The organism is Amycolatopsis sp. NPDC104775 (genome assembly GCF_055583325.1).
This window is the reverse complement of sequence record NZ_JBVJOE010000008.1, coordinates 372,367-423,104: the sequence shown is the minus strand read 5'-3', so window position 1 is coordinate 423,104 and position 50,738 is coordinate 372,367. Positions and strand designations below refer to the sequence as shown.

Below are 50,738 nucleotides of genomic sequence, written 5' to 3'. Positions count from 1 at the left end.
GAAAAAACAGGGAGGCCAGAAGACGGACGCCAACAAAGAGCAGAGCGCGGACGGCTCGGGGAACGAGGAGGGCACCCCCCTTCCCCCCCCCCCCCCCTCCTCCCCCCCCCCCGCGCCCGCCTTACTTGCCAGGGCCGAACCCGATCTTGGCCAGTTCGGCCTTGCCCTGCTCGCCGAGAATGAAGTCGGCGAACTGCTTCGCCAGCGCCGCCTGCGGAGCGTTCTTCACCACCGCGATCGGGTACTGGTTCACCGCGCCCGAGGACTCCGGGAAGTCGACCTTGTCCACTTTGCCCGCCGCCGACGTCGCGTCGGTGACATACACCAGGCCGGCGTCGGCGTCGCCCGACTGGACCTTGGCCAGCACCTGCTTGACGTTCGTCTCCTCGCTGACCGGCTTGAGCGTGGTCTTGGTGGTCTGCTCGACCTTCTGTGTGGCCGAACCGCACGGCACCTGCTGCGCGCACACGACCACGTTCAGGCCGGGCTTGGTCAAATCGGCGAAGGTCTTGATGCCCTTCGGATTCCCCTTGGCCACGGCGATCGCGAGCTTGTTGGTGGCGAACACGGTCGGCTGGCCGTCGATGACGCCGTCCTGCACGGCCTTGTCCATGTTCTTCTGATCCGCCGAGGCGAACACGTCGGCCTTGGCTCCGTTGTCCAGCTTCTGCACGAGCGCGGAGGAACCCTCGTAGTCGAAGGTGACCTTGACGCCCGGGTGCGCGGCCTCGAACTGCTTGCCCAGCACGGTGAACGATTCGGTGAGCGAGGCCGCGGCGAACACGGTCAGCGTTCCGCTCGCGCTGCCGGGGGCGGGCGCGGACGCGGAACCCGCACCCGGGTTCGAGCTGGGCTGGTCGCCGGAGCTGCAGGCGGCGGCGGACAACGCGATCGCCGCGGTGGCGGCGAGGGCGAGCTTCTTCATCTGGATCCTTCCGGGGTTTCCACCACGACGGTGGTCGCCTTGACCACGGCGACCGCGAGCACGCCCGGGCGCAGCCCGAGTTCGCGGACCGCCTCGGCGCTCATCAGTGACACCACTCGGTGCGCCCCGCACTGCAGTTCGACCTGCGCCATCACCTTGTCGGTGACGACCTCGGTGACGAGCCCGACGAAGCGGTTGCGGGCGGAGCGGCCGACCGCCGACGGGTCGTCCGGCTCCTGGGCCTGCGCCCGCGCGAACCCGGCGAGCTGAGCGCCGTCGACGACCTTGCGGCCGGCGGCGTCGTCCGTCGCGGTCAGCTGGCCCGCGCGGACCCACCGGCGGACGGTGTCGTCGCTTACGCCGAGCAGGCGAGCGGCCTCGGACAACCGAAATTGCGGCATGGCCGGAACATTATCCCCGCAGATGCGGAAAAGCTATGCGGGCCGCGCATTTTCGCGTAACGCTTCGAGCATTGCGAACTGATAACGCCCGAGAACTTTCCGTTCCTCGGAAGTGAAGTCCGCGAGCACCCCGGCGAGCCGCCGCTCGACTCGCGCGGAGATCGCGCCGAGCCGCTGCGAACCCGCGTCGGTGATCGTCACGAGCACCTTCCGGCGATCGGTCCGGTCGCGTTCGCGCCGCACCAGACCGGCCTTCTCGAGCCGGTCGAGCACCCCGGTCACCGCACCCGTCGACAAGCCGGTGAGCTGCCCAATCCGGCCTGGGGTAAGGGAATCCGTGCTTTGCCCGGCGAGTTCGAGCGCCTGCAGTTCGGTCGCCGAGAGCCCTTCGAGCGCGGCGTCGCGAGCGTGCTGGAGGACGGTGTGCGTGCGCAGCCGAGCCGCGAGCGCCGCGAAGTGAGTCAGCTCACTATTGGTCTCTCCGGTGCTCACCGAGTGCCTCCACATCGGAACCGAGGGTGGTTTCCCCGCTTTTCGCAAGACTGCCTTTTCAGGCCTCGCAAGCTATCCTGAGCGTAATGACAGCAGTACATCTCGGGTTTCCTCGCGTCCCCGGCAACCGAGGCCCCTCCGGCGCGCCCCGTCCCGAGCACCCCGGTCTCGTCGACTCCTTCGGCCGCGTCGCGACCGACCTGCGGGTCTCCCTCACCGACCGCTGCAATCTGCGCTGCACGTACTGCATGCCGGCCGAGGGCCTCGACTGGATGCCGGGCGAGCAGGTCCTCACCGACGACGAACTCGTCCGGCTCATGCGGATCGCGGTGGAAACGCTCGGCGTCACCGACATCCGGCTGACCGGCGGCGAACCGCTGCTGCGCCCGGGCCTGGAAGGGATCATCGAGCGGATCACCGCGCTCGACCCGCGGCCGCGGGTCTCCATGACCACCAACGGGATCGGGCTGGCCAAACGCGCCCCCGGCCTCGTTGCGGCCGGGCTCGACCGGATCAACGTGTCGCTGGACACCATCGACCGCGAGCGCTTCGCCGAACTGACCCGCCGCGACCGGCTGCCGCACGTACTGGCCGGCCTCGCCGCCGCCCGCGACGCCGGACTGTCGCCGGTGAAGATCAACTCCGTCCTGATGCGCGGATACAACGAGCACGAGGCGGTGCCGCTGCTGCGGTTCTGCCTCGAAGAGGGCTACCACCTGCGGTTCATCGAGCAGATGCCGCTGGACGCGCAGCACGGCTGGAACCGCCGCGACATGGTCACCGCCGAGGAGATCCTCGCGATGCTCGGCGAGGCCTTCACCCTCTCCCCGTTCCCCGCTCCCCGCGGCGGAGCGCCCGCCGAGCGCTGGCTGGTCGACGGCGGACCGGGCGACGTGGGCGTGATCGCGTCGGTGACCAGGCCGTTCTGCTCCGCCTGCGAGCGCACCCGGCTGACCGCCGACGGCGCCGTCCGCTCCTGCCTCTTCTCGAACGACGAGACGGACCTGCGCTCCCTCGTGCGCGCGGGCGCGCGCGATGAGGAGGTGGCGGACGCGTGGCGGGCCACGATGTGGCGCAAGCTCGCGGGCCACGAGATCAACGAGGCCGGCTTCGCGCAGCCGATCCGGCCGATGAGCGCGATCGGCGGCTAAGCCCATGACCTCTCCCCAGGCGTCTTCTTCCCCGATGACGATCGTCGTCCGGTACTTCGCCTCGGCGCGGGCCGCGGCGGGCACTGAGGAGGAGAAGGTGGAGCTGGCGGCGGGCACGACGGTCGCCGATGCCGTCCAGACGCTGCGCGAGCTGCACCCCGGGCAACTTTCCCGGGTTCTCGACGCGGCGAGCTTCCTGGTCAACGAGGTGGCGGTCCGCGATCGCGGCCGCGCGCTCAGTGACGGGGCCCGCCTGGACGTCCTCCCGCCGTTCGCCGGCGGATGAGCGCCCGGAAAGCCCCCGTTCACCCGGCTGAACGCGGCGCTGACCGCCGGAGCGGCGGTTTCCGGCCGATTGGTCCGGACCACGGTGAATGGCGGCACTGGCGTGCTGAGCGGTCGATACGCTTTATCCCTACTCTCCGAAGCGTTTCGCTCACGGCGTATTCGCGCAGCTCAAAGAACCACTCGGCGGGCAGTGGCCGACAGTTGACGAGTGGTTTAGAGTGCTCGCCCTTATCTGCCGCGAATGGCCCCTTGACGCGTTATCGACGTGACCCAAGCCTCACGATCCGTGAAATATCTCGGCAAGAAAACGGCCAGATAACGGCGCTCTGACCTGCGAAAACAGGCGGATCGAGACAGGTTGCATGCCGTTACTGTGACGTAGGTCACACCTCGAATGATTTCCGATCACGCCGAGAATTACGTACCGTCGCTTTTCGGTTGGCCCCGACCGACCACGCAACACCGGGAATCCGTAGCGCCCAGCTCTGTCCAACGGATCCCCGGACCCATACCCCGAGCGAAAGCATTTCCGGACAGAGACGAGGGGACGAAGACGGCGCGTCGTGCGACGTCCGCGTCAGCCGCCCGGCAACGGGCGGACGGGCTCCCAACCCGACCCGCAGCAGCAAGCTCGTAGGCGCAGGAAGCGAGAAGTTTTCAGATGTCTTACCGAGGCAAGCACCGCAAGATGTCCGCCGCCACCCGCACCATCGCCCGTGTCGCAGTCGCGGGTATCGCGGTCGGCGCTCCCCTCGCGATCGCCGCGACCCCCGCGTCGGCGACCAACTGGGACGCCATCGCGCAGTGCGAGAGCGGCGGCAACTGGAACACCAACACCGGAAACGGCTACTACGGTGGTCTCCAGTTCACCCAGAGCACCTGGAAGGCCTACGGCGGCACCGGAAGCCCGCAGGGCGCGTCGCGTGAGCAGCAGATCGCTGTCGCCGAGCGCGTGATGCAGGGCCAGGGCCCGGGCGCGTGGCCGGTGTGCAGCAAGAAGGCCGGCAGCTCGGCCTCCGCGCACAAGGCGACCCCGAAGAAGAGCACCACCGCCAAGAAGGCGACCCCGAAGAGCGACGCCCCGAAGAAGCAGGTCACCCAGCCGGTGGCCGCGCTCGTGGCGAACTCCAACCCGAACGGCGACTACACCGTCAAGGCTGGCGACACGCTCTCGAAGATCGCCAAGGAGCACAACATCCAGGGCGGCTACCAGAAGCTGCAGGACCTGAACAAGCAGTACGTGTCGAACGCGAACTTCATCGTGGTCGGCCAGAAGCTCGCCACCAAGTGAACCCTGGCCTCCTCGTGAGGCTGGTTCCGGCGCAGCGGCTGCTGTGACAGAACGCCCGAAGGGCCCCACCGCGTCAAATCCCCTGGCGGTGGGGCCCTTCGTCGTGTCCGGGCTCGGGAGTGTTCATCGCGGTGGACACTCCCGAGGGCGTCAGGGCGAGTTGACCCATTCGTCGGTGCCGTCGGTGAAGTGCTGGTGCTTCCACACCGGAAGCCGCGCCTTCACCTCGTCCACCAGCTCCGCGCAGGCGGTGAACGCCTGGCCGCGGTGCTCGGCGGCGACCGCGCAGGCGAGCGCGACGTCGCCGATCGTCAGCGCGCCGACCCGATGGCTCACCGCCACCGCGCGCACGCCCTTCCAGCGCGCCGCGAGGTCGTTGACCACCTCGGCGAGCACGTCGCGAGCCGTCGGATGGCCCTCGTAGGTCAGATCCCGCACGCCCTTGCCGCCGTCGTGGTCGCGGACCACGCCGGAGAACGTGACCACGGCACCCGCCGCGTCGTCCTCCACCAGCCGCGCGTGTTCCTCGACCGACAGCGGCTGGTCGCTCACGTCCGCTCGCAGGATCCGGACCGCCGGGCCCGCTGGCGCGGCCTCGCGCGGGTGGTCTCCACCGGCGAGCTGGTCCACCGCGTGCCCGAGGATGTCCTCCAGCACCCGCAGACCGTCCTTCACGCCGCCGCTCGACCCCGGCAGGTTCACCACGAGGGTCCGGCCCGCGACTCCCGCCACGCCGCGCGACAAGACAGCCGTGGGCACCTTCGGCAGCCCGGCCGCGCGGATCGCGTCCGCTACGCCGGGCAGCTCGTAGTCCAGCACCGCGCGGGTGACGTCCGGGGTCCGGTCAGTCGGCGAGATGCCGGTGCCGCCGGTCGTGAGGATCACCTGGACGCCGTCGGCCACCGCGGCCCGCAGCGCGACGCCCACCGGATCGCCGTCCTCGACGACGACCGGCGGCGGCACGGCGTAGCCGCGGTCGGCCAGCCAAGCGACGAGCACCGGGCCGGTCTTGTCCTCGTAGACGCCTCGCGCGGCGCGGTTGGAGGCGACGATGACGCGCGCGGTGTTCCTGGCCGCCTCCGCGGAAGAAGGTCCTTCGGCGGTGTTTGTCGCCGCCTCCGGGGAAGAAAGTCCGTCGGCGGGGTTCACGGCCGCTCCCAGGTTCCGGTCTTGCCGCCGTCCTTGCGGAGCAGCCGCACATTGTCGAGCGTCGCGGCCGGGTCGACGGCCTTGATCATGTCGTGCAGCGTCAGCCCGGCGACCGCGACGGCGGTGAGCGCCTCCATCTCGACCCCGGTGACGTCCTTGGTCTTGGCCGTCGCGCTGATATGCACGGCGGTCTCGGCCAGCTCGAACTCCACCTTGACGCCCGACAGCGCGATCTGGTGGCACAACGGGATCAGCTCAGGCACCCGCTTGGCTCCCATGATCCCGGCGATCCGCGCGGTCGCCAGCGCGTCGCCCTTGGGCAGGCCGTTGGCCGAAAGCAGGCCGACGACCTCCGCCGTGGTGTGGACGGTCCCGCCGGCCAGCGCGGTGCGCGCGGACGCGGTCTTGCCGGAGACGTCGACCATCCGGGCAGCGCCGGACTCGTCGACATGGCTGAGTTCACTCACGCCCGCGAGGCTACTGCGCAACTTCGCCCCAAGTGCGTGAGGGGAACCCTGCGGAATCAGGGTTCCCCTCACGGACGGTCGAGCCGGGGGTCAGCTGGCGCGTTCGGCCTTCACCGCGTTGCGCACCGCTTCCGCGACGGCCGGGGCCACCGCGTTGTCGAACACGCTCGGCACGATGAACGACGCGTTGAGCTTGCCGTTGTCCACCACGTCGGCGATCGCGTCGGCGGCGGCCAGCAGCATGTTGTCGTCGATGTTGTGCGCGGCGGCGTCGAGCAGGCCGCGGAAGACGCCCGGGAAGGCCAGGACGTTGTTGATCTGGTTCGGGAAGTCGCTGCGTCCGGTGGCGACGACCGCGGCGTGCTTCTGCGCCTCCAGCGGATCGATCTCCGGGTCCGGGTTGGCCAGCGCGAAGACGACCGCGTCGTCGTTCATCGTGGCGACCTGCTCGGCGCCGAACAGGTTCGGAGCGGAGACGCCGATGAAGACGTCCGCGCCGACCAGCGCGTCGTGCAGGGTGCCGGACTTGCGGTCCTTGTTGGTGTGCTCGGCGATCCAGGTCAGGTTGTCGTCGAGGTTGCCGCGCTCGGGGTAGACAATGCCGTCGATGTCGGCGGCCACGATGTCGCCCGGGTTCTTGCGCAGCAGCAGCCGGATGATCGCCGACCCGGCCGCGCCGACGCCGCTGACCACGATCTTGCAGTCCTCGATGTTCTTCCCGACCACGCGCAGCGCGTTGCGCAGTGCGGCGACCACGACGATCGCGGTGCCGTGCTGGTCGTCGTGGAAGACCGGGATGTCCAGCTGCTCGCGCAGCCGCTTCTCGATCTCGAAGCAGCGCGGCGCGGCGATGTCTTCCAGGTTGATGCCCGCGTACACCGGAGCGAGCGCCTTCGCGATCATGATGATCTCTTCGGTGTCCTGGGTGTCCAGGCAGACCGGCCACGCGTCGACGCCGGCGAACTTCTTGAACAGCGCCGCCTTGCCCTCCATCACCGGCAGCGCGGCGGCCGGGCCGATGTTGCCGAGGCCGAGCACGGCGGAACCGTCGGTGAGCACCGCGACGGTGTTGCGCTTGATGGTCAGCCGGCGCGCGTCCTCGGGGTTCGCGGCGATCGCCTGGCAGACGCGGGCGACGCCCGGCGTGTACGCGCGGGAGAGGTCGTCACGGTTGCGGAGCGCGACCTTGGGGCTGACCTCGATCTTGCCGCCGAGGTGGATCAGGAACGTCCGGTCCGAGACCTTGCGCACCTGCACGCCGGGCAGCGAATCGAGCGCCTGGGTGATGTCCTGCGCGTGGTTTTCCGACAGCGCGTTGGCGCTGATGTCGACCACGATCGTGTCCGCGTGCGATTCGACGACGTCGAACGCCGTCAGCACGCCGCCGACGCGGCCGACCGCGGTGGTGAGATCGCCCGCCGCCGTGGACGAGGCCGGGGCCTCGACCCGGACGGTGATCGAATACCCGGGACCGGGAACCGGCATGACACGTACTCCCCGCAGGTGGTGTGAGTTCGGACGGCTCGAATCTAGTCCGGTGACCCGCGCCACCCGACCCCAACCGGGTGACTGACCAGTAACTTCACGCTCGGGAGCGCCGCCCGCGCGGCGCTCCCGGACGCGGTCCGCAGGTCAGCGGTTGATCTCGGTCTCCGGGTGCACGTACGGCACGGTGTCGAGCGGGAAGGTCAGGTCGCCGAACGGCGAAAGCGCTCCCTGCCGGTCCGAGGACAGCTCGGTCACCGGGTGCTCGCCCGGCTCGCCCGGCCACGTGGGGTCGATGCCCTTGCTCTGCTTGTCGCCCTTCGCCACTGCTTCCTCCGAGGCCCTCGTCCGGCAAACTCGACCACAGTCTGCCCGAACACCGCTCGTGCGCGCGCACCCGCCCGGTATCCTGGGTGTCTATGCCCGCGACCTCTCTGGCGGACTGGCTGCGTGCGGAGTCCGACGACGCACTCGCCGAACTGCTGCGCACACGTCGCGATTTGTCCACCCCTCCGCCGTCCGACACGACCGTGCTCGCCACTCGCGCGGGCACGCCGGGGTCGGTCGCGCGCGCCTGCGAAGACCTCGACACGTTCACCCTCGCGGTGATCGACGCGCTGCTGGTCGCCGGTGCCGATGTCGAGCCGGCGCCGGTGTCCGCGGTGACCGCACTGGTCGGCCACGACGTCAGCGAACCGCTCGCCCGGCTGCGCGCCCGGGCTCTGGTCTGGGGCACCGACGAGGAGCTGCGAGTACCGCCCGCGGCCCGCGACGCACTCGGGCCGTTCCCCGCCGGGCTCGGCGCGTCGTCGCCCGCGCTGGCCGCCACGGACATCGACGCGCGGCTCGCGGAGATCGGCGAAGACGAGCGGGCCGTGCTCACCGCGCTGGCCGCCGGGCCGCCGATCGGCCGCACCCGCGACGCGAGCTTCGACGTCGGGCTGTCCGACGCGGCCACGCCGGTGCAGAAGCTGCTCGCTCGCGGCCTGCTGCTGCGCCGCGACGACCAGACCGTCGAACTGCCCCGCGAACTCGGCCTGCTGCTGCGCGGCGGGCGCGCCTTCGAACCGGACACGCTGGTCGAACCGGAGCTGCCCGTCCATCCACATCGGACGGACACTGTGGACGAAACGGCGGCCGGCGAGGCGATGGAGTTGTTGCGGCAGACGGAATCCCTGCTGCGGATGTGGTCGGATTCGCCGCCGCCGGTACTCAAAGCGGGCGGGCTCGGAGTACGCGAGCTGAAAAAGGTCGCCAAGGATCTCGAAATCGACGAGACCCGCGCGACGCTGCTCGTGGAACTGGTCGTCGGCGCGGGACTCGTCGCGGACAGCGAAAACACCGCCCCCGAGTACGTGCCGACCATGCTCACCGACAGCTGGCTCGCTTCGCCGTCGGTGCAGCGGTGGATGACCCTCGCGCAGGCGTGGCTGGAACTCCCGCGGCTGCCCGGTCTCGCCGGTGGCCGCGACGCGAAGGACAAGCCGATCGCGCCGCTGTCGGAGGAATTGCGCCGTCCGCTCGCTCCGGTTTCGCGGCACCGCGTGCTTTCCGCGCTGGCCGAGCTGAATCCCGGCGCGGGCGTGAAGAGCGTGGACGAACTGGTGGCCGTACTGGCTTGGCGCGCGCCCCGGCGAGGTGGCCGGCTGCGCGACGAAACCGTCCGCTGGACGATGGCCGAGGCGACCGCGCTGGGCCTCGTCGGTCTCGGCGCTCTCACCACCGCCACGCGGCTGCTGCTGGAGGACGACCGCTCCGGCGCCGTCGAAGCAATGCATGACGCACTGCCCGCGCCGGTCGACCACGTGCTGGTGCAAGCCGACCTGACAGTCGTCGCGCCGGGTCCGCTGGAGCCGGAACTGGCGGCGGACATGGCCGCGGTCGCGGACGTCGAATCCGCCGGGCACGCAACGGTTTACCGGATCACCGAACCCTCGGTGCGACGCGCGCTCGACACCGGACGGACCGCGGACGAACTGCACGCGATGTTCCGCGACAAGTCAGCGACCCCGGTGCCGCAAGGACTCACGTACCTGATCGACGACGTCGCCCGCCGCCACGGCCGCTTGCGCGGCGGCACCGCGGGGTCGTTCCTGCGCTGCGACGACGAGGCGCTGCTCGCCGAGGTGCTCGCGAACCCAGTAGCCGCGGAATACGACCTGCGGCTGATCGCGCCCACGGTGCTGATCAGTTCCGCCCCGCTGGCGGAGGTCCTGGAAGCCTTGCGCGGCGCGGGTTTCGCTCCCGCGGCGGAGGGTCCGGACGGCCGGGTCGTCGACCTGCGCCCCACCGGCCGCCGGCTTCCCGCTCGAGCGCGGGCGGCTCGCGCGCGGCCAGGCGAACAGGCGGTGCTGACCGTCGAACAGGCGGCGCGAATCGTGTCGAACCTCCGCGCGGGAGACCAGGCTTCGGCGCGACGACGCGGTTCGACAGTCCGTGCGCCGGGCGGCGGCGGTGCGGACACGACGGCGACGCTGGACCTGTTGTCCCGTGCGACGCTGGAGCAACGCGAGGTGTGGATCGGTTTCGTCGATTCGCGCGGCACGGCGAGCCAGCGGGTGGTGCGCCCGCTGCGGGTCGGCGGCGGAGTGCTGGAAGGCGCGAACCACGAGCGGTATCCGTTGCACCGCATCACTTCCGCCGCGTTGGTCGAGGACTGACCGCGCCGGTCGGAGGTTGCGCGGCCCTGCGTCGAGGGCGGCGGCTGGGGCAGGAATGAAGCGCCCCATGCGGCATCGGGGTGATTTCGGCTGGGTGAGCAGGCGGGGGCGAAGCGGGAGAGCAGGCGAGCGAACCGGGGGCAGGCAGAGCGGGAGAAGCCAAGAGCGGCAACGCCAGAACCGCTTAGAGATTGCGCAGCCCCTGCAACACCCGCTCCATGAACTCCCGCGATGAGCGGTCTCCCAGCACCAGATCGGTCTGGTGCAGCATGACGAGCCCGATGTCGGCCATGTCGCCCACCAGCACCTTCACCACCCCGAGCGGCAGGTGCAGGTGCGCGGCGATCTCGGCGACCGACCGGGTTTCCAGGCACAGATCGCAGATCCGCCGGTGCTCGATCGACCGCACCCCGCGGTAGCGGCGGCCCTCGTCACTGGTGGAGACCAGGGCTTCGAGCGCGAGGTTGTGGTCGGAATGAGTCCGGCCGCGAGTCCGCGCATACGGCCGCACGCGCGATTTCGTCGGCTGCACCGGCGGTTCCGGCTGGCCGGGCTCCTCGTCGGACCAGAAACGGTCCAATTCGGACACTCCGGAAGCCGGGTCGGAGTAGGCGTAGCGGTCCTCGGGCTCTTCGGCCAGCGCGTGCCGGCTGCGGGTGGCCTGTTCGACGTGCTGCCGTTGGTACGCCGAACCTTCCGGCACCACGCGGTCGTCCGAGCCGGGCGAACCGGCGTATTCGTCGAACGAGTACGGGTCGTGCACCGCCGCACGGCTAGGCGCGGGAGGGGGTGACGGTTCTTCCCACCGGTCCTGCCGCGGCTCTTCCCAGTAACCGGATTCGCCGTCCTCGACCCATTCGTAGCCGTCGTCCCAGCTCTCCTCCTGAACCGGCGCGGGAGGCGGGGCCACCGGACGGGGAGCGACCGTCTGCTGCACCGGACGCGGCGCCGGCGCGGGCTCCGGACGCCGCGCGGCAGGCGGCGGCGCGGGCTGAGCATGCCGCGAAGGCTGCGCGGACCGCGCAGGAGGCGAGGTCGGTGCGGACGCGGGAGGCGTAGCCCGCGGCTGCCGATGCGGCAATCGCAGGCTCAGCGAACTCAGCTCGTACCGGCTCGGCGAGTCGAACGACTCCCGCTCCGTGCCTTTGTGGAGGGCGTCCCAGGCGCCCGTGTCCTGGTCTCCGAAACCCGAGATCTTCATCGGCTACCCCAGCACCCCGCCGCCCTGCAGCTGGGCGCGCAGCTCCGGCGTGATCTGCTCGCCGACCCGCTCCACCAGCAGGGTCATCTCGTACGCCACCGTCCCGATGTCGCATGTCGGCGCGGCGAGCACGGCGAGACAGGACCCGTCGGAGACCGACATTAGGAAGAGGTACCCGCGCTCCATCTCGACCACGGTCTGGTTCACGCCGCCCGCCTCGAAGCACCGCGCCGCGCCCTGGGTCAGGCTGATCAGCCCGGACGCCACCGCCGACAGCTGTTCGGCGCGCTCCTGCGGCAACCCCTCCGAAGGCGCGAGCATCAGTCCGTCCGCCGACACCAGCACCGCGTGCGCCGCACCCGGGACCCGGCGCACGAAATCCGAGATCAGCCAGCTGAACGTGCCCTGGTCCGCTGGCCGGTCGGAATCGGTCACTGCCCCTCCAAGCTCCTCGAACGCTGCCGGACGCTCGCTCCCGGCGCGGGAGTCCATCCTCGCCCGGCCGCGGTGAAGTCGTCGTTCCAGCGTATTCACGCACCCGGTCGTGTCGAGCGTGTGCCCGGGCACGGTACGTGTCTGCCGGATGTAACGCCGCGCGTACGCGTGCACAACCACGCATTCGCGGGTCACTCGGTGGTGGCGGCGGCCACCGTGCGCAGCGGGATGTCCGTGCAGGTCACCGCCGGTCCGACGCCCCGATCAGGGGCGGCCGGCCTCGGCCGCGAGGGGGCCGGACTGCTCAACCGGCCCCGCTCGGAGGCACCACTCCCCGAAGCGGGTGAAGACCCTGGAGTTCACTCCAACGGCCGCACCCTGCCGGGGTGGAACGGGAATCTGGGGTCGGCGAAAGCCTCCTTCGCAGCCGGCGACGGGGACCGGAGACGGGGACCTAGCCCGCCCGCAAAGCCGTGTCGTGCGCGATCGCGTGCTGCACGACGGAGATCAGCACCTGCTTCGCCGACTCCCGCTCCCGCGCGTCGCACGCCATGATCGGCACCGACGGCGAGATGGTGAGCGCGTGCCGCACGTCCTCGATCTGGTGGTGCAGCAGCCGGTCGAAGCAGTTGATCGCCACGACGTAGGGCAGCTTCCGGTTCTCGAAGAAGTCGATCGACGGGAACGCGTCGGCGAGCCGGCGCGTGTCCACCAGCACGACCGCGCCGATCGCACCGACGGCGAGGTCGTCCCACATGAACCAGAACCGGTGCTGGCCCGGCGTGCCGAACACGTACAGCACCAGGTCGGAGTCGAGCGAGATCCGGCCGAAGTCCATGGCCACGGTCGTGGTCGACTTGTTCGGCGTGGCCGAGATGTCGTCGTGGCCCACGCTGGCCTCGGTCATCATGGCCTCGGTGGTCAGCGGGTCGATCTCGGAGATCGCCCCGACCAGAGTTGTCTTGCCCGACCCGAACCCGCCCGCGACCACGATCTTGGCCGACGAGGTCGGACCCGTATGCGGTGTGTTCGCGTCGGAGTCAAATTCTCCGAAGCCCACTGAGCACCCTTTCCATGAACTCGATACTGGGGCGGTCGCCCGAATTCGTGCTGCTGCTCGTGTGCACGAGCACCAGGCCGAGGCCCGCCACGTCACCAATCAGCACCCGCACCACGCCGAGCGGCAGCCGCAGCAGCGCGGCCACCTCGGCCACCGACCGGGTGTCGAGGCACAGGTCGCAGATCGACCGGTGCTCCGGCACGCGGACGCGGTCGAGCACCCGGCCCTGTTCGCTCGTCGACACCAGCGCCTCGATCGCGAGGTCGTAGGTCGGCTTCGTGCGCCCTCGGGTGCGGAAGTAAGGCCGGACCAGCCCGGAGGTCTCCACCTCGGCGGGTTCGTCCGCGTATTCGCCGGCCGCCTGCATCGGCAGCGCGGCGGCCAGGTCGTTCGACGGGGAGCTCGGGGGACCCGGCGACCGGTCGCGCTCGGCGCTGAACGCGGCGAACTCGGCCGAGTCGTACAGCGGTCCGCTCGCCCCTCCGAACAGCTCCGAACCGGGCCCGCCGAGCAGCCGCTCGCGGTACCCGGGCACCGCGGTGATGCCCGGCTGCTGCCCGGCGTTGGAATCGGTCAGCCAGTTCGGGGGTTCGCGCACCGGTTCGGAATCCGCGGCGTGGACGTCCCGCGAACGCCATTCGCGGTCGACCCGGTCCCGGAAGGACTTCCAGTCCTCCCGGCTTTGATCCCGATCGCCCCAGCCCCCGGTGTGCTCGTCACCGAGCCGGCCGTCGCCGCGCAAGCGCCCGTCGTCCACGGTTTACTCCTGTAGTCCTAGGTCCGCCTAGCGACGGACCGCAGCGCCCTGCAGTTGTGCCCGCATCTCCGGTGTCAGCTGCTGGCCGACCCGTTCGACCAGCAGAGTCATCTCGTACACCACCAAGCCGATGTCGCTTTCCGGCGAGCCGAGCACCGCGAGGCACGAGCCGTCGGACACCGACATCAGGAAGAGAAACCCGTTCGCCATCTCGACCACGGTCTGCGCGACCGGGCCGCCCTCGAACACCTTCGCCGCCCCGCGCGCGAGGCTGGTCAGCCCCGAGGCGACGGCCGCCAGCTGGTCCGCCCGGTCCTTCGGCAGCCCGCGCGAAGACGCGAGCAGCAGACCGTCGGCCGAGACGACCACCGCGTGCGCCGCACCGGGCACCCGGTGGACGAAGTCCGTGATCAGCCACGCGAAGCTGCTCGCCGCGCTGCCGCCGGCCTGCCTGCCGTTCGGCTGCACCGAGCCGCCTCCCGGCTGCACTCCCGCCCGTGTCACTCTCGCTCCTCACTGCTGTCGCTCACATACCCGGCCCCGGTGACGCGAACCCCGTCGTCGTCGAGCCGGGCTTCCGGCGGCCGCTCCTTCAGTGCGTGCCTGCCGGACTTGTACCCACGCTGGAAGCTTGCCATCCGGCTGCGGGCAGCCGTCGCCGAGCGGGTGATCGCACCCGTTCCGGGCATTCCGGCGGTCGCGTCGGTGAACGAGTTCTGCTGCTGCGCCGGTTCCGGCGCGTTGCCGATCGAGCCGGGGACCAGGTAGGCGTTGGGCACCCGCTTGGGCAGCCCGGCCGGCGTGATCTCCTCGTTCTTGGATTCGAGCAGCGACTGCGCCGCCTGCCAGCCCTCGTCGGAGACGCTGTGCCAGCTGTCGTCCTCCTCCGGCTCGTCGGAACCGGGGTAGAGCGGCGTCGATTCGAGCTTCTCGCTCGCCCGCTCCCTCGGCTCGGCCGGCGTTTCCTCCGGCTCGGCGGCGGGGGCCTCGGCCGGTTCCGGCTCCGGCGCGGCGGATCCGGTCGCGGCGCCCGAGTCGCTGTCCTCGCCCTCGCTGAACCAGCGCGACAGCACCGACTGGTAGATCGGCAGCCGCCGGGTCGGCACGTCGTCCTCGAGCGCGGCGGAACCGTCCGGCTCGGACTGCGGCTGCTGCGCCGGCGTTTCCGGCGCGACGTACTTCGGCTCCCGCTTCGGCAGCACCAGCGGCGGGAATTCGGTCTGCGCCAGGCTCGCGCCCTCGCCGTAGGACTCGCGGGTGAGCGGGGCGAGATCCTCCGCGGTCGGCCACGCCGGGGCCTCCGCCGCGGGCGTCGCCGGGCTGAGGAACGGACCGGCCGCCCGGTTGCCCGCGACGAGGTCGTCGAGGCTGATCGGCTGGTCGAGCGGGACCAGGCCGCCGTTCTCGGACGCCGCGGGCGCGTTCGACGAGCCCGTCGACCCCATCGCCTCGGTGAGCTCGGCGGACGAGGGCGGCGGCGCGAGCGGACGCGGGCTCGGCGGCTCCGGTTCGCGGTTCAGCGGCGGGAGGCTCGGGTGCGAGACCTCGTTGCGGTTCGGCGGCGGCGGGGTGTTCCGCATCGTCGGGGACACGGTCCGAACCTGGGTGAGCAGTTCGGCCGGGACCACGACGCGGGCGATCACGCCGCCCTCGATGTCCTCGTTCTCGCGCAGCCGCACCTCGATGCCGTGCCGCTGGGCCAGCCGCGCGACCACGTACAGACCCATCCGCCGGGTCACCGAGACGTCCAGGTCCGGCGGGTCGGCGAGGCGTTCGTTGACCTCGGCGAGGCGCTCCTCGCTCATCCCGACGCCGTGGTCGGTGACCTGGATCGCCAGCGCCTTCTTGCGCGTGATGACCGCGCGGACGGTGATCTTGGTTTCCGGTTCGGAGAAGTAGGTCGCGTTGTCGAGCAGTTCCGCGAGCACGTGCACGAGGTCGTGGATCGCCAGGCCCTGCACCGCGACCTCGGGCACGATGCCGATCTCGATGCGGGCGTACTGCTCGATCTCCGACACCGCCGCGCCGATCACGTCGGCCGCCGGCACCGGCTTGGGCACCGATTTCGCGAGGCCCGCGCCCGAAAGCACCAGCAGCGATTCGCCGTTGCGGCGCAACCGGGTCGCCAGGTGGTCGAGTTCGAACAGGCTCGCGAGATGGTCCGGGTCCTGCTCGTCGGCCTCGAGCCGGTCGATCACGCCGAGCTGGCGTTCCACCAGCCGCTGCGACCGCCGGGAGAGGTTCACGAAGATGCCGTTGACGTTCTCGCGCAGCAGCGCCTGTTCGGCGGCCATCTTGACCGCCTGTTCGTGCACCACGTCGAACGAGCGCGCCACTTCGCCGATCTCGTCGCGGGTGAGCACCGGAACCGGGTCGACCGCCTTCTTCGAGGCGTTGACCGGGTCCGGGTCGTCCAGGATGGCCTGCACGGTTTCCGGCAGCCGGGTGTAGGCGACGTCCAGCGCGGTCTTCCGCAGCACCCGCAGCGGGCGCAGCATCAGCCGGGCGATGACGAGCATCAGCATCAGCGCGGCGATCAGCGCGGCGAGGACGATGACCCCGCCGACCCACGCCGAACGCACCGCGTTGCTGGCCAGATCGTCGGCCTGCGCGCGCAGCTGGGTCAGCAGGTTGACCTCGACCGCGCGCAGTTTGTCCGCGGCGACGGTGGAGTCCTGGCCGAGCTTGGTGCCGTCGAGGTTGAGCGGCTGGCCCTGCTGCGCGAAGGAGAACGCCTGGGTCTGCAACCGGCGGCGCTCGTCGACCTCGGGGCCGGAGTAGGTGTCGTTGTAGAGCTGGACCTGGTCGCCGGTGGCGTTCGCGAGGAACGCGGTGATCGACGCGTCGCCGCTGGCCTCGGCGGCCCGGGTCTCGTCGATCAGGTTGCCCGGGAAGTTGTCGCGGAACGCGGCGATCTGCAGCGCGGAGTCGCCGCGGAGGATGAACTCCTTCGCCTCGCTGATCGACTGCGTGCTCGTGCCGAGGCGGAGCAGGTCGCGGTCGGTCGTCGCGGTGGAGACCTCGCGGCCGAGCTGGATCAGCGAGTCGAGCACCGAGGAGTAGGTGTCGAGCACCGCGCGGTCGGAGTAGGCCGACGTGGTCATCGCCGCGCGCAGCGGGCGCAGCGCGTCGAGGCGCTGGAGGCCGTGCGCGTAGCGGTCGCTGGCCGCCTGGTTGTCGTTTTCGAGGCTGACCGCGGCGTTGCGCAGGTCGTCGACGTCGCGGTCGACCTTCGCCATCTGCGCGTCGAGGCCGGTCTGGCGCAGCGGGTCGCCGGAGGAAATCCGGACCACGGCCAGCGCGCGCTCGCGCTGCAGGTCGTGCACCACCGCGGTGACCTTCTCGGCGAAGGCGACCTGGTTGGCGGTGTGGTTGAGGTCGACCGCCGACCGCACGTCGTCGACCACGCGCAGGACACCGAGCACCAGCGCGGTGACCGTGGGGATGAGGAGAATGAGCGCGAGCTTGGACCGCAATCGCCAGTTGCCGAGCGCGAGCCAGGACCGCTGCTGCGCGGTCCCCGCGTTTTCCCGAGCGGAGGCCTCCCCTGCCCCCGCGGTGTCTTCGTTCGGCACCGCCGCACCACCGTCCGGGCCCGAGGGGCCCGTTGATTCCGAACCTGCCGTGCTCGTGGCCACTACGCGCACGCTCCCGGCTGGTCATCCGCCACCTGAGTGGTCTGGACCGCGACCCGGACTGTTACACCCTTCCGAGTGAAAAGATCGACTTCACGGTGCGACTGCCCGTCGCCTCGGGCGCGGAATCGGTTCAGGTCTGGCATGACGTTCGGTCCCCGCACGTGGTCGATCTCTTAGTCCGTTCGGCCGAGGCCACCCTGCACCGGCTCGTCGCCGGCGTGCGCGGAGAGCCTTTTCGCAAGTCCTGCTCTCACTACATCGGTGGTCCACACCTCACATTGCAGGAGCAGAGGGTAGCGAACGCCTGGCCCATTTGTAACCCTCCAGAAGTTGCCCGGAGAGCACCCAGGCAGCGGATCAAGGCCCATCGGGCACCCACTGGTCGTTCACGCACCTCGACATACCAGCGGATTCGATCACCTGATCGAGTGATCAGTACCACTTCTGAATCGTATATGAACACCCATTGTGAGTGATCGTGCTGGTTCTCTACAGTAGCCGCGTGACTCCGGACAATGAGCCACCTTCCCCCCGCGTCCATCCCAGACGCGGGCCCATTTGCTAGGAGCGACCTTGTTTGATGAAGCGGTGAGCGGCCGGCGCGGTTACGGCAGGCGCGGGTTCCTGTCGCTGGCGATGGCGGGCGGTGTCGCACTGACCGCCAGCGGCTGCGGCTTGCTGGGCGGATCGGACAGTTCGAGCAGTTCGAACGGCGGCTCCGGGGTCGAGAAGGCCAAGATCAAGGTCTCGATCATGCCGACGATCGACGTGGTGCCCTTCCACCTCGCGGTCCAGAACGGCTACTTCAAGAACGAGGGGCTCGAGGTCGAAGCCGTCGACGCGGCCAGCGGTGACGCCTCGCTGCAGAAACTGCAGGCGGGCGAGGTAGACATCGCCTACGCGAGCTACACGCCGTTCTTCATCGCCAAGAGCAAGGGCGCCGCGGACATCAAGCTCGTCGCCGACGCCTCCTCGGCGGGGCCGAAGAGCACCGAGGTCGTGGCGATGCCGAACAGCAACATCAAGACCGTGCGCGACCTGGCGGGCAAGAAGATCGCGATCACCGCGACCAACACCATTTGCGACACCCTCACCAAGTCGGTCATGCGCGACAACGGCGTGAGCTTCAACGAAGTGCAGTGGGTTTCGATGCGGTTCCCGGACATCGGCCCCGCGGTCAAGCGCGGCAACGTCGACGCGGGCTTCCTGACCGAGCCGTTCATCACGCAGTCGGCGAAGGTCAACGGGACGGTCGAGGTCGTCGACACCGCTTCCGGCGGCACCAAGGACTTCCCGACCGCGGGCTACGGCTCGCTCGGCAAGTTCACCGACGCCAACCCGAAGACCGTCGCGGCTTTCCAGCGCGCGATGCTGCGCGCCACCAAGGAATCGGCCGACCGGGCGAAGATCGAACCGCTGATGATCCAGTTCTCGAAGGTGGACGAGGCGACCGCGAAGATCACGAACCTGCTGACCTTCCAGTCCACTTTGGACGCACGGCGCATCCAGCGGGTGCCGGACCTGCTGCAGCAGTTCGGTTCCATCCAGTCGAAGATCGACGTCCAGTCGATGATCGTCCCGCAGGCGAACGCGTCCTGACGTGCGCCTCGTCCGGAACCTGACCGGCCTGCTCGGCTTCCTCCTGATCTGGGAGGCCGTCGTGCGGGCCGGTCTGATCGACCAGAACGACCTTCCCCCGCCGACCGTGGTGTTCGCCCGGATCGGCGAACTGCTCGGCGACGTCGAATTCGTCCGCGACGTGATCGCCTCGGTGCTCGCGTGGCTGATCGCGCTGCTCATCTCGATCGCCATCGCGGTCCCCGCCGGTCTGCTGCTCGGCAGCGTCCGCTGGCTGCGCGACGCGACCAAGGCGATCGTCGAATTCCTGCGGCCGATTCCTTCCGTGGCACTGATTCCGCTGGTGCTGATCGTCATCGGCGGCGGCCCGGAAGCGAAGATCACGCTGGCCGTGTACGCCGCGGTGTGGCCGATTCTCTTCAACACCATTTACGCGCTGGCTGAAATCGATCCGCTGCTGCTGGAAACCGCGCGCACGTACGGAACTCCGCGTTCGCGGGTGCTGACGTCGGTCGCGCTGCCGCACGCCGCGCCGTTCGTGTTCACCGGAATCCGGCTGTCCGCGGCGATTTCGCTGATCCTGGTGATCAGCACGGAATTCCTGGCCGGGGCGAAACTCGGCATCGGGCAGTTCGTGCTCGAAGCCAGTTCCGGACCAGGCCGGATGGATCTGGTGCTCGCCGGAACGGTGGTCGCCGGGCTGCTCGGCTACCTCGTGAACGAGGGCCTGGAACGACTGGGCAATCGGCTGTTCCGCTGGAGCAGCGCTGTCGAAGGAGCCGCCGCGTGAGTGTGGTCGAGAAGCCCTCCACCGTCACGCGCCGGGTGAGCCGCGGCCTCAGCGGGTTCGCCCGCAAGTGGCTGCTGTTCGCGATTCTGGTGGTGCTGTGGGAGATCGCGACGCAGCTGAGCGAGAGCGTGTTCTTCCCGCCGCCGTCGAAGATCGCCGCCGCGGCCGCGAAACTGTGGTTCTCCGGACCGGCTTCGCACCTGTTCCTCGGCGACGCGGTGTTCGATCACATCCTGCCAAGCCTCGGCAGGCTGCTCGGGGGCTGGCTGCTGGCGGTGGTGATCGGCGTCGCGCTCGGCACCGCGCTCGGCCGCTCGCGCACCGGGATGGACTACGTGGGGCCGCTGTTCGCGTTCTTCCGCGCCATTCCGCCGCCCGCGCTGGTGCCGGTGTTCATCATCCTGTTCGGCATCGGACCGGGCATGCAGACCGCGACGATCATCTTCAGCTCGTTGTGGCCGGTGCTGATGAACACAGTGGACGGAGTCCGCTCGGTCGACAAGGTCAAAGTCGAGACGGCCCGCGCGTTCCGCACGCCGAAGCGGTACTGGATCGGGCTGGTCGTGCTGCCCTCGGCGCTGCCGAAGATCTTCGCCGGGCTTCGGGTGTCGCTTTCGATCGCGTTGATCCTGATGGCGATCTCCGAACTGGTGGGGGCGCTCAACGGCATCGGCTACGCGCTGCTCGCCGCCCAGCGCTCGTACGACTTCGACCAGATGTGGGCGTGGATCGTGCTGCTGGGCATCCTCGGGTACGGGTTCAACGCCGCGCTGCTCGGCATCGAACGCCGGGTGCTCGGCTGGCAGCCCGGCCGGAACTAGGAAGGTTTTCCCCTTATGTCGACCATGCTCGAGGTCTCCGGCCTCAGCCACCGCTACGGCAGCGGCGAGTCCGCGCACGTCGCGGTCAACGAACTGTCGTTCACGGTCGAGGCCGGGCAGCTGGCGTGCATCGTCGGCCCGTCCGGCTGCGGCAAGTCCACGCTGCTGCGCGCGATCGCCGGCCTGATCCCGCCGAGCGCGGGCACGGTGAGCCTGCACGGCGACCGCGTCACCTCGGTGCCGGACGATCTCGCCGTGGTGTTCCAGGACTACAGCCGTTCCCTGTTCCCGTGGCTGTCGGTCGCGAAGAACGTGGAATTCCCGCTGCGCTGGACCAAACTGGACAAGGCGACCCGGCGCGCCCGGGCCACCGAGGCACTCGAAGCCGTCGGCCTTTCCGCCGCAGTGAACAAGTACCCCTGGCAGCTGTCCGGCGGCATGCAGCAACGGGTCTCGATCGCCCGCGCGCTGGCGAGCCGTCCGGCGCTGCTGCTGATGGACGAGCCGTTCGCGTCGGTGGACGCGCAGACGCGGTTCGAGCTGGAGGACCTGCTGCGCCGGGTCCAGGTCGAGCAGGGCACGACGGTTTTGCTGGTGACGCACGACATCGACGAGAGCGTGTACCTGGGCGACCGGGTGCTGGTGCTGTCGAAGTCGCCCGCGCGGATCGTGGCGGATTTGAAGGTGGACCTGCCCGCGCAGCGGGACCAGATCACCACGCGGGAATCGGCGGAGTTCGTTTCGCTGCGCGGCGAAGTGGCCCGCCTGCTGCACGGCCCGGCGGTGCAGGCGGCGGCTGATCTGGCGGAACAGGAGGCGGCGGAGGCCGCTGCCGCGTCCGAGGTCGAAGCTGTGGCTTCGGAGAAGAATTAGTCACAGCTTCGGGAACCACACCGAGACATCGGCGAGTGCGTCGAGGGTTTCGGAATCGAGTTTTCCGGCGGCGGTTTCGGTCTCGGCGACCACCATCGCCCGACCGTCCACCCGCGACTGGAAATGGTGCCCGGAGAACTTCACGCCGTCGAGGCCGAGCAGGGCAGCGCCAAGGGGTTTGATGTCCCCGCTGCCCTGCACCTCTTCGACCTTCTCGCAGCCCTCGGCGTCGCTCTTCTTCGGAAACCCCACGCGGGCAACGGAAATCACCGCGGCGTTGCCGTGCCCGTCGCCGACGGCGAAGAGGTTCCGGTCCAATGAGGTGCAGCGGTGCTGTGCGAGGTACTCGCGGACGCGGTCGGTGGAGTTCAGCAGGCAGTCGATCTCGTGTCTCGCCGCTTGCTTGAGCTGTTTGAGCTTGAAACGGCTGAAGGTTTCGTCCTTACGGCCTCGCTGAGCGGACTTCTTGCCCTCGGCCTTGCGCGTCTGGAGACTCCGGCCGGGCAGGGAATCCGCGACGTCTCCGGCGAGGTTTCCGGGCAACGCTTCCGCCGCGCCGGAGTCCACGCTCGCCGCGCCGCCGAGTCCGGCCGCGGTTCCGCCGCCGACGGCAGCGACGACCGCCACTCCTGCCACGAAGACCTTCGCCCCGCCGCCCTCGTTTATCGGGACGACTCTCCCGTCCTTAAGCGTGCGGAATTTCTGCTTCGCCACTCGCTGCCCCTCCCCTGGACACCAAGACCGAAGCGGTCAAGATAGCCCCTGAGCAGCGAAAACTCACCCGGTTCGGACCGGGTTCACTCATTCAGCCCTTGGCCCGGGAGTCCGGCCCAGTCTCGTCCGGACCGATCTCCGGCAGCGTCCGCACGCCCAGCACGTTCGCCCCGACGAGCTTGCGGGTCGCCAGGTTGCCCATCGGCATGAACGTGCTCGCCTGCACGTCCCGCCACATCCGTTCGAACGGCAGCGCCTTCGTGTAGGACATGCCGCCCAGTGCATCGACCAGCCGCTGCATCACCTGGACCGCGTTGTTCGCCGCCGTGTACTTCACCACCGCGCTGCGGGCCACGCCGTCCTGGATGTCTCCGGTGAACAGGCGGCGGCTGGTCACCTCGTCGGCCTGGCGGTAAATCAGCGCCCGGGAGCTTTCCAGCAGGATCTGGCATTCGCCGATCACGTCCTGCAGCACTGGATCCTCGGCCTTGCCGCGCTGGATCAGCGTTTGCACGGTCCAGTCCAGCGCGCCAGCCGCGATTCCCGTGTAGACCGCCGAGAACGCGGGCATCGCCCAGGCCCACACGGTTTCCAGCACGCGCGAGTCGAGGTGTTTCACCGGCAGCGAGTGCACGACCGCGGCGTCCTCGACGAACACCTTGTCCAGTTCGACGTCGTTGCTCTGGGTGCCGCGCATGCCCATGGTGTTCCACGTCTGGTGGATCGTGACGCCGGGCTGGTCCAGCGCGATCTGGCACAGCAGCAGCCGCGGGCCGCCGTCGGCTTCCTCGTAGCGGGCGGTGGTCGAGCAGTGCGTGGCGACCGCCGAGTTGGTCGCGAAGCTCTTGCGGCCAGTCAACTCGAAGCCGCCTTCGACGCGGACGGCGCGGGTTTTCGCGTCCGTCATGTCGTTGCGCAGGCCAGGTTCGCTGGTGATCGACGCCCAGATCAGCTCGCCGTCCACCGCTTTGCGCAGCAGTTCCGCCAGCCGGGGAGCCTTCGTCCGCCGCCAGACGCTCGCCCACTGTCCCAGCGGCGACAGGTGCATCGTGAACGCCAGCGCGGTCGCGCCGTCGCCCATCGCCAGCCGTTCCAGCACCGGCAGGATTTCCGGCAGCCCGGCGCCGTAGCCGCCCAGTTCTTCCGGGACCGACAATCGCAGGAAGCCCGCTTCCCGCAGGTCGTCGTAGTTCTGGTGCGGGAAGGTGTTGTCCCGGTCGTGCTCGGCCGCGCGCTCGGCGAACATGTCCGCGAGCTTGGCGGCGCGGTCGACGAGGGCCTGCTGCTTAGGCGTCAGGAGAGGCTGCACCCGGCCATCAAAACAGCGTCGCGGATCTTGGTCAATCAGCCAAACGCACGTCGGTGCCCGCCCCGGTTCGCACCGGGACGGGCACCCACGACAGTCGCTTTCAGCCGATCAGTTTGGACAGTCCGGAGCCGTTGAACGAACCCCAGCCGGTCGTCTGGTCGTAGCCCTTGCCGGCGGAGAAGCCGGTGGTGCCGTTGAAGGTGTTGTTGCCGGTGGTCACATCGTGGAAACCGGAACCGTAGGAGGAACCGTTGCCGATGCTGTAGAACTTCGCGTTCAGGTTGCCGAGCCCGCCCTTGTGGACCTGGTTCTGCAGCGCCGCGAAGCCCGCCCACAGCGGAGCCGCGCCCGAGGTGCCCCACACGTTCCCGGTCTGGCCGCCGGAGATGATCGTGTACGCCGAACCCTGCGCGGCGTCCGCGGCGACGTCCGGGACCTTGCGCTTGGTCGTGCTCTGCTTCGACTGCCACGACGGCGCGGCGAAGATCGTCGAGATGCCACCGCCGCCGGCCCCGCCGGAAGCACCGTCATTCCACGTCGTCTCGCTGCTGTAGCCGTTCGACGAGTTCACCGTCAGCTGCGTGCCGCCGACGCCGGAGACGTTCGGGCTCGACGCCGGGAAGTCCACGGCCTGTGCCTTGCTGCCGGTCTGGCGGGCGCAGTCGGTGGTGCCGTCGTCGCCCGCGGCGGCGAAGTAGCTGATGCCCTCCGCGGTGCCGGTCGCCAGCGCCTTGTCGACGCTGTTGGCCGCGGCCGAGCCTTCCGCCGCCTCGCACGAACCCCACGAGATCGAGACGACGCTGACCTTCTTGTCCGACGCGATCTTCTGGTACATCGCCAGCTCGCCCGCGTTGGAGTTCGGAGCCTCGTACACGTAGTCGTTCGCCGGGGCGGCGAGCGCGTGCACGACCTCGATGTCCAGGTCGACCTCGGTCTCGCCCTGGCCGGGGCTGGAGTCGTAGTTGGCTCCATTGACCGAAACCGTGCTGACCGTGCCCGCCTTGAGGCCGTACTTCGTGTCGTACGCGGTGATGTCGGACTTCTTGTAGCCGTCGAACTCCACGAAGCCGACGTTCACGCCCGCGCCGGTGGCGGACATGCCGCTGGTGCCGTACGCGGTCTTGAGGATGGTCGGCGTCACCGGCTTGACCGTGCGCGGCGCCTGCTGCGGCTTCGCGTGGTGCTTCACCGCGTGATTGTCGAGGCCGACGACCGAATCGACCACTGAGGACACCGAAGCGGGCAGTTCCGGAGCGGAGTCGTTCGCGTAGAACTTCCGGCCGGTGACGGTGTCGGTGTAATTGCCAATACGGGTGTGGAAGGCCGATTCCAGCTGTCCGGCAGTCGCCGAGAAGGTGATCGCCTGCCGGTTTCCGGAAACCTCAATACCCTGCGCGCCGCTGCGCTTAAGGAAATTGACCGCCTGATCGGCCTCGGCCTGCGTTGGGCCAAATGCAGCAGTGAACTGCTCCGGCGAGAGGAATCGGTGATACTGCGGCGAAGCCGGGTCCTGCACGTCGGCGAGGAAGCGGGCCAGCGCCTGCTGGTTGTGCAGCTTGAGGGACAGGGCGGCGGGAATCTGCTGCTCAGCGGCGACGTCGCCGGACCGCGCGCTGGCAGCGAGCGGTGCGGCGTTGCCGGGAAGGGCGACCAGCGGATCGGCGTTCGCGACACCGGCCACGGACAGGCACAGCAACGCCGGCAGCGGAACCGCGGCGGCGACAAGCTTGCGCAAGCGCATGAGAATTCCTCTCGGAAGGCGGGGGCCCGGGGCGGCTAAATCGCGGTACCGACCCGTATCACCGACCCTAAAAAACCGTCCGAACCAAAGAAACCTACTTTTGGCTGACCTTATCCCGGTTGGTTTGTTTTCCACTTGCGCTATTGATGACTGATTCCCGCCGCGATGTCCCGCCGAATCCGGAAACCATCGGACGTCGGAAGGCGGATTCCGCGGACAATCCGGACCCCTTGCGCTCACGCCCGCACTGTGCTCGTCAAGCAAAAAAGGGAACCTTGCCGGAATTGGAATTACCGGCGAGGTTCCCTTCCTGAATGGACTAGCGCGTCAGCCCTTGACGAGTTCGGCCCATTCGCGCACGGCGGCCGCGTCCACCGGAGCGTCCCAACCGGACGGACGAACCGCGCCGCCCACGTGGAAAGCGCGCACCCCGCCGGCCCGCAGCAAGTGCACCTGCTGCGCCCGCAGGCCGCCGCCGACCAGCAGCGCCGGGCCGTCGGTCCGCCGCGCCAGCTGTTGCAGCACCGGCAATCCACTCGCGACACCGTTCACGTGCCCCGCCGCCAGGACGGTGTCACAGCCGAGCTCGGCGAGTACGTCGTACGCGGCGATCGGGTCGCGCGAGCGGTCGATGGCCCGGTGGAACGTCCACGGCCGCCCGTCGATCTCCTTCAGCAACGCGCGGCACGCCTCGACGTCGACCTCGCCGTCCTCGGTCAGGAAGCCGAACACGAACTCCTGCGCGCCAGCGGACACCAGCCGCGCCGCCGAGGCGCACAGCTCGTCGATCACGCGGGCGTCGAAAGTGTTCTCCGCGCGCAGCATCACGCGCACCGGCAGATCAGTGGCAGCGAGCACCTCGCGCACCGTCGCCTCGCTCGGGGTCAGCCCGTCGCTGGCCATGTCGGCGACCAGTTCGAGCCGGTCCGCTCCGCCCTCTTGCGCCCGCTCCGCGTCCCGCGCGCCCAGCGCGATCACTTCCAGCAGGGCGGTGTTCGAACTCATGCCTCATCCGTTTCGATCCAGTGGCGGGGTCTCTTCCCCCCTGGCGTGCCTGCCGCGCCGGAAACCGCCTTGCAGGCTCGTCATCCGGGCGCGCACCGCGTCGGGGGAAAGCGAGAGTATCGGCCGCTGCTCCGGCTCCGCGGCGGGGCCGCCGGTGACGTCGGAGACCCGCAGGAACGGCCAGGTGTCCTCGGCGCCGTCCTCTTGTTCCAGGTGCTCCGGCGTCGGCCATTCGGGGACCGCCTCGTCCGGGTCCTCGGTCGGAAACTCCGGCGGCGGCTCGTAGGCATGCCGCGGCTCAGCGGCCCGCAGCTCGGGTTCTGGCTCGGGTTCAGGTTCCGGCTCGGGCTCGAACGCGGGCACCTCCGGCATCGGCGCGACCACGCGCGGTTCCGGGGCCACCGGTTCCTCCACCGGCGCAGAGAGATCGAACCAGCGCGAGAGCACGTCGCGATAGGCAGGCATCCGGTCCGTCGGCGCGTCGATCTCCAGATGCGACCGCGACGATTCGACCGGCCACGACGGCGCCTCCTCGACCACCGGCGCGCGCCGCAGCGGACCGGCGTCGTCGAGGGTCGGCGCGACCAGCTCGACGGGTTCCTCCGGTTCCTCGGCCGGGGCCAGCGGCGCGAGCGGGGCCAGCAGCTCCGGTTCCGGCGCGGGTTCCGGTTCGACCGGCGGGGGCGGCTGCGGCAGCGGCGGCGCTTCGGTGATCAACGCCGCGGGCACGACGACCGTCGCGGTGAGCCCGCGGCCCTCGGCCGGGCTCAGCTTGACCGCGATGGCGTGCCGTTCAGCCAGCGTCGCGACCACGAACAGGCCCATCCGGCGCGACACCTCGACGTCGACCTCCGGCGGATGCGCCAGCCGCGCGTTAGTGCGGTCGATCTCCGCCTGCGGCATGCCCGCGCCGCGGTCGGTGATCTCGATCCGCCACGCCCCGTCCGGCGTCCGCGCGCTCTCCACGGTGACTGGCGCCTGCGGGCCGGAGTAGCGGGTGGCGTTCTCCAGCAGCTCGGACACCACGTGCACCAGGTCGTTGACCGCTTCGCCGCGCACCGCCAGCGCCGGGGCCGGGCCGATCTCGATCCGCTGGTAATCCTCCACTTCGGACAGTGCGGCCCCGATGATCTCGTCGGCCACCACCGGTCCGCTGTCCTCGCGCACCAGGTCGGTGCCCGACAGCACCAGCAGGTTCTCGCTGTTGCGCCGCATCCGGGTGGCGAGGTGGTCGAGTTCGAAGAGGCCGCCGAGAGTCTCCGGGTCCTGTTCGCCCGCCTCCATCCGGTCGAGCACGGACAGCTGCCGCTCCACCAGGTCCTGGCTGCGCTGCGACAGGTTGACGAACATCGCGTTCACGTTCTCGCGCAGCATCGCCTGCTCGGCGGCCAGCCGGACCGCCTCGCCGTGCACCGCGTCGAACGCTCGAGCGACCTGCCCGACTTCCTCGCGGGTGAAGATCGGCACCGGCGCGACCGCCGCCCGGTGCCGCAGGTTCTCCGGAGCCGGGTCGGGCTCGGTGAGCAGCCGCTGCACGGCCTCGGGCAGCCGATGGTCGGCGACCTCCAGCGCGGTGCGCCGCAGGATCCGCAACGGCCGCAGCAGCGAACGCGCGATCACCACCGACAGCACCCCGGCGACCAGCAGGACGCCGATGACGATTCCGCCGTCCCAGATCGTCGACGCGCGGGCGCTGGCGGCGAGCGCGTCCGTTTTCTCCTGGAGCTGGACGAGCAACGCCTGCTGCACCTGATGGGCGAGATTGACCGTGTACGTCGACGCGGTGTCCCACTGGTCGGCGTCCAGGCCGGAGAGCGGCTGATTGTTCTCCGTCCGCGTGAGCGCCGACTCGACCATGTCGTTGCCGATGTCGACGACGATGCCGATCACCGTGTCCGAGTACATCCGCTGCTCGTCCGGCGTGGCGAAGGTGCGGTAGTCGTTGCGCGCGGCCGCCAGCTCGGCCTCCGCGCCGAGCAACGCGCGCGTCCGGTCCCGGTTGAGCGTGCCCTGCGCGATCGCCTCGGACAGGATCGCGCGTTTGACCGACATCTGGTCCTTGATCCGCGCGAGCGCGTTCCCGGCCAGCCGCAGCCGGGCCAGATCGGGTTCGGTGACGTCGGCCGCGGCGGTGTCGCTGATGTCGAGCAGGCCGGAGATCAGCTCGCTGTAGGAGCGGAGCACCGCGTCGGCCGGATACGCGGAGTGTTCGGCCGAATACCGAAGGCCGCCAAGCACTCTCAGCCGGTCGTCGCTCTGCTGCAGGTCGGCCGCCGCGGACCCGTCCAGCCGCGGCTTGCTGTCGGCGAGCGACCGCTCGAACGCGCCGATCGCCAGGTCGACGCGGGTGCGCTGGCCGACGAGGACGTCGGTGGGGCCCTTGCGGTCGCCCGCGACGAACCGCACCGTGACGTCGCGTTCCCGCTGCAGCTGGTGCACGACCTCGGCGACCGTCGAATCGACCCGGCAGCGGGCGGCGAACTCGGCGAGCTGGCGGGCGTCGCGCAGGTCGCTGTTGACCCGCAGGCCGACCAGCACGACCACGGCCAGCGCCGGGATCAGCAGGACGACGAAGAGCTTGGTGCGCAGCCGCCAGTTCCGCAGCCGCCAGCGGCCGCCGACCGGACGCGAGGCAGCCGGATCCGTCGCGTCACCCGAACGGGGACGGTCGTCGCGACGGGTCACCTGTGCTTCCTTTTCCACCGCGGGAACCTCTGCCCACGGACGTCCTCGGGCTCCAGCCGGAAACTACCGCTTGGTAGTTCCCGGAGAAAATGATCGGGAAGCCACCCTGGCGGGGGCACAGCCCTGCGGGCGATCGTATGGGCAGCGGCCCATACGATCCAGCACGAGGCAGAGATTCTCCCGGCAGGGGATGGCACGTGAAAGCGACCGGTCTGAGGTTTGCGCTGGTGGCGACCTTGTTCGCACTCAGCGGCTGCTCCATGTTCGGATCCAGTGACGCCGGACAAGCACCACCGCCGGAACGCGCGACGCTGCGGGTCGGCGTCGCGAGCCCGATCGACACCGCCCCGCTGCGGATCGCCGTCGCGGCGGGAAAGTTCCGCCAGGCAGGGCTGAATGTCCAACTGGTGGAACTCGGCGACAGCGACGGCGTGGACAAACTGAAAGCCGGACAGGTCGATGTGACGTTCGGCAGCGACGTGTCGCTGTTTCGCGCCGCCGCGTCCGGCACCGCGCTGCAACTGCAAGGCGAGGCGTACTCCTTCGGCCGCACCACTATCGCGCTCGTCACGTTGCCCGACTCCGACTACACCGAGCCGACCGCGAAAAAGTCGCCGAAAATCGCCGTGGACTCCCCCGACGACATCGGCGCGCTCACCGCGCGTGCCGTCCTCGGCACCGCGGGCGTCGACAAATCGAAGATCGAATTCGTGACCCGGCCGTTCGGGCAGATGCCCGCCGCGCTGCAGTCCGGCGACGCCGACGCGGCGCTGATGGTGGAGCCGTACATCACCCGCGCGGAGAAGGAGCTGGGCGCGCGGGTCCTCGCCGACGGCTCGACCGGCGCGACGCTGGATTTCCCGGCCTCGGGCTACGCGGCGACCGGCCAGTTCGCCGCGGCGAATCCGCGCACGCTGACGGCGTTCCGGAGCGTCCTCACCCAGGCCCAGCTCGCCGCGTCCGATCCGGCGAAAGTGCGTGACGCATTGCCGACGTTCTCGGACATCGACCAGACGACCGCCGCGCTGATCTCGCTCGGCAGCTATCCGACGACGCTGTCGGCGACCCGGCTGCAGCGGGTGGCCGATCTCATGCACAGCTCCGGGCAGCTCGCCAACCGGCTGGACGTGGCGGCGATGCTCCCGAACGCCTTGTGAGCGCTCAGATGCTCGCGCCGGTCGGCTGCAGGCAAATCGTGCGCACCGGCGGCCCCGCGTAAACCAGCGACAGGTCCTTGTCGCCGCAGCTGGACGCCGACCGCGTGCCGTCGTGCACGACTGCGCGAGCTTCCGCCTTGGGGTCGTCGCAGGCGACCTTGCCGACCTTCGACTCGTCCGAAACGTCGCGCACGCACTCGCCGGACACGACGTTCAACGCCAGGCAGAGCGTCTGCGTCGGCCTGCCGCTGGTGCTGCGGCCCGACGAGTAGAGCTCGAACCGCACGTAGTCCTCGCCCCGGCAGGAGGACCGGCCGGTGGCGACGGCGTCGACACGGTAAGTAGCGGCCCGGTCGGAGCAGTCCGCCCCGGTGTAGGTCTGCGTCTCCGAGCCCAGCGCCGAGAGGTAGAGGCAGCTGCCCGCGACCGGCGGCCCGGCCGAGCGCAGGACCGCGGCGAATCCGAACGCGCTGAGCGTGCCAAGGCCGAGTGCCACGACGACGAGGGCGGCGAAGAGCCCCTTCTGCTTGCCCGACACCCGCTTCGGGCCGCCCGGCACCGGCTGCCGCGGGAGCGGCTGGTACGGGTTCGCGGCCGGCGGCACGCCGAACGGTGGTGTGGTCACTGGGTCCCCTCCCGCGGCTTCGTCCCGCCATCTTGGCATCCCCGGGCCGCGGGCCGGGAGGGAACGTATAAAGGAGAGGTGACTGATGGCCCCCTGATCGTCCAGTCCGACAAAACCGTGCTGCTCGAGGTCGACAATCCGCGTGCCGACGACGCGCGGATCGCGATCGCGCCGTTCGCCGAACTGGAACGAGCGCCCGAACACGTGCACACCTACCGGATCACGCCGCTCGCCTTGTGGAACGCGCGCGCGGCCGGGCACGACGCGGAACAGGTGGTGGACGCGCTCACCACGTACTCGCGCTTCCCGGTGCCGCAGCCGCTCCTGATCGACGTCGTGGACGTGATGGGCCGGTTCGGCCGGCTGCAGATCGCCAACCACCCGGCGCACGGCCTGGTCATGACCACGACCGACCGCGCGGTGCTGGAAGAAGTCTCGCGCAACAAGAAGATCAGCCCGATGCTGGGCGCGCGGATCGACGAGGACACGGTCATCGTGCATCCGTCCGAACGGGGGCGGCTCAAGCAAGCGCTGCTCAAGGTCGGCTGGCCCGCCGAGGACCTCGCCGGATACGTGGACGGCGAAGCGCACCCGATCGATCTCGCCGAGGACGACTGGCACCTGCGCGACTATCAGCGAAAGGCGGCGGAAGCGTTCTGGGCGGGCGGCTCCGGCGTCGTGGTGCTGCCGTGCGGCGCGGGCAAAACGCTGGTCGGCGCGGCCGCGATGGCGCACGCCAAGGCGACCACGCTGATCCTGGTCACCAACACCGTCGCGGGGCGGCAGTGGAAACGCGAACTGGTGGCGCGCACGTCGCTCACCGAGGACGAGATCGGCGAGTACTCCGGGGAAAAGAAGGAGATCCGGCCGGTCACCATCGCCACCTACCAGGTGGTCACCCGCAAGACCAAGGGCGAATACCGGCACCTCGAGCTGTTCGATTCGCGCGACTGGGGCCTGGTCGTCTACGACGAGGTGCACCTGCTGCCCGCGCCGGTGTTCCGGATGACCGCGGACCTGCAGTCGCGGCGGCGGCTCGGGCTGACCGCGACGCTGGTGCGCGAGGACGGGCGCGAGGGTGACGTGTTCTCGCTGATCGGCCCGAAGCGGTACGACGTGCCGTGGCGCGACATCGAGGCGCAGGGCTGGATCGCGCCGGCGGAATGCACCGAGGTGCGGGTGACGCTCACCGAAAACGAGCGGTTGCAGTACGCCACCGCGGACTCCGACGAGCGGTACAAGCTGGCCGCCACGGCGATGACGAAAATCCCGGTGATCCGGTCCATTGTGGACAAGCACGCCGGCGAGCCAACCCTGGTGATCGGCGCGTATCTCGACCAGTTGGAGATGCTGGGCGCGGAGCTGGAAGCCCCGGTGATCCAGGGTGCGACGAAGAACAAGGAGCGCGAGGAACTGTTCGACAAGTTCCGTCGCGGAGAATTGCGCACGCTGGTCGTGTCGAAGGTGGCGAACTTCTCGATCGACCTGCCGGAAGCGTCGGTGGCGATCCAGGTGTCCGGGACTTTCGGCTCGCGCCAGGAAGAAGCGCAACGCCTCGGGCGGCTATTGCGTCCGAAGGGCGACGGACGGCAGGCGCACTTCTACTCGATCGTCTCGCGGGACACTGTGGACACGGAGTACGCGGCGCACCGGCAGCGATTCCTCGCCGAACAGGGGTACGCGTACCACATTGTCGACGCGGAGGACCTGCGGCGACCGCTGTGAATCACGAACCGAGGTAACGGAGAACGGCGAGCACGCGGCGGCTGTAGCCCTTTGTTTGCGGCAGATCGAGCTTGTCGAAGATCGCGTTCGCGTGCTTCTCCACCGCACTTTGCGAGACGAACAGCAGCGTGGCGATGCTCGCGTTCGTATGGCCCTGCGCCATTTTCTCCAGCACGTCGCGCTCGCGCGGGGTCAGCCGGGCGAGCGCGTCCTCGTGTGACGTGCGGGCAACCAGCCTGCGCACCACCTCCGGGTCGAAGGCCGCGCCACCGGCTCCGACCCGGTCCAGCGCGTCGAGGAAGTCGCCGACTTGCGCCACCCGGTCCTTGAGCAGGTAACCGACGCGTCCGCCAGCACCGCCGATCAGCTTGGCGGCGTAGCGTTTCTCGACGTATTGAGACAGCACGAGCACTCCGGTGTCCGGCCAGCGTTCCCGGATTTCGAGTGCCGCACGCAGTCCTTCATCGGTGTGGGCAGGCGGCATGCGGACGTCGGTGACGACTACGTCGGGCTGGTGTTCGGCGGTCGTTTCGATGAGCTTTTCCGCGTCGCCGACCGCGGCGACTACGTCGTGGCCTTCTTCCGTCAGCAGTCGCACGAGGCCTTCCCTGAGCAAGGTCGCGTCCTCGGCCAGGATCACTCGCACGGCAGCGTCACCCGCACAATGGTCGGCCCGTTTTCGGGGCTCTGGACGGAGAATTCGCCGTCCAGAGCCGCCACTCGCCTTGCCAGGCCCGATAATCCGCCACTCGCGCCGACTTGCGCGCCGCCGTGGCCGTCATCGGTGATTTCTGTCAGCAGCTTGGTTTCTTGCTGGCGGACGTCAATGATCACTTTGTTGGCATTGGCGTGTTTGGCGGCGTTGGTGACCGATTCGGAAGCCACGAAGTAGATCACTGTCGCCAACTCCGGCAAAGGATCGTCGATGGCGTAACGAAGCTCGACCGGTATCGTCGCGCGTTCGGCCAGCGATTCCAACGCGGCTTCAAGCCCGCTTTCGTCAAGCGCGATCGGATACACGCGCCAGCTTACTTCTCGTAGCTCGCGCAGCGCTTCCTGCGATTCTTCATGCGCCTGCCGGACCAGCTCAGCCGCCCGTTCGGCGTCGCTCGCCCGACGCGCCCGGCCAAGCAACACTCCCAGCGCGACCAGCCGTTGCTGCACCCCGTCATGCAAATCCCGCTCGATGCGGCGGCGCTCGCCGTTGACCGCCTCGACCACTTCGCTTCGAGTCGTCGCCAGCTCGGACACCCTGCGGCGCAACAGTTCCTGACTGCTCGGACCGAAGAACCGCCGCGCCAGCCGACGATCAAGCGCGGCCGCACCGATCAAGCCCTGTCCACAAAGGAATACCGCGAGCGCGCCGAGGACCACGACGGGGAGCCAGTCCAGCAGAGTCCCGTCTTCGGACCCACCTGGAGCCCGCCCGGCGACCAGTTGGACAAAGTAGAACGCCCCGGTCGCGACGCCCGCGCCGATGCACACCCACACTCCCAGCGCGAGAAGCCCGGTCAAGGCGCGGGGAACGAGGTACTGCAGGGCGCGGCGGCCGTCGTAATCATCGCCATTCTGTGCGTCGAAGAATCGCTGCAGCCTGGCGCGTTCGGTTTCGGCGAGCCTGCGTGCGCCGCGGAACACCTGCGACCGCGCGGAAGGGATGGCGAGAAGCGGCGCGGCGAGGGCCAGGTACGACACCTCGATGAGCGCCGTCAGCGCACCTAGGCCGACGCCCACCGTCCGGCGCAGCACTCGCGGTTTGTTCACATTGGCCAGGCTAGTCAGCTCAACGGGCGCGACGTACTGTGGTTTTCCGCATTTCTCCGGGTGGCCGACAGCAATGTGTTGCGTCCCTTGGCTTTCTACTTTCGACGGTGTTGCGCTCATCGTTGAAAGGACTCCCGTGCACCTCTCGCTCGCCGCCCCCGCCCTCACCGGACTGGCCGGATGGGCCGTCGGACTGATGGACTCGCTCGGCGGCATCGGCGCCGCGATCGTCGTCGGCCTGGACAACCTGTTCCCGCCGATCCCCAGCGAACTCGTCCTCCCGCTGGCCGGATTCTCCGCGAGCCGCGGCACCTTCAGCCTGGCCGGAGCCCTCTTCTGGACAACACTGGGCTCGCTGGCCGGCGCCGTGCTCGTCTACTGGCTCGGCGCGCTGCTCGGCCGCGACCGATGCCGAGCCCTGCTCAGCCGCCTGCCGCTGATGAACGCCGCCGACTTCGACCGCACCGAGGCATGGTTCGCCCGGCACGGCGGGAAGGCGGTGTTCCTCGGCCGGATGGTGCCGATCTTCCGCAGCCTGATCTCCCTGCCAGCGGGCGTCGAACGCATGCCGTTCGGCCGGTTCCTGCTGCTCACGACTGCGGGCAGCCTGCTGTGGAACACCGCGTTCGTCGTGGCCGGGTACCTGCTCGGGGAGAGCTGGTCGCTGGTCGACCGGTACGCGTCGGTGTTCCAGTACGTCGTGCTCGCCGCGGTGGCGATCGCCGTCGGCCTGTTCGTCGTGGTCCGGGTGCGCCGCGTCTCCCAGCGCTGACCCTTTCTTCCCCTCGACCTGGGCTTTCCCTAGGTTCACTCGAACGGATGAGCGAGTGGCGCCCTGGAAATTGTCGGTGGTTCGAACTACTGTTCGATATGCAGGCACCGAACACCAGTTCGAGGGGAAGCTCATGACGATCGCACCGTTCCGCCCCGGCCTCGGGGCACCGCCGGTCCAGACCTTGCCGCCAGGGCGCTGGCACGGCCGGATCTGGGTGTCGGAGGAGCCGCTCACGCGGCCGCAGCGGTACCTGAGCTGTGTCGCGGAGTTCGAGCGGTCCGGGCTGTGGCCGGTCCTGGTCCCGCCCGACCAGCGGTTCGCCGCCCGCGGCGAAGACTGGCTGGACGACCGCGGCCGCCTCGCTCCCGCTGGCCACCGCATCGACAACGCCGACCCAGCCGAGGTACTGGCCCGCTGGTGGGACGGCTCGTGTTGCGACGGCGCCTGCCTGCGCCCCTTCGGCACCCGCTTCCCCGGGCTGGCGAAGCGCTCGCACCGCCGCTCGGACCCGCTGGCCGAAGCAGGCAACACCGGCTCGATCCTGGCCGCCCGCACCCCGCACCGGCTGGGCCTGGTCCAAGCCGACCGTCCGGCAGACGTCCCGGCCCTGATCGGCTGGACAGGAATGATCAAGTCGACGGACCAGGTCGCGGAACTGTCAGCGGTCCTGCGCAGCTGGGAAGATCGCTTCGGCGCGACCCTGGTGACGCTGGGCTTTGACTCGCTGGAGCTGTCGGTCTCCGCCCCACCCCGCACCCACGCCAGGGCCCTGACGGTGGCCGCCGAACACCGCGCCTTCAGCCTCCCCACGTACCTCGCCCAGCCAGGAAACCTGCGGGAGTACGCGACCTCCCTGGTACAGAGCCGCCGGTGGCGATTCTCATGGGCTTGATTCTCGTGGGCTTGACGCAGTGAGGAGGTGCGGGCTGCGCGGCCGAAGGCGCCGCAAATTCCGCCGATCCCGCGACGGATCCGGCAGCCTTCGCCACCAGTGCGGGGCTTGGCGAAGCTGGCGGGCTCGGCGGATACGGCGACGTTGAACGGTCTGGCGGGCACTGGCGACCACGACAGCGCTGACGGACGCGGCGACGTTGACGGGCCGGGGCGGCGCTCGCGGGTACTGCGGCTCTGGCGGACGCGGCGGCTTTGGTGGGCACGGCAGCGTTGGCGGGCACGGGAGCGTTGACAGATTCGCCGGGCCTGGCAGTGCTCTCGGATCCGTCGATGCCGCAGAGTCAGCGAACTCGTCGAGCCCGGCGAAGCTGACAGGCCGTACCGCCATGACGAAGCCCAGCGACACTTGCGAATTTGTCGGGTGGGACAGGCCCGGCGGGTCCGGTGGAGACTCACGGAGTCCAGCGTCCCCCGTGCAAGCGCGGTGTCGTTCCTCTATCCGCAGCGGGCGCTGACCTGCTCGCGTGCCCGGCCTGGCACCAGCGCAGCCGAAGAGCAAGGGCGTCCGGCAGATCCACCGGCTTTGCCGATTCACCGCGGCCACAACGCGACGCAACAACAACCGTCTTCGGGTCAAATGCCAACGGCCGCAAGCATCACGCCGCTAATCACTCCAACGCCGCAGCCGCCGCGCGCAGATCCCGCAGTGCGGCCACCGCGTAAGGCGCAAGGCCGCCCTCGCTGTCCCGCTCAGCTTCGGACCACTGCGCATAACCCCGCTTGAACGCCAGAACCCCCAGCTCAGCCGCGAGATGCGCGATCGCGTCCGGAACTCCCCGACCGACCAGTGCGGCGGACATCGCGGCCGCGAGGCCCACGTTCTTGAGCGCGTCCCGTTCCTGAAGCTCCGTACTGGCCGCCACCGCGGCCTTGAGGCGCGGGCCGAGCTCCCGATTCGCTGGCCCCATCGCCCCGGATGCGCGTTCGAGGCCCGCCGCGACCGCTTCCAGTGGGCTGGCTTCCGCGGGTGCCTCGGTGATCCCTTCGGAGAGCAGTCGGCTCAGCGTCTCCTGACCGGCGACCAGCAGCTCCCGCTTGTCGGAGAAGTGCCGGAAGAACGTGCTCTTGGTGACGCCCGCCCGTTCGGCGATCTGCGCGACGGTGGTGGCGTCGTACCCCTGCTCGGTGAACAGGTCGACAGCCGCCACGACTAGGCGCTGAGTCGTCTCCGGTTGCCATCGGGCCATGTACCCATCTTAGGTGACGAGACAAGAGTCCCATCACTGTGTATCGTGACGGGACAAAGGTCTCATCAATCAGGGAGTAGTCCTATGCAGGTTTTCGTCACCGGCGGTACGGGCACCATCGGCTCCGCGGTCGTTGCCGAGCTGCTCGCCAGCGGGCACACCGTTCTCGCGCTGGCCCGTTCGGACAAGTCCGCACAAGCCCTCACTGACGCCGGTGCCCAGGTGTTGCGCGGCCAGCTCGCCGACCTCGACGTCCTGCGCGCCGGTGCCGCACAGTCCGACGGCGTGATCAGCTTGGCGTTCGGCAGTGACTACAGCACCGATGAAGCACTCGCGCGGTCGATCGCCGAAGAGAGCGCCGCCATGACCACGCTGGGGGAAGCACTCGCCGGCAGCGACCGTCCGCTCGTCACCGTCTCCGGTACGCCTTGGGTCGCCGGTCGCGCCGCCACGGAGGACGATCCGCTGCCGATCGAAGGACCGGTGGGTGGACGCGCGCGCTCAGTCAACGCACTGCTGGCGATGTCTTCCCGCGGCGTGCGCACCTCCGCGGTCCGCATGCCGCGCACGGTCCACAACGAGGGCAAGGGCGGATTCGCCGGACTGCTCGCCGAGCAAGCACGCCGCACCGGCGTAGTCGGCTATCCCGGCGACGGCACCCAACGCTGGCCAGCCGTGCACGCCCGCGACGCGGCGGTCTTGTTCCGCTTGGCACTCGAATCAGCACCCGCCGGAACGGCCTGGCACGCCGTAGCCGACGAGGGCGACGCGGTCCGCGACATCGCAGCCGTCATCGGCCGGCGCCTCGGCTTGCCGGTCGAACCCGTGCCGCAGGAGAACTTCGGCCCGTTCGGCCCGATCTTCGCCATGGACCAGCCCGCGACCAGCGTCCGTACACGCGAAGTCCTCGGCTGGCAGCCCACCCACCCGAACCTGCTCGAGGACCTGGAGCACCTCCAGCCGTGACTCCCTGACTCACCACCACTTCTTCCCTCGCCGGGCGACAGTTTCTTGCCAGGCAACGAAGTCAGCCCCATAAGACGCACGTCCCTCTCACTAGGACATCTGTCCTAATACTTAGCCCAGCTGTCCCAAAAACTCGCGTCCGGACGGGTTTCCACAACCGTCCGGACGGGAATCCCTAGGCGGTGAGCGAGATCGGCCAGATCCGAGTGGGCACGTCCGGCTGGCGATACCCGCCGTGGCGCGGCGCGTTCTACCCCGCCGGACTGCCGCAGCGGCGCGAACTCGAGTACCTCTCCCGCCAGACGAACGCCGTCGAGATCAACGGGTCCTTCTACTCACTGCAACGTCCGGAGCGCTGCCGCGGCTGGCACGCCGAAACCCCGCCCGGGTTCCTGTTCGCGGTCAAGGGCGGCCGATTCATCACGCACCTCAAGCAGTTGCGCGACGTCGAAACCGCACTCGCCAACTTCTACGCGTCCGGCGTCCTCGCACTCGCCGACAAACTCGGACCGTTCCTCTGGCAACTCCCACCGCGGCTGGCCTTCGACCCCGACCGGGTCGCGACCTTTCTCGGCCAACTCCCCCGCACCACCAGCGAGGCGGCCACGCTCGGAGCGAAGCACGACGACAAGCTCAAGTCCGAAGCCTTCCTGGAACCGGGCCCCGACCGGCCGGTGCGGCACGCACTCGAAGTGCGCCACGAGAGTTTCACCACGCCCGAAGCACTGTCCCTGCTCAAGAAACACCGGGTCGCGCTGGTGACCTCCGACGCCGCCGCGCCGTGGCCGTACCGGGAGGACCAGACCACTGACTTCAGCTACGTCCGGCTGCACGGCTCGGACGAGCTCTACACCAGCAATTACTCCGACTCAGCCCTGCGCGACTGGGCCGCAAAGATCATCGAATGGCACGACGGCGGCCGCCGAGACGTGCACGTCTACTTCGACAACGACAGCAAAGTCGCGGCCCCGCACAACGCCGTCGCGCTCACCCGCCTGCTCGGCCTCCCCGTCGAAACCGACCCGGCACAGTGAGCGGACAGTGAGCGCACTTCGATTGGGTAGTGGTACGGGCCGCCGGTGGTCTACGTGCTGCCGCTGGGGGTCGGCACGCGGACCACCGCGCCCGCTGGCTTGAGGCGACCAACTGGGGGAACGTTCCGCCAAACGGCCGAACTGATGCTCGCACCCCATCCGCCTTGCCATCAGCCAGACCCGTGCCCAGCCATCCTGGCCGTTACGACGCGACCGAAGCCGCGGGCACTTAGCAGCATCGGAGTGGTCCAACCAATCGCGCCGCCTCGGTGCCTGCCTGGCACCTTCCTTACCAGCCGCCGACTGCGTTCGCACCGGCCCGCAGCAGAGTGGTCCAGCCCAGTTCCAGCCAGGACGCGGGCAGCCAGCAATCCCGAGTCACGGCAACCCAGTCAGCTGCGCCCTCGATTCGCATCCGGATGATCCGGCCTTGCCAGCAACCGGACCACGCGCAGCCAGCGACCCCGAGCCGCAGCGGCGCGGCACTGCGTGCAGTGCGGACAGCGCGATCTCGTCGCCATCGCGCCATCGGCCGAAGCTACTACCGCACCGACCCTGCAACTGCGCCCAAACCCGACCCGCGGCCGGATGACCCAAACTCGTCAGCAACCGGACTACACACAGCTTGCGGCCCCGAGCCGCAGCGGCGCGGCAATGCGGAGAGCGCAATCTCGCCGAGACAACGGGCCGAAACTACCCCCGCACCAACCCAGCCAACTGCGCCCAAACCGACCCGCGGCCGGATGACCCAACCTCGTCAGCAACCGAACCGCGCGCAGCCAGAGCCTTAAGCCGTAGCGGAGCGGCACTTGCAGAGAGCGCGATCTCAACCCGGCAACGGGCCGGAACTACCCCCGCACCAACCCAGCCAACTGTGCCCGTACCCGATCCGCGTCCGGATGATCCAGCCTCGTCAGCAACCGGACCGCGCGCAGCCAGCAGTCTCGTGCCGCGGCGGTGCGGCCGTAGCGCAAGTGGGCGGTGCCCAGTTCCGACAGTACATCCGCGGCCTCGTACTCCTCGTCCATCGCGAAGAACATGTCGACCGCTTCGGACAGGCACTCGATTCCTTCCACGTGCCGCCCCAGGCCGAGCAAGGCGCGAGCCCGGGCGGCTAACGAGAAGCGGCCCTGGGGGAGGTCGTCCGGTGGGACCAGAGCGAGCGCCTCGTCCGCGAGAGAAAGCGCCTGCGGGTAGTCGCCCATCATCGCGCACAGATCGCCCAAGGCGCGCAGGACATTCGCCTCCACCGAGGTGAACCCCAGCTCTCGCGTGATTTCCAGCGACCGCAGGCCATGCCGGTAAGCCTCCGGGAAATCCTCGATGTCCTGCGCGGTCATCGCCAGGTTGTATCGCGCCCGCGCCTCGCCCGGCAGCGAGCCCAATTCCAGCTGAACGGCCAGCGCCTGCTCCAGATATTCTCGCGCCAGCACGTAATTCCGGGCGACTCCCTCGATCACGCCGAGTCCATTGAGGATCGCCGCTTCGCCGTGCCGTTCGCCGGAATTCCGCGCCGCTCGCAGGCCGATCTCGAAGACGTACCGCCATTCGTCGACTCGCGCGCGTCCGGCGAAATAGGTGAACAGCGACCAGGCCAAGCGCCAGCATTGCGCGTAGCGGCCGATCCGGAAAGACCACTGGACCACCGAGATCAGGTTTCCGTGTTCCTCGATGAACCAGGCCAAAGCCCGGTGGAAATCCGGAAACTCCAGCGCACCGTCGGACGGGATCGGGCCGATTTCGTCCATCAGCTGGTTCGGGCGCATCGCCAGACCCGCGTTCCGCGCCGACGCGATGCACCAGTCGAGCAGTCGCGCGCTGGCCTCGGCGCGCTCGGTGACGTCGTCCTCCTGCTCGGACAATTCAGTCGCGTAGGCGCGAATCAGATCGTGGAACTGGTAACGGCCTGGCTTCGGCTGCGTGAGCAGGTGAGCCGAAACGAGCGTGTCCAGCGCGCCGCGAGTGTCCTTTTCGGACCTGCCATTGAGAGCGACTGCCATGCCAAGGGACAGGTCCGGGCCGGCGGACAGCGCCAGCAATCGCAGCAGCCGCGCCGCTGCCGGGCATAAAACCCGATAAGAATAAGAGAAAACTGTGCGGATATTGGTCTCGTCGCCATCGCCGAGGTCGAAGGTGCTCAACCGGCCGGCATCCGAGGGCAGCGCCGCCACGAACTCGTCCAGTGGCAGCCGCGGGAACTGCGCCGCGCGCACGGCGAGGATCCGGATCGCCAGCGGGAGCCCGCCGCAGTACTGCACGAACCGGCCAGCCGCGGCCGGGTCCTCATGCACTCGTTCGACGCCGATGGCCGACGCGAGCAGTTCCACCGCTTCTTCACTGTCCAATTCAGACAGAGCGATTCGCCGGGCTCCATGGGTCGCGACCAGTCCGCGCAGCTGCCAGCGGCTCGTCACCACGACCAGACATCCAGGGCCCGGAAGCAGCGAGCGCACTTGCTCAGTACTGTTCGCGTTGTCCAGCACTATCAACAGCCGCCGGCCAGTGGTGTAGGTACGCCAGGTCGCCGCGCGTTCGTCCAAACCGGACGGAATTCGGTCGGCGGGAACGCCCAATGCGAGGAGCATTGTCTCCAACGCGGCGAGCGGGGACACCGGCGCGCCTGGGCCGTAGCCACGCAAGTCCAGAAAGACCTGACCACCGGTGAACCGGTCGGCGATCTGGTGTGCGAAGTGGACGGACAGGGTCGTTTTCCCTTGTCCGCCCATACCTTCCACCGAAGCGATCGGCGTGGAGGTGCCATCGTCGAGGGCTTCCGGAAGCAACGCGCGCAGGGCTTTCAGGTCCGCGGCCCGACCGGCGAAAGCACCTAGGTCGGCCGGAAGCTGGTGCGGCACATGGGGTTCCAGCGGCGTCCGGAATCGCGTGCCCGCGTCCCCGCCCAGCACGAGCCGGTGTGCCCGTTGCAGTCCGGCGCCGGGATCCAAGCCCAGTTCCTCGGCGAGCAATCCGCTGATCCGCCGGTACACGTCGAGCGCCTCGGCCTGCCGCCCACAGCGGAGCAGCGCGTACATCAGCTGCTCGTGCGGCCGTTCCCGCAGCGGATGTTCGCGCGTCAACTGCTCCAGCTCGGGCACGACAGTGTCGTGCTCGCCGACTGTCAGCAGCGTCTCGGCCCACAGCTCACGGACGCGCGTGCGCTCTTCGGTGAGTTGTCCGACCTCGTCCCGGTGCAGCGCGTCCGACTCCACGTTCTGCAGCGCCGAACCTCGCCACTGCGCCAGTGCGTCCTCGAAATACCCCGCTGCCCGCCGATGCTCGCCTCGCTCCGCCGCGCTGCGGCCCCGCGCCGCGAACCGGCGGAACCGGCCGAGGTCCACCGCGTTCTCGTCGACTTCCAGCAGGTAACCACCGCGCTCGGTGCGGATCGACGCACCGTCGCCGAGCGCCCGGCGCAGCCGCAGCACGTACGTCTGCAGCGCACCCTTCGACCGGCGCTGGTCGTCGCCCCACAACCAGTGGCTGAGCACGTCGACCGACACCAGCCGGTTCGCGCGCAGCAGCAGTCCGGCGAGCACGATCAGCGGGCGGCTGCCGCCCAGCGGCACCGCCTGATCCCCGGCCAGCACCTCGGCCGGGCCGAGCACCCGGAAGTCGAGGCCGTCCACACTTTCCATTGTGGCGGTGAGACGGCCCCCGCGGCACCTCGGTTCCGTCGCCGCGGCGATGGCATGATCGGCAGTCATGCAGGTTTACGCGCTCCCGCTGCACACCCGGTTCCGGGACATCACCGTCCGTGAAGGGCTGCTGCTCCGCGGTACCGCCGGCTGGGGCGAGTTCTGCCCGTTCGCGGACTATTCGGACACCGAGAGCGTTCCCTGGCTCGCCGCCGCGCTCGAAGCGAGCGAAGAAGGCTGGCCCGAGCCGGTTCGCGACCGCATTGAGGTGAACACAACAGTCCCCATCGTGCCGCCGGAACGCGCGCACGAATTGGTCCGTACCTCCGGCTGCCGCACGGCGAAGGTCAAGGTCGCCGACAAACGCGCGACGCTCGCCGAGGACTGCGCGCGCATCGAAGCGGTACGCGACGCCCTGGGTCCGTCCGGCGCGATCCGGGTCGACGCGAACATGGCGTGGGATGTCGATACTGCCGTGCACGCGCTGGGCGAACTGGACCGCGCGGCCGGTGGACTCGAGTACGCCGAACAGCCGTGCCCCACGATCGACGACCTGGCCGCCGTTCGCCGCCGGGTGTCGGTGCGGATCGCGGCCGACGAATCGATCCGCCGCGCGGAAGACCCGTTGAAGGTCGCCGTCGCCGGGGCCGCCGACATCGCCGTGCTCAAGGTCGCGCCGCTCGGCGGAGTGCGGCGCGCGCTGGAGGTCGCCGAGGCGTGCGGGCTGCCGTGCGTGGTGTCGTCGGCGGTGGAGACCAGCGTCGGGCTGGCCGCTGGACTCGCGCTCGCCGGGGCCTTGCCAGAGCTGGACTTCGCTTGCGGACTCGGCACGATGTCGTTGCTGCGCGGGGACGTCTGCACCACCACACTGTCCCCTGTGGACGGTTACCTGCCGGTCCTCCGTCAGGCGCCAGAACCCGACGCCTACGCCGAATTCGCGGCGTCTCCCGAGGTCAGCGCGGCTTGGCTGGACCGGTTCGAGCGGGTCCGGAAGATCAGCGGATAAGGGAGACCTCAGGGTCGTATCTCCGGGGCGATCCCGGATGTGCGGCGCGCGCCGGTCGCGGAGTATTGCTGGCATGACGGACAACGTGCAGGCCGCACCGGCCAAGAAGATCTTCCGCAGCCGCTCCGACCGCATGCTCACCGGCGTGTGCGGCGGATGGGCCAACTACCTCAACGTCGACCCTTCGATGGTGCGCATCGCCGCGGTCGCCGGGGCCGTGCTCTCGGCCGGGGTGATCCTCCCGGTCTACGCCGCGGCGGCCGTCCTGACTCCCGAAGACTGAGCCCAGGAATGGGCGAAGCCCGGCCCACCGCGAGGGTGAACCGGGCTTCGCCGGAAAGCAGCCGAACTCAGAAGTCCATGCCACCCATGCCGCCGGACGGGTCGGCCGGAGCGGCAGCAGCCTTCTCCGGCTTGTCCGCGACGACAGCCTCGGTGGTCAGGAACAGCGCCGCGATGGAAGCGGCGTTCTGCAGCGCGGAGCGGGTGACCTTCGTCGGGTCCGGCACGCCGGCCGCGAGCAGGTCCTCGTACTCGCCGGTGGCGGCGTTCAGGCCGTGGCCCTGCGGGAGGGACTTGACCTTCTCCGCCACGACGCCGCCCTCGAGACCGGCGTTGATCGCGATCTGCTTGAGCGGAGCCTCGACGGCGACCTTGACGATGTTCGCGCCAGTGGCCTCGTCACCGGTCAGCTTCAAGCCCGCGAAAGCGGCCTCGGCGGCCTGGATCAGGGCCACGCCACCGCCGGCGACGATGCCCTCTTCCACGGCGGCCTTGGCGTTGCGCACCGCGTCCTCGATGCGGTGCTTGCGCTCCTTGAGCTCGACCTCGGTCGCGGCACCGGCCTTGATGACGGCCACGCCGCCGGCCAGCTTCGCGAGCCGCTCCTGCAGCTTCTCGCGGTCGTAGTCCGAGTCGGAGTTCTCGATCTCCGCGCGGATCTGGTTGACGCGACCCTGGATCTGGTCGGCGTCGCCGGCACCCTCGACGATGGTGGTCTCGTCCCGGGTGATGACGGCCTTGCGGGCGCGGCCCAGCAGCGACAGGTCCGCGTTCTCCAGCTTGAGGCCGACGTCCTCGGAGATGACCTGGCCGCCGGTCAGGATCGCGATGTCCTGCAGGATCGCCTTGCGGCGGTCGCCGAAGCCCGGGGCCTTGACGGCGACGGACTTGAAGGTGCCGCGGATCTTGTTGACGACCAGGGTCGCCAGGGCTTCGCCCTCGACGTCCTCGGCGATGATCAGGAGCGGCTTGCCGGACTGGATGACCTTCTCCAGCAGCGGCAGGACGTCCTTGACGTTGGAGATCTTGGAACCGAAGAGCAGGACGTACGGGTCCTCCAGCTCGGCTTCCTGGCGCTCCGGGTCGGTCACGAAGTAACCGGACACGTAGCCCTTGTCGAAGCGCATGCCCTCGGTGAGCTCCAGCTCGAGCCCGAAGGTGTTGCTCTCCTCGACGGTGACGACGCCTTCCTTGCCGACCTTGTCCAGCGCCTCGGCGATCAGCTCGCCGATGGTGCGGTCAGCGGCCGAGATCGAGGCGGTAGCAGCGATCTGCTCCTTGGTCTCGATCTGGACGGCGGCCTTGTGCAGCTGCTCGGTGATGGCCTCGACGGCCGCCTCGATGCCGCGCTTGAGCGAGATCGGGTCGGCGCCGGCCGCGACGTTGCGCAGGCCCTCGCGCACGAGCGCCTGGGCGAGCACGGTGGCGGTGGTGGTGCCGTCGCCCGCTACGTCGTCAGTCTTCTTGGCAACTTCCTTGACGAGCTCGGCCCCGATCTTCTCCCACGGGTCCTCGAGCTCGATCTCCTTGGCGATGGAGACACCGTCGTTGGTGATCGTCGGCGCGCCCCACTTCTTTTCGAGCACGACGTTCCGGCCCCGCGGGCCGAGGGTCACCTTGACGGCTTCGGCGAGGGTGTTCAAGCCGCGCTCAAGACCGCGGCGGGCGTCCTCGTCGAACGCGATCAGTTTGGCCATTGCGGTGTGGTCCTCCGGTATTGGGCGCCACCGCCGCGCTGTCTCCAGCGGCGGCAGCAGGACACGTCCTCGGCCAGGCTCGGTGCCCGCGACGGACGACTGACCGGTGGGTCAGCCTCACCGTCCCGACCTTCAGGCAGGCGGTCGGTGACCGCTCGCCTAGCACTCGACGGCGTCGAGTGCCAATGCCGTGTTTAGCACTCTCCGGGGTCGAGTGCAAGGAGCGCAGGTCAGCGCCGGTGCCTGGCGGGAGCGGGGAGACCGGTCAGTGGCTCGGCTGGATGTGGATCGACGACGGCGGCGGGCGCAGCGACGACGGTCCGGCCGACTTCGAGCCGCCCGGACCGACCGGGATGTTGGGCGCCGAGGACGTCGGAGCGGTGCCGCCGTTGCCGTTGTCGTCCCCGCCGAAGAGGAAGATCGCGCCGACGACCAGACCGGCGACGACGAGCACCCCCAGCGCGATCCACAGCCACTTCAAGCCGCCGCTCTTGGGCTTCGTTTCGAACGCTCCCGCGCCGCCTGCCGGGGACGGCGGGCGCAGCCGCATCGGGTCGCCGAAAGCCTGCTGATTCGGATGGCCCTGCTGGTTCGGGTGGCCCTGCTGGTTGGGCTGAGCGGGGTAGCCGGGCTGGTTCGGGTAGCCGTGGTAGCCGGGCGGGGGGCTTTGCGGTGCTTGCTGGCCCGGCTGACCCGGCTGGCCGGGATAGCCGTAGCCGGGCGGGGGGCCTGCCGGTGCTTGGCCGGGGTAGCCCTGCTGACCGGGCTGCTGCTGACCGGGTTGACCGGGCTGGTGCTGTCCGGGCTGCTGCTGACCGGGTTGGCCAGGCTGCTGCTGTCCGGGCTGTGCTGGATAACCGGGCTGGCTGCCGTAACCGGCGGGACCGCCGTAGCCGCCCTGGCCGGGGTATCCCGCTTGGCCCGGCTGCTGGGCACCCCAAGCACCGGGAACGCTCTGGCCGCCGGGAGCGCCCGCGCCCTGCCCCGCGGCTCCGGGGCCGCCCTGCTGCGCGCCCGGACCGCCAGGTCCAGACCCGCCAGGAACAGGCCCAGATCCGCCAGCTCCGCCGGGTCCTTGCTGCATGGCCGCCTCCGGATGTCCGTTCGGCCGGGCCGGGCCCGGCGGGGTGTCCGAGGTCGCGAGCGGGCCGAGCGCGACCCTGGCCGCGGCGATCATCGCGACGCAGCTGGGATAACGGTCGTTGGGGTTTTTCGCCATGCCCTTGCGGATGACGTCGTCCACGGCGGCCGGGAGCGCGACCACGCTCGCCACCGACGGCGGTTCCCCGCCGAGGTGGCCCTTGATGACGGTGGGCACGTCGCCGCGGAACGGCGGGTTGCCGGTCAGGCAGGCGAACAGCACGCAGGTGAGGGCGTACTGGTCGGTGCGGCCGTCGAGCGGTTCGCCGCGCAGGTGTTCCGGCGCGGCGTAGGTGGGCGAGCCGAGGAAGTCGCCGCCGCGCGTGCGGTGGCCGGTGGCACCGCGGCGGGTCAGGCCGAAGTCGGCGACGTAGACGTGCTCGCGGGAGGTCTCGCGGCTGGTGACGAGAACGTTGGCCGGTTTGACGTCGAGGTGCACGAGGCCGTGGTTGTGCAGCGTGTCGAGGGCGTCGGCGACCTGGTCGAGCAGGCTGAGCGCGCGCGACGGGCTGATCGGGCCCGCGGACATCAGGCCGGCGAGGTCCCCGCCGTCGACCATCCGCATGGCGATGTAGAGCATGCCGTCGAGTTCGCCGAAGTCGTACAGCGGCACGACGTTGGCGTGGTCGATCGCGGAGGTGTTGCGTGCCTCGTCGACGAACCGTTCGCGGAACTCGGCGTCGGCACCGAGGTGGTCACCGATGACCTTCAGCGCCACCTTGCGGCCGAGCCGCGTGTCCGTGGCCTGATAGGTCACGCTCATGCCGCCCTTGCCGAGCACCGAGTCGATGCGGTAGTGGCCCAGCTGGCGACCGGTGAGGTCCCCCGACACGTCGCCTGTCACGCAGCGCAGCTTAACGCGCCGGTATCCGCTGCCACTGCCGGTTCGCCCAACCGGTCAGGACAGCTGCCTCGCTAGACCTTGCGGACGTCCGCGGCCTGGCTTCGGCCGTCGCGGCCGGACTGGACTTCGAACTCCACGCGGTCGCCCTCGTCGAGGGTGCGGAATCCGTCGGCCTGGATGGCCGAATAGTGAACGAAGACGTCCGGACCTTCGGGGGATTCGATGAACCCGTAGCCCTTTTCCGAGTTGAACCACTTGACGGTGCCGACTGCCACGGCGCCCTCCCTCGGGACCAAAATCCGCTGTCCATCAGCGTGCGAAGTGGAGTTCACGCTACCGGAATCGACGCTCCCGGCAATGGGATAATCGGCAGATTCCCCTTACGCCCGCGACACTCGCCGATTGCGCGATTGGACGAGCACGGTGCCCGGTCCGGCGAAATCGAGGACGAGTCCTTCGCCGGTGCGCAGCGATTGCGGGCCGCTCGGGTCGAGGGCGCGCAACCGGCACTGCAGGGTGTCGGGATAGGCGAGGAGATAGTCCGGGCGCACGGTCACGATCTCGCCGCGGCCGAGGTCGAACGAGTCCACCGGGCCGGGCGCGGTGAGCAGCAGCGGGCCGCGGCCGCTGTAGTGCTCGAGGAACCCGGAGTCGGCGCCGAACAACTGCTGCAGCGGGGCCCAGTTCTGGTCGACGCGGACCGTGCTCGGCCGCGCGAGCACGCCGTCGCGGTGCACCGACCAGCCGGTGGATCCGGTGAGTTCGAGTGGGTAGACGTCGCCGGGGCCGAGCGGGGCCAGGTCGACCCAGCCGCCCTCGGGCGGGGCGGTGAACACCGAACGCCCGCCCTTGCGGCCGCGGTTCTGGTTCATCTCCGCCACGTTGAAGCTGCTGGCCAGCAACGATTCCGCGGCGGCCTGCACGGCTTCGCCGGGGGCGAGCAGCACGCGGGCGACGCCGAATCCCGGCGTGTGCCTGGTGTGGACGCGCATGTCAGCGGGGGGTCGCGAGCGCGGCGCGCCCGAACTGGTTGCGGACCCGAAACTGCATCAGAACTCTCCCCGTGCTCCCCGGCTTGTGCCGGGAGAGTGTTGCACGACGGGCAGCAGGAGGGAGGATGGTCCGCGTGATCTCCGTCGACGCCTACCGCGAGACCGTGACCGAACTGCTCGGCCGCGCGCCTGTCCGCACCGTTCCGGTCTCCGCTGCCGCCGGGCTCGTCCTGGCCCGCGACGTGCTGGCCGGGGTGGCGCTGCCGCCGTTCGACAACTCCGCGATGGACGGGTACGCCGTGCGCGCCGCGGACGTCGCCGAGGCACCCGTGACGCTCCCCGTCGCCGACGACATTCCGGCCGGCCGGGTGGACGTGAAACCGCTTGAACCGGGTACCGCTCAGCGGATCATGACCGGTGCGCCGTTGCCGCCGGGCGCGGACGCGATCGTGATGGTCGAGGACACCGACCGCGGCACCTCGGAAGTCCGGATCTCTCGCGCGGCGGTCGAGGGCAACCACATCCGCCGGACTGGCGAGGACGTCACGAAGGGGACTGTCGCGCTGCACGCGGGCACTGTGCTGAGCCACGCCCACCTCGGCCTCGCCGCGGCGGTCGGCTTGGCGGAACTGGAGGTATACCGGCCGCTGTCGGTACTGGTGGTGTCGACGGGAACGGAGCTCGTGGAACCCCCGAACCCGTTGCAGCACGGGCAAATCTACGAATCGAACAGCGTGATGCTGGCCGCTGCCCTGCGCGAGCTCGGCTGCCAGGTCGAGGTCGTGCGCAGCGTGGTCGACGACGTGGCGGAGTTCCGCAAGCTCATCGAGCCGCGGCTGGAATCGGTGGATCTGCTGATCACGTCGGGCGGGGTCTCGGCCGGCGCGTATGAAGTGGTGAAGGACGCGCTGACCGGACAGGGCGTGGAATTCCAGAAGATCGCGATGCAACCGGGCGGTCCGCAGGGGTACGGACGGTGGAACGGCGTGCCGGTGGTGACGCTGCCGGGGAATCCGGTGAGCGTGCTGGTGTCGTTCGAGGCATTCCTGCGACCGGCGGTGCTGGCGGCGATGGGCCATTCAGACGTGGACCGCCGTCGAGTGCGGGCTCGGCTGACCGAGGACATGACGTCCCCCGCTGGCCGGCGGCAGTTCCGGCGGGGGTTCTTCACACCGGTCCTCGGTGAAGTGACCGGAGTGGTGGGGCCGCGCGGGGGTCCGGGGTCGCATTTGCTGGCGGCGTTCACGCAGGCGAATTGCCTGATTGTGCTGCCGGAGGAGGTTTCGGGGGTTTCGGAGGGCGATGAGGTTGAGGTGCTGCTGCTTTAGCGCCCGTCGATCCGCATCGTCCACAATGGACGGGAAGCGACCGGTCAACCGGTCATTCAGTTCCCGCAATTCCGACGACGCCAACCGTATCCACGCGTTGTGCAAAACCTCTTGTGCGCTAGCCCGCAGGTATCCTCGCGAACATGGGCATCATCCTGTGGATCGTCTTCGGCGCGCTGGTCGGCTGGATCGCGAACCTCGTGGTCGGCGGCCGGGAACGGCAGCGGCAGGGCTGTCTCGTCAGCGTGCTGGTCGGCGTGGTCGGGGCGGCCCTCGGCGGTTTCGTCTACCGGCTCGCGACCGGTGAGCAGCAGCACTTCGAATTCGATTTCCCGAGCTTCGGCGTCGCCATCCTCGGGGCGATCGTGCTGCTGCTGGTGTTGCGGCTGGTCAGCGCCGCGACCGCGAGCCGTCGCGATCGTGACCGTTGGTAACGGTTTCCCGACGATCTGTCAGAACACCCGGGCGGCGGACTAGACTGACCCGTTCCGCGCCCGGGTGCGTGCTTCGTCGGGGGACGCGCGCACCCGGGCCGCTTCGCGCACTATCCGGGCGGCGTGCACAGGGTCGACAAGCTGCGGAACGGGCACCGACAGGACATCCCGGCGCCAGGCGCGCAGCAGCTGCGCGAGCAGATCGGGTACCGCCATCGTCTCCCTCGCCAGGTCGGCCCGGGCACCGGTCCCGAGCGGCGTCAACTACCCGGTGTTA

The 50,738-nt window shown here is 69.5% G+C and carries 46 protein-coding genes; 18 read left to right on the top strand and 28 right to left on the bottom strand.

Annotated elements, in window-relative coordinates:
• Positions 1 to 121: 121 nt before the first annotated feature.
• Genes modA through ACZ63D_RS32565 form a run of 3 tightly spaced genes read right to left on the bottom strand, consistent with a single transcriptional unit; the run spans position 122 to position 1,818 of the window.
• Positions 122 to 925, bottom strand: coding sequence for a molybdate ABC transporter substrate-binding protein (gene modA, locus ACZ63D_RS32575; protein WP_465358173.1), 804 nt, complete (start codon positions 923 to 925; stop codon positions 122 to 124).
• On the bottom strand, positions 922 to 1,326 hold the full coding sequence (locus ACZ63D_RS32570) for a TOBE domain-containing protein (protein WP_465358172.1): 405 nt from the start codon (positions 1,324 to 1,326) through the stop codon (positions 922 to 924). Before ACZ63D_RS32570 ends, modA begins: the two co-directional genes overlap by 4 nt.
• Before the next feature lie 33 nt (positions 1,327 to 1,359).
• On the bottom strand, positions 1,360 to 1,818 hold the full coding sequence (locus tag ACZ63D_RS32565) for a MarR family winged helix-turn-helix transcriptional regulator (RefSeq protein ID WP_465358171.1): 459 nt from the start codon (positions 1,816 to 1,818) through the stop codon (positions 1,360 to 1,362).
• An 86-nt stretch (positions 1,819 to 1,904) separates the two neighbouring features.
• Here ACZ63D_RS32565 and moaA point away from each other — a divergent pair, with 86 nt between their 5' ends.
• The 3 genes from moaA to ACZ63D_RS32550 all read left to right on the top strand — a co-directional run bounded on the left by moaA (position 1,905) and on the right by ACZ63D_RS32550 (position 4,548).
• Positions 1,905 to 2,969, top strand: a complete 1,065-nt coding sequence (gene moaA, locus ACZ63D_RS32560; RefSeq protein ID WP_465358170.1) for a GTP 3',8-cyclase MoaA — start codon at positions 1,905 to 1,907, stop codon at positions 2,967 to 2,969.
• Positions 2,970 to 3,003: 34 nt separating this feature from the next.
• Positions 3,004 to 3,255, top strand: a complete 252-nt coding sequence (locus ACZ63D_RS32555; protein WP_465358169.1) for a MoaD/ThiS family protein — start codon at positions 3,004 to 3,006, stop codon at positions 3,253 to 3,255.
• 663 nt (positions 3,256 to 3,918) lie between these two features.
• On the top strand, positions 3,919 to 4,548 hold the full coding sequence (locus ACZ63D_RS32550) for a transglycosylase family protein (protein WP_465358168.1): 630 nt from the start codon (positions 3,919 to 3,921) through the stop codon (positions 4,546 to 4,548).
• A gap of 150 nt (positions 4,549 to 4,698) precedes the next feature.
• Here ACZ63D_RS32550 and ACZ63D_RS32545 read toward each other — a convergent pair whose 3' ends face one another.
• The 4 genes from ACZ63D_RS32545 to ACZ63D_RS32530 all read right to left on the bottom strand — a co-directional run bounded on the left by ACZ63D_RS32545 (position 4,699) and on the right by ACZ63D_RS32530 (position 7,976).
• A complete protein-coding gene (locus ACZ63D_RS32545) occupies positions 4,699 to 5,601 on the bottom strand; it encodes a molybdenum cofactor biosynthesis protein MoaE (RefSeq protein WP_465358191.1) in 903 nt (300 codons plus the stop codon).
• A 92-nt stretch (positions 5,602 to 5,693) separates the two neighbouring features.
• Positions 5,694 to 6,164, bottom strand: a complete 471-nt coding sequence (gene moaC / locus ACZ63D_RS32540; protein WP_078560995.1) for a cyclic pyranopterin monophosphate synthase MoaC — start codon at positions 6,162 to 6,164, stop codon at positions 5,694 to 5,696.
• A 90-nt stretch (positions 6,165 to 6,254) separates the two neighbouring features.
• Positions 6,255 to 7,649 carry an NAD-dependent malic enzyme gene (locus ACZ63D_RS32535; protein ID WP_465358167.1) on the bottom strand — a complete coding sequence of 465 codons (1,395 nt, stop codon included), beginning with the start codon at positions 7,647 to 7,649 and terminating at the stop codon, positions 6,255 to 6,257.
• 147 nt (positions 7,650 to 7,796) lie between these two features.
• Positions 7,797 to 7,976 (bottom strand): hypothetical protein, encoded by a 180-nt coding sequence (locus ACZ63D_RS32530; protein ID WP_409184729.1) that lies wholly within the window; start codon positions 7,974 to 7,976, stop codon positions 7,797 to 7,799.
• Positions 7,977 to 8,068: 92 nt separating this feature from the next.
• Between ACZ63D_RS32530 and ACZ63D_RS32525 the strand changes: the two genes are divergently transcribed.
• Complete coding sequence (locus tag ACZ63D_RS32525; protein WP_465358166.1) at positions 8,069 to 10,309, top strand: helicase-associated domain-containing protein; 2,241 nt, start codon at positions 8,069 to 8,071, stop codon at positions 10,307 to 10,309.
• A gap of 184 nt (positions 10,310 to 10,493) precedes the next feature.
• Here the strand turns inward: ACZ63D_RS32525 and ACZ63D_RS32520 are convergent, their stop codons facing one another.
• From ACZ63D_RS32520 to ACZ63D_RS32495, 6 genes are all read right to left on the bottom strand, one after another.
• Positions 10,494 to 11,510, bottom strand: coding sequence for a DUF742 domain-containing protein (locus ACZ63D_RS32520; RefSeq protein WP_465358165.1), 1,017 nt, complete (start codon positions 11,508 to 11,510; stop codon positions 10,494 to 10,496).
• Between the two features lie 3 nt (positions 11,511 to 11,513).
• Positions 11,514 to 12,002, bottom strand: a complete 489-nt coding sequence (locus tag ACZ63D_RS32515; RefSeq protein WP_465358190.1) for a roadblock/LC7 domain-containing protein — start codon at positions 12,000 to 12,002, stop codon at positions 11,514 to 11,516.
• A gap of 397 nt (positions 12,003 to 12,399) precedes the next feature.
• A complete protein-coding gene (locus tag ACZ63D_RS32510) occupies positions 12,400 to 13,005 on the bottom strand; it encodes a GTP-binding protein (protein WP_465358164.1) in 606 nt (201 codons plus the stop codon).
• Positions 12,986 to 13,762 (bottom strand): DUF742 domain-containing protein, encoded by a 777-nt coding sequence (locus tag ACZ63D_RS32505; RefSeq protein ID WP_465358163.1) that lies wholly within the window; start codon positions 13,760 to 13,762, stop codon positions 12,986 to 12,988. Before ACZ63D_RS32505 ends, ACZ63D_RS32510 begins: the two co-directional genes overlap by 20 nt.
• Positions 13,763 to 13,789: 27 nt before the next feature.
• Positions 13,790 to 14,266, bottom strand: coding sequence for a roadblock/LC7 domain-containing protein (locus ACZ63D_RS32500; RefSeq protein ID WP_369871052.1), 477 nt, complete (start codon positions 14,264 to 14,266; stop codon positions 13,790 to 13,792).
• Positions 14,263 to 17,337, bottom strand: coding sequence for a sensor histidine kinase (locus ACZ63D_RS32495; RefSeq protein WP_465358162.1), 3,075 nt, complete (start codon positions 17,335 to 17,337; stop codon positions 14,263 to 14,265). The genes ACZ63D_RS32500 and ACZ63D_RS32495 overlap by 4 nt, the downstream gene beginning before the upstream one ends.
• A gap of 699 nt (positions 17,338 to 18,036) precedes the next feature.
• On the opposite strand from ACZ63D_RS32495, the gene ACZ63D_RS32490 reads away from it, so the two are divergent.
• From ACZ63D_RS32490 to ACZ63D_RS32475, 4 genes are read left to right on the top strand one after another with little or no spacing between them, the layout of a single operon-like run.
• Entirely contained in the window at positions 18,037 to 18,999 is a 963-nt protein-coding gene (locus ACZ63D_RS32490; protein WP_465358189.1) for an ABC transporter substrate-binding protein, read from the top strand.
• Position 19,000: 1 nt separating this feature from the next.
• The gene (locus ACZ63D_RS32485; protein WP_465358161.1) at positions 19,001 to 19,768 is read left to right on the top strand and encodes an ABC transporter permease; all 768 of its coding nucleotides are present in this window, start codon (positions 19,001 to 19,003) and stop codon (positions 19,766 to 19,768) included.
• Positions 19,765 to 20,589 (top strand): ABC transporter permease, encoded by an 825-nt coding sequence (locus ACZ63D_RS32480; protein WP_465358160.1) that lies wholly within the window; start codon positions 19,765 to 19,767, stop codon positions 20,587 to 20,589. The genes ACZ63D_RS32485 and ACZ63D_RS32480 overlap by 4 nt, the downstream gene beginning before the upstream one ends.
• A 15-nt stretch (positions 20,590 to 20,604) precedes the next feature.
• A complete protein-coding gene (locus ACZ63D_RS32475; RefSeq protein WP_465358159.1) occupies positions 20,605 to 21,462 on the top strand; it encodes an ABC transporter ATP-binding protein in 858 nt (285 codons plus the stop codon).
• Here ACZ63D_RS32475 and ACZ63D_RS32470 read toward each other — a convergent pair whose 3' ends face one another.
• From ACZ63D_RS32470 to ACZ63D_RS32450, 5 genes are all read right to left on the bottom strand, one after another.
• Positions 21,463 to 22,176 carry a hypothetical protein gene (locus ACZ63D_RS32470; RefSeq protein ID WP_465358158.1) on the bottom strand — a complete coding sequence of 238 codons (714 nt, stop codon included), beginning with the start codon at positions 22,174 to 22,176 and terminating at the stop codon, positions 21,463 to 21,465.
• 91 nt (positions 22,177 to 22,267) lie between these two features.
• Positions 22,268 to 23,485: an acyl-CoA dehydrogenase family protein gene (locus ACZ63D_RS32465; protein ID WP_465358157.1), complete on the bottom strand. Its 1,218-nt coding sequence runs from the start codon at positions 23,483 to 23,485 to the stop codon at positions 22,268 to 22,270.
• Positions 23,486 to 23,585: 100 nt separating this feature from the next.
• Entirely contained in the window at positions 23,586 to 25,226 is a 1,641-nt protein-coding gene (locus ACZ63D_RS32460) for a S53 family peptidase (RefSeq protein WP_465358156.1), read from the bottom strand.
• Positions 25,227 to 25,553: 327 nt separating this feature from the next.
• Positions 25,554 to 26,231: a copper homeostasis protein CutC gene (locus ACZ63D_RS32455; RefSeq protein WP_465358155.1), complete on the bottom strand. Its 678-nt coding sequence runs from the start codon at positions 26,229 to 26,231 to the stop codon at positions 25,554 to 25,556.
• 3 nt (positions 26,232 to 26,234) lie between these two features.
• A complete protein-coding gene (locus tag ACZ63D_RS32450) occupies positions 26,235 to 28,916 on the bottom strand; it encodes a sensor histidine kinase (protein WP_465358154.1) in 2,682 nt (893 codons plus the stop codon).
• 260 nt (positions 28,917 to 29,176) lie between these two features.
• Between ACZ63D_RS32450 and ACZ63D_RS32445 the strand changes: the two genes are divergently transcribed.
• Entirely contained in the window at positions 29,177 to 30,073 is an 897-nt protein-coding gene (locus tag ACZ63D_RS32445) for an ABC transporter substrate-binding protein (RefSeq protein WP_465358188.1), read from the top strand.
• A 4-nt stretch (positions 30,074 to 30,077) separates the two neighbouring features.
• On the opposite strand, the gene ACZ63D_RS32440 is transcribed toward ACZ63D_RS32445, so the two are convergent.
• Positions 30,078 to 30,698, bottom strand: coding sequence for an LppU/SCO3897 family protein (locus ACZ63D_RS32440; RefSeq protein ID WP_465358153.1), 621 nt, complete (start codon positions 30,696 to 30,698; stop codon positions 30,078 to 30,080).
• Positions 30,699 to 30,776: 78 nt separating this feature from the next.
• Between ACZ63D_RS32440 and ACZ63D_RS32435 the strand changes: the two genes are divergently transcribed.
• Positions 30,777 to 32,423 (top strand): DNA repair helicase XPB, encoded by a 1,647-nt coding sequence (locus tag ACZ63D_RS32435; protein ID WP_465358152.1) that lies wholly within the window; start codon positions 30,777 to 30,779, stop codon positions 32,421 to 32,423.
• A gap of 1 nt (position 32,424) precedes the next feature.
• On the opposite strand, the gene ACZ63D_RS32430 is transcribed toward ACZ63D_RS32435, so the two are convergent.
• Together ACZ63D_RS32430 and ACZ63D_RS32425 are read right to left on the bottom strand one after the other, a co-directional pair.
• Positions 32,425 to 33,069 carry a response regulator transcription factor gene (locus tag ACZ63D_RS32430; RefSeq protein ID WP_465358151.1) on the bottom strand — a complete coding sequence of 215 codons (645 nt, stop codon included), beginning with the start codon at positions 33,067 to 33,069 and terminating at the stop codon, positions 32,425 to 32,427.
• Positions 33,060 to 34,307 carry a sensor histidine kinase gene (locus tag ACZ63D_RS32425; RefSeq protein ID WP_465358150.1) on the bottom strand — a complete coding sequence of 416 codons (1,248 nt, stop codon included), beginning with the start codon at positions 34,305 to 34,307 and terminating at the stop codon, positions 33,060 to 33,062. Before ACZ63D_RS32425 ends, ACZ63D_RS32430 begins: the two co-directional genes overlap by 10 nt.
• Before the next feature lie 76 nt (positions 34,308 to 34,383).
• Here ACZ63D_RS32425 and ACZ63D_RS32420 point away from each other — a divergent pair, with 76 nt between their 5' ends.
• Both ACZ63D_RS32420 and ACZ63D_RS32415 read left to right on the top strand, forming a co-directional pair.
• Positions 34,384 to 34,959, top strand: a complete 576-nt coding sequence (locus tag ACZ63D_RS32420) for a DedA family protein (protein WP_465358187.1) — start codon at positions 34,384 to 34,386, stop codon at positions 34,957 to 34,959.
• Positions 34,960 to 35,092: 133 nt separating this feature from the next.
• Entirely contained in the window at positions 35,093 to 35,854 is a 762-nt protein-coding gene (locus ACZ63D_RS32415) for a DUF4253 domain-containing protein (RefSeq protein WP_465358149.1), read from the top strand.
• 670 nt (positions 35,855 to 36,524) lie between these two features.
• Here the strand turns inward: ACZ63D_RS32415 and ACZ63D_RS32410 are convergent.
• Positions 36,525 to 37,103: a TetR/AcrR family transcriptional regulator gene (locus tag ACZ63D_RS32410; RefSeq protein WP_465358148.1), complete on the bottom strand. Its 579-nt coding sequence runs from the start codon at positions 37,101 to 37,103 to the stop codon at positions 36,525 to 36,527.
• A gap of 84 nt (positions 37,104 to 37,187) precedes the next feature.
• Between ACZ63D_RS32410 and ACZ63D_RS32405 the strand changes: the two genes are divergently transcribed.
• Together ACZ63D_RS32405 and ACZ63D_RS32400 are read left to right on the top strand one after the other, a co-directional pair.
• Positions 37,188 to 38,069 carry an SDR family oxidoreductase gene (locus ACZ63D_RS32405; protein WP_465358147.1) on the top strand — a complete coding sequence of 294 codons (882 nt, stop codon included), beginning with the start codon at positions 37,188 to 37,190 and terminating at the stop codon, positions 38,067 to 38,069.
• Between the two features lie 182 nt (positions 38,070 to 38,251).
• A complete protein-coding gene (locus ACZ63D_RS32400) occupies positions 38,252 to 39,103 on the top strand; it encodes a DUF72 domain-containing protein (protein ID WP_465358146.1) in 852 nt (283 codons plus the stop codon).
• 848 nt (positions 39,104 to 39,951) lie between these two features.
• Here ACZ63D_RS32400 and ACZ63D_RS32395 read toward each other — a convergent pair.
• Positions 39,952 to 42,738 carry an AfsR/SARP family transcriptional regulator gene (locus ACZ63D_RS32395; protein WP_465358145.1) on the bottom strand — a complete coding sequence of 929 codons (2,787 nt, stop codon included), beginning with the start codon at positions 42,736 to 42,738 and terminating at the stop codon, positions 39,952 to 39,954.
• A 67-nt stretch (positions 42,739 to 42,805) separates the two neighbouring features.
• Between ACZ63D_RS32395 and ACZ63D_RS32390 the strand changes: the two genes are divergently transcribed.
• Both ACZ63D_RS32390 and ACZ63D_RS32385 read left to right on the top strand, forming a co-directional pair.
• Positions 42,806 to 43,744, top strand: coding sequence for an o-succinylbenzoate synthase (locus ACZ63D_RS32390; protein ID WP_465358144.1), 939 nt, complete (start codon positions 42,806 to 42,808; stop codon positions 43,742 to 43,744).
• Positions 43,745 to 43,817: 73 nt separating this feature from the next.
• Positions 43,818 to 44,027: a PspC domain-containing protein gene (locus ACZ63D_RS32385; RefSeq protein ID WP_037807882.1), complete on the top strand. Its 210-nt coding sequence runs from the start codon at positions 43,818 to 43,820 to the stop codon at positions 44,025 to 44,027.
• A gap of 67 nt (positions 44,028 to 44,094) precedes the next feature.
• On the opposite strand, the gene groL is transcribed toward ACZ63D_RS32385, so the two are convergent.
• From groL to ACZ63D_RS32365, 4 genes are all read right to left on the bottom strand, one after another.
• Entirely contained in the window at positions 44,095 to 45,723 is a 1,629-nt protein-coding gene (gene groL, locus ACZ63D_RS32380; RefSeq protein WP_009083991.1) for a chaperonin GroEL, read from the bottom strand.
• Positions 45,724 to 45,988: 265 nt separating this feature from the next.
• The gene (locus tag ACZ63D_RS32375) at positions 45,989 to 47,707 is read right to left on the bottom strand and encodes a serine/threonine-protein kinase (protein ID WP_465358143.1); all 1,719 of its coding nucleotides are present in this window, start codon (positions 47,705 to 47,707) and stop codon (positions 45,989 to 45,991) included.
• 71 nt (positions 47,708 to 47,778) lie between these two features.
• The gene (locus ACZ63D_RS32370; protein ID WP_009083993.1) at positions 47,779 to 47,982 is read right to left on the bottom strand and encodes a cold-shock protein; all 204 of its coding nucleotides are present in this window, start codon (positions 47,980 to 47,982) and stop codon (positions 47,779 to 47,781) included.
• A gap of 105 nt (positions 47,983 to 48,087) precedes the next feature.
• Positions 48,088 to 48,699, bottom strand: a complete 612-nt coding sequence (locus ACZ63D_RS32365; protein WP_465358142.1) for an AIM24 family protein — start codon at positions 48,697 to 48,699, stop codon at positions 48,088 to 48,090.
• A 134-nt stretch (positions 48,700 to 48,833) separates the two neighbouring features.
• On the opposite strand from ACZ63D_RS32365, the gene moeA reads away from it, so the two are divergent.
• Both moeA and ACZ63D_RS32355 read left to right on the top strand, forming a co-directional pair.
• Positions 48,834 to 50,027 carry a molybdopterin molybdotransferase MoeA gene (moeA, locus tag ACZ63D_RS32360; protein ID WP_465358186.1) on the top strand — a complete coding sequence of 398 codons (1,194 nt, stop codon included), beginning with the start codon at positions 48,834 to 48,836 and terminating at the stop codon, positions 50,025 to 50,027.
• A gap of 143 nt (positions 50,028 to 50,170) precedes the next feature.
• The gene (locus tag ACZ63D_RS32355) at positions 50,171 to 50,461 is read left to right on the top strand and encodes a GlsB/YeaQ/YmgE family stress response membrane protein (RefSeq protein ID WP_116200394.1); all 291 of its coding nucleotides are present in this window, start codon (positions 50,171 to 50,173) and stop codon (positions 50,459 to 50,461) included.
• A gap of 39 nt (positions 50,462 to 50,500) precedes the next feature.
• On the opposite strand, the gene ACZ63D_RS32350 is transcribed toward ACZ63D_RS32355, so the two are convergent.
• Complete coding sequence (locus ACZ63D_RS32350) at positions 50,501 to 50,677, bottom strand: hypothetical protein (RefSeq protein WP_465358141.1); 177 nt, start codon at positions 50,675 to 50,677, stop codon at positions 50,501 to 50,503.
• Between the last annotated feature and the right edge of the window lie 61 nt (positions 50,678 to 50,738).

What these genes read in the sequence shown, in the direction of transcription:
- modA (WP_465358173.1), bottom strand. Translation starts at nt 925, where the DNA reads ATGAAGAAGCTCGCCCTCGCCGCCACCGCGGCGATCGCGTTGTCCGCC.
- ACZ63D_RS32570 (WP_465358172.1), bottom strand. Translation starts at nt 1,326, where the DNA reads ATGCCGCAATTTCGGTTGTCCGAGGCCGCTCGCCTGCTCGGCGTAAGC.
- moaA (WP_465358170.1), top strand. Translation starts at nt 1,905, where the DNA reads ATGACAGCAGTACATCTCGGGTTTCCTCGCGTCCCCGGCAACCGAGGC.
- ACZ63D_RS32555 (WP_465358169.1), top strand. Translation starts at nt 3,004, where the DNA reads ATGACGATCGTCGTCCGGTACTTCGCCTCGGCGCGGGCCGCGGCGGGC.
- ACZ63D_RS32550 (WP_465358168.1), top strand. Translation starts at nt 3,919, where the DNA reads ATGTCTTACCGAGGCAAGCACCGCAAGATGTCCGCCGCCACCCGCACC.
- ACZ63D_RS32535 (WP_465358167.1), bottom strand. Translation starts at nt 7,649, where the DNA reads ATGCCGGTTCCCGGTCCCGGGTATTCGATCACCGTCCGGGTCGAGGCC.
- ACZ63D_RS32525 (WP_465358166.1), top strand. Translation starts at nt 8,069, where the DNA reads ATGCCCGCGACCTCTCTGGCGGACTGGCTGCGTGCGGAGTCCGACGAC.
- ACZ63D_RS32520 (WP_465358165.1), bottom strand. Translation starts at nt 11,510, where the DNA reads ATGAAGATCTCGGGTTTCGGAGACCAGGACACGGGCGCCTGGGACGCC.
- ACZ63D_RS32515 (WP_465358190.1), bottom strand. Translation starts at nt 12,002, where the DNA reads ATGGACTCCCGCGCCGGGAGCGAGCGTCCGGCAGCGTTCGAGGAGCTT.
- ACZ63D_RS32490 (WP_465358189.1), top strand. Translation starts at nt 18,037, where the DNA reads ATGGCGGGCGGTGTCGCACTGACCGCCAGCGGCTGCGGCTTGCTGGGC.
- ACZ63D_RS32475 (WP_465358159.1), top strand. Translation starts at nt 20,605, where the DNA reads ATGTCGACCATGCTCGAGGTCTCCGGCCTCAGCCACCGCTACGGCAGC.
- ACZ63D_RS32460 (WP_465358156.1), bottom strand. Translation starts at nt 25,226, where the DNA reads ATGCGCTTGCGCAAGCTTGTCGCCGCCGCGGTTCCGCTGCCGGCGTTG.
- ACZ63D_RS32455 (WP_465358155.1), bottom strand. Translation starts at nt 26,231, where the DNA reads ATGAGTTCGAACACCGCCCTGCTGGAAGTGATCGCGCTGGGCGCGCGG.
- ACZ63D_RS32445 (WP_465358188.1), top strand. Translation starts at nt 29,177, where the DNA reads ATGTTCGGATCCAGTGACGCCGGACAAGCACCACCGCCGGAACGCGCG.
- ACZ63D_RS32425 (WP_465358150.1), bottom strand. Translation starts at nt 34,307, where the DNA reads ATGAGCGCAACACCGTCGAAAGTAGAAAGCCAAGGGACGCAACACATT.
- ACZ63D_RS32420 (WP_465358187.1), top strand. Translation starts at nt 34,384, where the DNA reads ATGGACTCGCTCGGCGGCATCGGCGCCGCGATCGTCGTCGGCCTGGAC.
- ACZ63D_RS32415 (WP_465358149.1), top strand. Translation starts at nt 35,093, where the DNA reads ATGACGATCGCACCGTTCCGCCCCGGCCTCGGGGCACCGCCGGTCCAG.
- ACZ63D_RS32410 (WP_465358148.1), bottom strand. Translation starts at nt 37,103, where the DNA reads ATGGCCCGATGGCAACCGGAGACGACTCAGCGCCTAGTCGTGGCGGCT.
- ACZ63D_RS32405 (WP_465358147.1), top strand. Translation starts at nt 37,188, where the DNA reads ATGCAGGTTTTCGTCACCGGCGGTACGGGCACCATCGGCTCCGCGGTC.
- ACZ63D_RS32395 (WP_465358145.1), bottom strand. Translation starts at nt 42,738, where the DNA reads ATGGAAAGTGTGGACGGCCTCGACTTCCGGGTGCTCGGCCCGGCCGAG.
- ACZ63D_RS32390 (WP_465358144.1), top strand. Translation starts at nt 42,806, where the DNA reads ATGCAGGTTTACGCGCTCCCGCTGCACACCCGGTTCCGGGACATCACC.
- ACZ63D_RS32385 (WP_037807882.1), top strand. Translation starts at nt 43,818, where the DNA reads ATGACGGACAACGTGCAGGCCGCACCGGCCAAGAAGATCTTCCGCAGC.
- groL (WP_009083991.1), bottom strand. Translation starts at nt 45,723, where the DNA reads ATGGCCAAACTGATCGCGTTCGACGAGGACGCCCGCCGCGGTCTTGAG.
- ACZ63D_RS32365 (WP_465358142.1), bottom strand. Translation starts at nt 48,699, where the DNA reads ATGCGCGTCCACACCAGGCACACGCCGGGATTCGGCGTCGCCCGCGTG.
- ACZ63D_RS32355 (WP_116200394.1), top strand. Translation starts at nt 50,171, where the DNA reads ATGGGCATCATCCTGTGGATCGTCTTCGGCGCGCTGGTCGGCTGGATC.
- ACZ63D_RS32350 (WP_465358141.1), bottom strand. Translation starts at nt 50,677, where the DNA reads ATGGCGGTACCCGATCTGCTCGCGCAGCTGCTGCGCGCCTGGCGCCGG.